53 protein-coding genes and 1 pseudogene (1 of these 54 running past the window's edge) are annotated in these 57,671 nt (G+C 65.9%); 21 read left to right on the top strand and 33 right to left on the bottom strand.

Annotated features, from left to right (window positions below; translation table 11 throughout):
• Together MELE44368_RS13405 and MELE44368_RS13400 are read left to right on the top strand one after the other, a co-directional pair.
• A protein-coding gene (locus tag MELE44368_RS13405; RefSeq protein WP_128108941.1) for a 3-hydroxyacyl-CoA dehydrogenase NAD-binding domain-containing protein crosses the window boundary here: on the top strand, positions 1-1,524 show its 3' portion. It extends 624 nt beyond the left edge of the window; the window shows 1,524 of its 2,148 coding nt (coding positions 625-2,148); its start codon lies beyond the left edge, outside the window; it ends in the stop codon at positions 1,522-1,524.
• Between the two features lie 455 nt (positions 1,525-1,979).
• Positions 1,980-4,457, top strand: a complete 2,478-nt coding sequence (locus MELE44368_RS13400) for a carboxymuconolactone decarboxylase family protein (RefSeq protein WP_128108940.1) — start codon at positions 1,980-1,982, stop codon at positions 4,455-4,457.
• Between the two features lie 265 nt (positions 4,458-4,722).
• On the opposite strand, the gene lipA is transcribed toward MELE44368_RS13400, so the two are convergent.
• From lipA to MELE44368_RS13305, 19 genes are all read right to left on the bottom strand, one after another.
• The gene (gene lipA, locus MELE44368_RS13395; RefSeq protein ID WP_128108939.1) at positions 4,723-5,661 is read right to left on the bottom strand and encodes a lipoyl synthase; all 939 of its coding nucleotides are present in this window, start codon (positions 5,659-5,661) and stop codon (positions 4,723-4,725) included.
• A gap of 8 nt (positions 5,662-5,669) precedes the next feature.
• Entirely contained in the window at positions 5,670-5,903 is a 234-nt protein-coding gene (locus tag MELE44368_RS13390) for a biotin/lipoyl-containing protein (protein WP_128108938.1), read from the bottom strand.
• A 7-nt stretch (positions 5,904-5,910) separates the two neighbouring features.
• Positions 5,911-6,936, bottom strand: coding sequence for an alpha-ketoacid dehydrogenase subunit beta (locus MELE44368_RS13385; RefSeq protein ID WP_128108937.1), 1,026 nt, complete (start codon positions 6,934-6,936; stop codon positions 5,911-5,913).
• Between the two features lie 21 nt (positions 6,937-6,957).
• Complete coding sequence (locus tag MELE44368_RS13380; protein WP_128108936.1) at positions 6,958-7,932, bottom strand: thiamine pyrophosphate-dependent dehydrogenase E1 component subunit alpha; 975 nt, start codon at positions 7,930-7,932, stop codon at positions 6,958-6,960.
• Positions 7,933-8,036: 104 nt separating this feature from the next.
• On the bottom strand, positions 8,037-8,921 hold the full coding sequence (locus MELE44368_RS13375; RefSeq protein WP_128108935.1) for a class I SAM-dependent methyltransferase: 885 nt from the start codon (positions 8,919-8,921) through the stop codon (positions 8,037-8,039).
• The gene (locus tag MELE44368_RS13370; protein WP_241566608.1) at positions 8,918-9,226 is read right to left on the bottom strand and encodes a 2Fe-2S iron-sulfur cluster-binding protein; all 309 of its coding nucleotides are present in this window, start codon (positions 9,224-9,226) and stop codon (positions 8,918-8,920) included. The genes MELE44368_RS13375 and MELE44368_RS13370 overlap by 4 nt, the downstream gene beginning before the upstream one ends.
• A gap of 48 nt (positions 9,227-9,274) precedes the next feature.
• Complete coding sequence (locus tag MELE44368_RS13365) at positions 9,275-10,600, bottom strand: aromatic ring-hydroxylating oxygenase subunit alpha (RefSeq protein ID WP_128108933.1); 1,326 nt, start codon at positions 10,598-10,600, stop codon at positions 9,275-9,277.
• Between the two features lie 166 nt (positions 10,601-10,766).
• Positions 10,767-11,909, bottom strand: coding sequence for an acyl-CoA dehydrogenase family protein (locus MELE44368_RS13360; protein WP_128108932.1), 1,143 nt, complete (start codon positions 11,907-11,909; stop codon positions 10,767-10,769).
• A 29-nt stretch (positions 11,910-11,938) separates the two neighbouring features.
• Positions 11,939-13,582, bottom strand: coding sequence for a long-chain fatty acid--CoA ligase (locus MELE44368_RS13355; RefSeq protein WP_241566607.1), 1,644 nt, complete (start codon positions 13,580-13,582; stop codon positions 11,939-11,941).
• Between the two features lie 37 nt (positions 13,583-13,619).
• The gene (locus tag MELE44368_RS13350; protein WP_128108930.1) at positions 13,620-15,065 is read right to left on the bottom strand and encodes an aldehyde dehydrogenase family protein; all 1,446 of its coding nucleotides are present in this window, start codon (positions 15,063-15,065) and stop codon (positions 13,620-13,622) included.
• A gap of 85 nt (positions 15,066-15,150) precedes the next feature.
• Complete coding sequence (locus MELE44368_RS27340; RefSeq protein WP_128108929.1) at positions 15,151-15,591, bottom strand: limonene-1,2-epoxide hydrolase family protein; 441 nt, start codon at positions 15,589-15,591, stop codon at positions 15,151-15,153.
• 38 nt (positions 15,592-15,629) lie between these two features.
• On the bottom strand, positions 15,630-16,841 hold the full coding sequence (locus MELE44368_RS13340; RefSeq protein WP_128108928.1) for an amidohydrolase family protein: 1,212 nt from the start codon (positions 16,839-16,841) through the stop codon (positions 15,630-15,632).
• 98 nt (positions 16,842-16,939) lie between these two features.
• Positions 16,940-17,218 carry an OB-fold domain-containing protein gene (locus MELE44368_RS27335; RefSeq protein ID WP_409366122.1) on the bottom strand — a complete coding sequence of 93 codons (279 nt, stop codon included), beginning with the start codon at positions 17,216-17,218 and terminating at the stop codon, positions 16,940-16,942.
• A 179-nt stretch (positions 17,219-17,397) separates the two neighbouring features.
• Positions 17,398-18,609, bottom strand: coding sequence for an amidohydrolase family protein (locus tag MELE44368_RS13330; protein ID WP_128108926.1), 1,212 nt, complete (start codon positions 18,607-18,609; stop codon positions 17,398-17,400).
• Between the two features lie 105 nt (positions 18,610-18,714).
• Positions 18,715-19,938, bottom strand: coding sequence for an acetyl-CoA acetyltransferase (locus MELE44368_RS13325; RefSeq protein ID WP_128108925.1), 1,224 nt, complete (start codon positions 19,936-19,938; stop codon positions 18,715-18,717).
• A gap of 28 nt (positions 19,939-19,966) precedes the next feature.
• A complete protein-coding gene (locus MELE44368_RS13320; protein ID WP_164890103.1) occupies positions 19,967-21,169 on the bottom strand; it encodes a thiolase C-terminal domain-containing protein in 1,203 nt (400 codons plus the stop codon).
• The gene (locus MELE44368_RS13315; RefSeq protein ID WP_241566605.1) at positions 21,166-22,776 is read right to left on the bottom strand and encodes an AMP-binding protein; all 1,611 of its coding nucleotides are present in this window, start codon (positions 22,774-22,776) and stop codon (positions 21,166-21,168) included. Before MELE44368_RS13315 ends, MELE44368_RS13320 begins: the two co-directional genes overlap by 4 nt.
• A gap of 94 nt (positions 22,777-22,870) precedes the next feature.
• Positions 22,871-23,653, bottom strand: a complete 783-nt coding sequence (locus MELE44368_RS13310; RefSeq protein WP_128108923.1) for an IclR family transcriptional regulator — start codon at positions 23,651-23,653, stop codon at positions 22,871-22,873.
• 3 nt (positions 23,654-23,656) lie between these two features.
• On the bottom strand, positions 23,657-23,932 hold the full coding sequence (locus MELE44368_RS13305; RefSeq protein WP_128108922.1) for a helix-turn-helix domain-containing protein: 276 nt from the start codon (positions 23,930-23,932) through the stop codon (positions 23,657-23,659).
• A 141-nt stretch (positions 23,933-24,073) separates the two neighbouring features.
• Between MELE44368_RS13305 and MELE44368_RS13300 the strand changes: the two genes are divergently transcribed.
• From MELE44368_RS13300 to MELE44368_RS13285, 4 genes are all read left to right on the top strand, one after another.
• Positions 24,074-24,781 carry a TetR/AcrR family transcriptional regulator gene (locus MELE44368_RS13300; protein WP_128108921.1) on the top strand — a complete coding sequence of 236 codons (708 nt, stop codon included), beginning with the start codon at positions 24,074-24,076 and terminating at the stop codon, positions 24,779-24,781.
• Positions 24,782-24,786: 5 nt separating this feature from the next.
• Positions 24,787-25,587, top strand: coding sequence for an SDR family oxidoreductase (locus MELE44368_RS13295; protein WP_128108920.1), 801 nt, complete (start codon positions 24,787-24,789; stop codon positions 25,585-25,587).
• 123 nt (positions 25,588-25,710) lie between these two features.
• Positions 25,711-26,394, top strand: a complete 684-nt coding sequence (locus tag MELE44368_RS13290; protein WP_128108919.1) for a cysteine hydrolase family protein — start codon at positions 25,711-25,713, stop codon at positions 26,392-26,394.
• Between the two features lie 58 nt (positions 26,395-26,452).
• The gene (locus tag MELE44368_RS13285; protein ID WP_198529468.1) at positions 26,453-26,956 is read left to right on the top strand and encodes an Rv2253 family sensor-like surface protein; all 504 of its coding nucleotides are present in this window, start codon (positions 26,453-26,455) and stop codon (positions 26,954-26,956) included.
• Here the strand turns inward: MELE44368_RS13285 and MELE44368_RS13280 are convergent.
• Together MELE44368_RS13280 and pruA are read right to left on the bottom strand one after the other, a co-directional pair.
• The gene (locus tag MELE44368_RS13280) at positions 26,953-27,915 is read right to left on the bottom strand and encodes a proline dehydrogenase family protein (RefSeq protein WP_128108918.1); all 963 of its coding nucleotides are present in this window, start codon (positions 27,913-27,915) and stop codon (positions 26,953-26,955) included. The genes MELE44368_RS13285 and MELE44368_RS13280 overlap by 4 nt on opposite strands.
• Positions 27,915-29,540 (bottom strand): L-glutamate gamma-semialdehyde dehydrogenase, encoded by a 1,626-nt coding sequence (pruA, locus tag MELE44368_RS13275; protein ID WP_046752533.1) that lies wholly within the window; start codon positions 29,538-29,540, stop codon positions 27,915-27,917. The genes MELE44368_RS13280 and pruA overlap by 1 nt, the downstream gene beginning before the upstream one ends.
• An 83-nt stretch (positions 29,541-29,623) precedes the next feature.
• Between pruA and MELE44368_RS13270 the strand changes: the two genes are divergently transcribed.
• Both MELE44368_RS13270 and MELE44368_RS13265 read left to right on the top strand, forming a co-directional pair.
• Positions 29,624-31,195 (top strand): PucR family transcriptional regulator, encoded by a 1,572-nt coding sequence (locus MELE44368_RS13270; protein ID WP_128108917.1) that lies wholly within the window; start codon positions 29,624-29,626, stop codon positions 31,193-31,195.
• A gap of 129 nt (positions 31,196-31,324) precedes the next feature.
• Positions 31,325-31,891 (top strand): MPT63 family protein, encoded by a 567-nt coding sequence (locus MELE44368_RS13265; protein WP_241566604.1) that lies wholly within the window; start codon positions 31,325-31,327, stop codon positions 31,889-31,891.
• Between the two features lie 73 nt (positions 31,892-31,964).
• On the opposite strand, the gene dapC is transcribed toward MELE44368_RS13265, so the two are convergent.
• Positions 31,965-33,053 carry a succinyldiaminopimelate transaminase gene (gene dapC, locus MELE44368_RS13260; protein ID WP_128108915.1) on the bottom strand — a complete coding sequence of 363 codons (1,089 nt, stop codon included), beginning with the start codon at positions 33,051-33,053 and terminating at the stop codon, positions 31,965-31,967.
• A 26-nt stretch (positions 33,054-33,079) separates the two neighbouring features.
• The gene (gene fdxA / locus MELE44368_RS13255) at positions 33,080-33,403 is read right to left on the bottom strand and encodes a ferredoxin (RefSeq protein ID WP_046752530.1); all 324 of its coding nucleotides are present in this window, start codon (positions 33,401-33,403) and stop codon (positions 33,080-33,082) included.
• A 212-nt stretch (positions 33,404-33,615) separates the two neighbouring features.
• Between fdxA and MELE44368_RS13250 the strand changes: the two genes are divergently transcribed.
• The 3 genes from MELE44368_RS13250 (at position 33,616) to MELE44368_RS13240 (ending at position 36,942) form a co-directional block, all read left to right on the top strand.
• Entirely contained in the window at positions 33,616-34,170 is a 555-nt protein-coding gene (locus tag MELE44368_RS13250) for a PadR family transcriptional regulator (protein ID WP_046752529.1), read from the top strand.
• A complete protein-coding gene (locus MELE44368_RS13245; protein WP_083043304.1) occupies positions 34,167-36,176 on the top strand; it encodes an NADPH-dependent 2,4-dienoyl-CoA reductase in 2,010 nt (669 codons plus the stop codon). Before MELE44368_RS13250 ends, MELE44368_RS13245 begins: the two co-directional genes overlap by 4 nt.
• Before the next feature lie 154 nt (positions 36,177-36,330).
• Positions 36,331-36,942 (top strand): DUF1353 domain-containing protein, encoded by a 612-nt coding sequence (locus tag MELE44368_RS13240; RefSeq protein WP_052761591.1) that lies wholly within the window; start codon positions 36,331-36,333, stop codon positions 36,940-36,942.
• A gap of 18 nt (positions 36,943-36,960) precedes the next feature.
• Here MELE44368_RS13240 and MELE44368_RS13235 read toward each other — a convergent pair whose 3' ends face one another.
• On the bottom strand, positions 36,961-37,509 hold the full coding sequence (locus tag MELE44368_RS13235) for a YceI family protein (protein ID WP_046752527.1): 549 nt from the start codon (positions 37,507-37,509) through the stop codon (positions 36,961-36,963).
• A gap of 337 nt (positions 37,510-37,846) precedes the next feature.
• Between MELE44368_RS13235 and MELE44368_RS13230 the strand changes: the two genes are divergently transcribed.
• Positions 37,847-38,254, top strand: a complete 408-nt coding sequence (locus MELE44368_RS13230; RefSeq protein WP_064918089.1) for a hypothetical protein — start codon at positions 37,847-37,849, stop codon at positions 38,252-38,254.
• 25 nt (positions 38,255-38,279) lie between these two features.
• Here the strand turns inward: MELE44368_RS13230 and MELE44368_RS13225 are convergent, their stop codons facing one another.
• Positions 38,280-40,859, bottom strand: coding sequence for a bifunctional FO biosynthesis protein CofGH (locus MELE44368_RS13225; protein WP_128108914.1), 2,580 nt, complete (start codon positions 40,857-40,859; stop codon positions 38,280-38,282).
• Positions 40,860-41,047: 188 nt separating this feature from the next.
• Between MELE44368_RS13225 and MELE44368_RS13220 the strand changes: the two genes are divergently transcribed.
• Positions 41,048-42,103, top strand: a complete 1,056-nt coding sequence (locus MELE44368_RS13220; protein WP_128108913.1) for a hypothetical protein — start codon at positions 41,048-41,050, stop codon at positions 42,101-42,103.
• On the opposite strand, the gene MELE44368_RS13215 is transcribed toward MELE44368_RS13220, so the two are convergent.
• The 4 genes from MELE44368_RS13215 to MELE44368_RS13200 form a co-directional block, all read right to left on the bottom strand.
• On the bottom strand, positions 42,100-42,531 hold the full coding sequence (locus tag MELE44368_RS13215) for a hypothetical protein (RefSeq protein ID WP_046752524.1): 432 nt from the start codon (positions 42,529-42,531) through the stop codon (positions 42,100-42,102). The genes MELE44368_RS13220 and MELE44368_RS13215 overlap by 4 nt on opposite strands.
• 107 nt (positions 42,532-42,638) lie before the next feature.
• Complete coding sequence (gene mshB / locus MELE44368_RS13210) at positions 42,639-43,514, bottom strand: N-acetyl-1-D-myo-inositol-2-amino-2-deoxy-alpha-D-glucopyranoside deacetylase (RefSeq protein WP_064891411.1); 876 nt, start codon at positions 43,512-43,514, stop codon at positions 42,639-42,641.
• 272 nt (positions 43,515-43,786) lie between these two features.
• Positions 43,787-45,154 (bottom strand): hypothetical protein, encoded by a 1,368-nt coding sequence (locus MELE44368_RS13205; RefSeq protein ID WP_128108912.1) that lies wholly within the window; start codon positions 45,152-45,154, stop codon positions 43,787-43,789.
• Positions 45,155-45,542: 388 nt separating this feature from the next.
• Positions 45,543-47,423: an ABC transporter family substrate-binding protein gene (locus tag MELE44368_RS13200; RefSeq protein ID WP_128108911.1), complete on the bottom strand. Its 1,881-nt coding sequence runs from the start codon at positions 47,421-47,423 to the stop codon at positions 45,543-45,545.
• 112 nt (positions 47,424-47,535) lie between these two features.
• On the opposite strand from MELE44368_RS13200, the gene MELE44368_RS13195 reads away from it, so the two are divergent.
• Entirely contained in the window at positions 47,536-48,186 is a 651-nt protein-coding gene (locus MELE44368_RS13195) for a GntR family transcriptional regulator (protein ID WP_064927182.1), read from the top strand.
• 105 nt (positions 48,187-48,291) lie between these two features.
• Here the strand turns inward: MELE44368_RS13195 and MELE44368_RS13190 are convergent, their stop codons facing one another.
• Entirely contained in the window at positions 48,292-48,804 is a 513-nt protein-coding gene (locus tag MELE44368_RS13190; RefSeq protein ID WP_052761589.1) for a MarR family winged helix-turn-helix transcriptional regulator, read from the bottom strand.
• 183 nt (positions 48,805-48,987) lie between these two features.
• Between MELE44368_RS13190 and MELE44368_RS13185 the strand changes: the two genes are divergently transcribed.
• From MELE44368_RS13185 to MELE44368_RS13175, 3 genes are all read left to right on the top strand, one after another.
• Positions 48,988-49,932, top strand: coding sequence for an AraC family transcriptional regulator (locus MELE44368_RS13185; RefSeq protein WP_052761588.1), 945 nt, complete (start codon positions 48,988-48,990; stop codon positions 49,930-49,932).
• An 86-nt stretch (positions 49,933-50,018) separates the two neighbouring features.
• Positions 50,019-50,507: a MarR family transcriptional regulator gene (locus MELE44368_RS13180; RefSeq protein WP_046752519.1), complete on the top strand. Its 489-nt coding sequence runs from the start codon at positions 50,019-50,021 to the stop codon at positions 50,505-50,507.
• A 471-nt stretch (positions 50,508-50,978) separates the two neighbouring features.
• The gene (locus tag MELE44368_RS13175; RefSeq protein WP_064891410.1) at positions 50,979-52,304 is read left to right on the top strand and encodes an ICP22 family protein; all 1,326 of its coding nucleotides are present in this window, start codon (positions 50,979-50,981) and stop codon (positions 52,302-52,304) included.
• A gap of 114 nt (positions 52,305-52,418) precedes the next feature.
• Here MELE44368_RS13175 and typA read toward each other — a convergent pair whose 3' ends face one another.
• Positions 52,419-54,308 carry a translational GTPase TypA gene (gene typA, locus MELE44368_RS13170; RefSeq protein ID WP_206613763.1) on the bottom strand — a complete coding sequence of 630 codons (1,890 nt, stop codon included), beginning with the start codon at positions 54,306-54,308 and terminating at the stop codon, positions 52,419-52,421.
• A 57-nt stretch (positions 54,309-54,365) separates the two neighbouring features.
• On the opposite strand from typA, the gene MELE44368_RS13165 reads away from it, so the two are divergent.
• Positions 54,366-54,533 (top strand): hypothetical protein, encoded by a 168-nt coding sequence (locus MELE44368_RS13165; RefSeq protein WP_128108908.1) that lies wholly within the window; start codon positions 54,366-54,368, stop codon positions 54,531-54,533.
• A 12-nt stretch (positions 54,534-54,545) separates the two neighbouring features.
• Here MELE44368_RS13165 and MELE44368_RS13160 read toward each other — a convergent pair whose 3' ends face one another.
• On the bottom strand, positions 54,546-54,932 hold the full coding sequence (locus MELE44368_RS13160) for a (deoxy)nucleoside triphosphate pyrophosphohydrolase (RefSeq protein ID WP_128108907.1): 387 nt from the start codon (positions 54,930-54,932) through the stop codon (positions 54,546-54,548).
• Positions 54,933-54,959: 27 nt separating this feature from the next.
• Here MELE44368_RS13160 and MELE44368_RS13155 point away from each other — a divergent pair, with 27 nt between their 5' ends.
• Complete coding sequence (locus tag MELE44368_RS13155) at positions 54,960-55,241, top strand: 4a-hydroxytetrahydrobiopterin dehydratase (RefSeq protein ID WP_128108906.1); 282 nt, start codon at positions 54,960-54,962, stop codon at positions 55,239-55,241.
• Here the strand turns inward: MELE44368_RS13155 and MELE44368_RS13150 are convergent.
• Positions 55,222-56,427 carry a mannosyltransferase gene (locus MELE44368_RS13150; RefSeq protein ID WP_409366124.1) on the bottom strand — a complete coding sequence of 402 codons (1,206 nt, stop codon included), beginning with the start codon at positions 56,425-56,427 and terminating at the stop codon, positions 55,222-55,224. The two genes, MELE44368_RS13155 and MELE44368_RS13150, sit on opposite strands and share 20 nt — an antisense overlap.
• A gap of 148 nt (positions 56,428-56,575) precedes the next feature.
• On the opposite strand from MELE44368_RS13150, the gene MELE44368_RS13145 reads away from it, so the two are divergent.
• Together MELE44368_RS13145 and MELE44368_RS13140 are read left to right on the top strand one after the other, a co-directional pair.
• Entirely contained in the window at positions 56,576-57,145 is a 570-nt protein-coding gene (locus tag MELE44368_RS13145) for a hypothetical protein (RefSeq protein ID WP_128108904.1), read from the top strand.
• A gap of 63 nt (positions 57,146-57,208) precedes the next feature.
• A pseudogene (locus MELE44368_RS13140) lies at positions 57,209-57,671 on the top strand (hypothetical protein); the annotation flags it as partial.

Here is a 57,671-nt window from a genome sequence, read left to right as displayed (position 1 = left end):
GACGCCCGCCAGCCTTGGGACGGCGACGACGCGGTACCCGGTGGCCATACCCGCGATGACGCCGTGCAAGCCACCTTGAGCGCGCGACCGGCGAGATTACGCGCAGAGCACAAGGGTTCGCCGATGCCCGCACAGTCGGCGATCCTGGCCGCCGCGGTGGAGAGCGCAGCCGTCGACGTCGACACCGCGCTTGCGGTGGAGACGCGCTACTTCGTCGAACTGGCGACCGGTCAGATCTCCACCAACATCATCCAGGGCACGTTCTTCGACCGCCAGACCGTGCGTTCGGGCGCCAGTAGGCCGCAAGGCTTTCCGCGGCACACGGCCCGCTCGGTGGCCGTGCTCGGCGCGGGCATGATGGGCGGAGGTATCGCGCTGACGTGCGCGTTGGCGGGGCTGCAGGTGAAGCTCAAGGACGTCGACGCGAATCGCGCACGCAGGGGCAGAGGGTACGCCGAGAGGGTGCTCGCCAAGCAGGTCTCTGCGGGCAGGCGCAGCCAGGACGACGCCGATGCGGTACTCGCCCGGATCACCGCCACCGGCGATCTGGCCGACCTCACCGGATGTGATCTGGTCATCGAGGCGGTGTTTGAAGATCCCGAGCTCAAAGCCGACGTGTTGGCAGAGATCATCGAGGTCGTCGCCGATGACGCGGTCATCGCCTCGAACACCTCGACACTTCCGATCACCGGGTTGGCTGAAAGCGTCGACCGGCCAGCCGATTTCATCGGGTTACACTTCTTCTCCCCCGTCGAACGGATGGATCTCGTCGAGATCATCGTCGGGCACCGAACCAGCGACGCCACCCTTGCCAAGGCATTCGACATCGTGCGACAACTCGGCAAGACACCGATTGTGGTCGGCGACGCGCGCGGATTCTTCACCAGCCGTGTCATCCTGGCCCGGTTGCTCGAAGCCGCCGCGATGGTGGGTGAAGGGCTCTCGCCGATATCGATCGAGCAGGCGTCCCTACAGGCCGGATACCCCGTCGGCACACTTGCGCTGCTGGATGAGCTCACCCTCACCCTGCCGCATAAGATCTTCGGCCAGTTCCGCGACGAGGCGCAGACGACCGGCGCCACGTTCGTCGAGCACCCCGGCGATGCGGTGCTGGGAGTGATGATCGACGGCGCATGCCGGCCCGGGCGGGCTGCCGGGGCGGGGTTCTATGACTACACCGACGGGCGACGGGCGGGTCTGTGGCAGGGGCTCGAGGAGCGCTTCCGTCCGAGCCGGCCCGCAGACGACCTGCAGGAGCTGATCGACCGGCTGTTGTTCGCCGAGGCGATCGACACCGCCCGGTGCCTGGAAAGCGGGCTGCTGCGCTCGACCGCCGACGCGAACGTCGGCTCGATTCTCGGCATCGGATTTCCGGTCTGGACCGGTGGCGCCGCCCAGTTCGTCGCCGGGTATCCCGGAGGACCAGCCGGGTTCGTCGCCCGCGCCCGCGAGCTCGAGAACAAGTTCGGGTTTCGCTTCGCGTGCCCGCCGTCACTCAGCGCGGTCGCACCGCTGACCATTTGAATAACCTCCCGTTGAAACCCAGACCGACGCTCCCGTTAATAAGGGGTGATCCCCGCGACCCCGCGAGGCAATGCTCATCGAGCGAGGAGTTGATCACCATTTCTGCGACGACTGGACCCGTGCCCCACACCGATCGAATCGTCCGCTCTGACGATGACACCATCTTGTGCTCAACAGCTTTCGGCAAGGCAGCGGAGGTTATGGCCGCCGGTGAGGATGGGCACCGGACTCGCAGGCGCTGGGTGCGAGCAGGCGCGGTGGCCGCCGGGTTGAGTGTCGCCCTAGTCGCGGGCCAAGGAGTCGCCGCAGCAGAGCCGTCGGACACCGGCACAGACTCCGCTACGGCTTCCGAAGTCGCGCCTAAGGCGGGTTCCTCGGATGAGGATCATTCGTCGACCGGCTCAGCGCAGCACAGCACGATCACCTCATCGCCGGACGAGGGCCCGAAATCGACGGTGTCGGCACAGCAGAACGGCGGCGGCTCCAGCGACGAAACCGATGCAAAAGCGGAGGACGAAACCGACTCGGACACCGACGATGTCGAGGAGACGGAAGACACCGATACGGACTACTCAGATGACGTCGAACCGGGCATCGAGGTCGACGATCAGGACGACACAAGCACAGCTCCCCCGCTGAATTCGTCGTCTCAATCACGATCAACCCCCACGTCGGCAAGTGCGTCGCACGACGACACGACAGGGGCAGCCACGTCGCCTGTCCCTTCGAACGCACTGAGATTCGCCGGATCGGACAGCAAACCCGGTACAGCACAGTACTCCTCACCTCTCAATCCTCTGCTGCAGGCGGCGCACCAGCTCGGTGCGCAGTCGATCGGCAACCCGGCGTCGCCGTCCGTCGGCGCCGGGATTCTCTTTCACGTCAACACGATGTTCGCCGTGGGCGGCAGGTGCGGGTTGATCTGTAACGGTGCTGCGGGCACCGAGGCCAACCCGCACGGCGTCGGCGGCGGCTGGCTGTTCGGCAACGGCGGTGCCGGTTGGTCGAGCAGCACCCCCGGCGTCGCAGGCGGCAACGGTGGCAACGGCGGCCTGTTCTGGGGCCACGGCGGCAACGGCGGAAACGGCGGTGCGGGCGCGACGGGCGGCAGGGGCGGCAACGCGGGCCTGCTGTTCGGCAACGGCGGCACGGGCGGCGCCGGGGGCGCCGGGTTGAGCGGCACCGCTGGTGTCACCGGAGTCAACGGGGGCCGCGGCGGGGACGGCACCGCGGGCGGCGATGGTGGCGCCGGCGGAAACGCCGGCCTGTGGTGGGGACATGGCGGCAACGGTGGATCCGGCGGCGCCGGAGGCAACGGCGGTGCCGGGGCACATGGCGTCGACGCGGCAGAGGACAGCGGCGATGACGGTGGCGTCGGCGGCAACGGAGGCACGGGCGGAACCGGAGGCGCGGGCGGCGCGGGCGGCACGGGGTCGCTGATGTTCGGCCACGGCGGCGACGGCGGCGCGGGCGGCGCGGCCGGCTCCGGGGGCGCCGGCGGGTTCGGTGGCACAGGGGGCGCGAGCGTGATCACGCTGCCCGGCGGCAAGCTCACCGACAGCGGCGCGGCGGGTGGCGTCGGCGGTATCGGCGGTGCGGCCGGACTTGCCGGCATCGGCGGATCCGGAGGTGCGGGCGGCTTGTTCGGCCAGGCCGGTCTCGACGGTGCCATCGGCGCGTTCGGTACGGCCGGTGCCGACGGCGGTATCGGCGGCGCCGGCGGCCTGGGTGGTCGGCTGCCCATCATCGACCCTGACACCGCCACGCCCGAACAGCTGAAATTGATTGCGCTGATGAAAGAGCTCGGGCTTCCGATCCAAGCGGTAACCGGCATTCAACTCGAGGATGTCGACGGACGACTCGTCGGACCGCTCAACGCCTATCTGTACAACCCGGTGATCGGCCAGGCGATCTTCAACGTGGGCAACACCTTTGCCTCGTCGAGTCTGCCTGCGCGCGTCAAGGAGATCATCATTCTGTCCGTCGGTGGACAGTGGGGATCCGAGTACGAGCTCTATGCACATGTGAAGGCCGCGCAGCTGTACGGCATCGATGCCGAGGCGATCGACTCCCTGGCCAACGGCCAGGCCCCGGCGGGCCTCACCGGCAACGAATTGGTCGCCGCCCAGTTCGTTCAGGAACTGGTGTCGACGCACCGGGTCAGCGACGCAACCTACGCCGCGGCGGTGGAGGCATTCGGGCAGGCGGGCGTGGTCGACATGGCCAATCTGGCCGGTACGTACCTTGGCGCCTCGGCACTGCTCAACGCATTCGAGGTGCAGGGGCCGGACCAGTTCGCCGCCCCCATCCCGCCGGCTCCGCCGTCACCGGTGCCGCCCAGCGACGAGTACGGTCTGGGCGGGCGGCTGCCGTTGCTCGACCTGAGCACGGCAACCCCGGCACAACTCGAGCTCGCGGCGCAGATCAAGGCGGTCGCGATCCCGACACAGCAGGCCACCGGGATTCAACTGCTGTCCCCGGAGGGACAGCTGATCGGCCCGCTGAACTCCTATCTGTACAACCCGACGATCGGTGGGGCGCTCTTCGACGTCGGCAACGCGTTCGCCGCCTCGACGCTGTCGCCGAGGGTCAAGGAGATCATCATTCTGTCCGTCGGCGGGCAGTGGGGTTCGGGATATGAGCTCTACGCCCACAAGCTTGCCGCGCAGATGGTCGGGGTTCCTCAGGATGCGATCGACGCGCTTGCCAGCGGAGAGCCGGCGGTGGGATTGTCCGGCGACGAGCTGATCGCCGCCCAGTTCGTCCAGGAACTGGTGTCGACCTACCGTGTCAGCAATGACACCTACCACGCAGCTGAAGCGGCATTCGGGCAACGCGGGCTCGTCGACCTGGTCAACCTGGCCGGCACCTATCTCGGCGCCTCGGCCACGTTGAACGTCTTCGCGATTCCGGTTCCGCCGGAGCAGCCGTAGCCAACGTCGTCCACACCAACTTCTGTACCGGAACTGCGGGGGCCCGAACCCGTAGCTCCGATACAGAAGGTGGTGTCGCGGACGATCATCGACATGTCATGAATTGGCCCGTGACATGGGTCTGTAATGCACGGAAGTATCTGTCCTACTTGGCAAAACTTGGAATTGCCGTTACCCGGGGTGGGCAGCTGGGTGATCGTCGACCCGAACGCCACCTGTTGACCGCCCATAGCCAGATGGATGGTGCGGTCCGAAGAAATCGAGGCTAGCCCGTTGAGTTTTCCTCACGCAGTTGCACCGCCCGAGCGTACAGTCGGCCGGCGCGGTAGGACGACCGCACGAGCGGCCCGGCTAGCACACCAGCGAATCCGAGACCCTCAGCATAGGTGGCGAAGTCGGCGAACTCGTCCGGGTGTACCCAGCGGTCGACCGGATGATGCCGCGGTGACGGTCGCAGGTACTGGGTGATGGTGACGATGTCACATCCCGCCCCTCGCAGGTCCCGCAAAGCCTGGTGAACCTCACCGGTGGCTTCCCCGAGTCCGAGGATGAGGTTCGATTTGGTGACCAAGCCGGCGTCGTGGGCGGCTGCAAGGACGTCGAGGCTGCGCCGGTAGCCGAAGGCCGGCCGGATCCGCCTGAAGATCCGCGGAACCGTTTCCAGGTTGTGTGCCAGCACTTCTGGTCGCGTCCGAAATACCTTATCGAGTAAGGCTGCCTCGGCGTTGAAGTCAGGGATGAGCAACTCCACACCGGTGGCGGGGTTCAGCGTCTTGATCTCGCGGACAGTCTGGGCGTAGAGCCACGCGCCGCCATCGGGCAGATCATCGCGCGCGACGCCGGTGACCGTTGCATACCGCAGACCCATCGCCTGCACGCTCTCGGCCACCCGGCGCGGTTCGTCGCGATCGAGCGGCGCCGGTCTGCCCGTGTCGATCTGGCAGAAGTCGCAGCGCCGACTGCATTGATTTCCGCCGATAAGAAACGTCGCCTCCCGGTCCTCCCAGCATTCGAAGATGTTGGGGCAGCCCGCTTCCTGGCACACGGTATGCAGGTTTTCGCGGCTCACCAGGTCACGCAGCTCGGTGTACTCCGGTCCCATGTGGGCCCGGATTCTGATCCACGGCGGTTTGTCCTCGATCGGGGTGTGTGCGTTGCGCACCTCCAACCGCAACAACCGGCGTCCGCCCGGGGTGACGGCCACGGCCCCGGCTAGGAGATCCTGGCGATCGGGCTGGCCTGTTGCACACCCTGGTCTTCGGCGACCAGCAGCGTGATCGTGCCTGACTGGGGGGCAACGATTTCCATGTCGGCCTTGTCTACGGCCACTTCGGCGATCAGGTCACCCTCGATGACTTCGTCCCCGTCGGCGACGAACCAGGTGGACACCACCCCCTCGGCGTCCGGGTCATTCTCCGACATCGGGGGGAACAAGACGTCTCTCATGGATTCTCTATTTCCTCATCATCTCGACCACAGCGGCGCGGATGCGCTCAGGGGTGGGGAGCACGGCCAGCTCGAGTGGCCGGGCATAGGGCAACGACACATCGGGGACGCAAACACGGGCCGGCGGAACCGTGAACAGTTTCGGGTCGCGTTCGGTGACGCGGGCGATGATCTCACCGGAGAGTCCGAATGACTCATAGTCCTCATCGACCACGAGCATGCGGCCGGTCTTGGCTACCGACTCGAGGACGGTGTCGGTATCGAGCGGCACCAGGCTGCGCAGATCCACCACCTCGCAGTCGATCCCGTCATTGGCCAGTTCGTCGGCGACATCGAGGGAATGGTGCACCGACAGCGACAGGGTGACGATCGAGATGTCGGTGCCAGGCCGGACGACGTTGGCCTTGCCCAAGTCGATCTCGTAGGAGTCCCGAGGGACCGGGCCAAGGGAGCGACTGGTCTTGGCCATCCAGGACAGCCCCATGATGCCCTTGTGGAACATGTAGACGACCGGGTTGTCATCGCGGATCGCCGCGATCATCATGCCCTTGGCGTCGGCGGGCGAACTCGGTACCACGACCTTCATTCCCGGCAGGTGCGCGAAGGTGCCCCACAGGCACTGCGAATGTTGTGCGCCGTCCGAATAACCGCCGCCGACGGCCGACATCAGCACCAGAGGCACCCTGATGTTGCCTCCAGAAAGCAGATGAATTTTAGCCATGTGGTTGTAGATCTGATCCATGCAGACACCGAAGAAGTCGACGAACATCAACTCCACGATCGGCCGCATTCCCTCGATCGCCGCACCGACGGCGGCGCCGATGAAGCCGGTCTCCGAGATCGGCGTGTCGATCACCCGCTCCGGACCGAACCGGTCGATCAAGCCGGCAGTCTGGTCGAAGACCCCACCGAACGGGCCGATATCCTCGCCCATTACGAACACCGATGGGTCGCGCTCCATCTCCGAGGAGATGGCTTCGACCATCGCCTTGGAGACTGTCAACTTCCGCGTTGCGCGTACGCTGGTGGTCATGTCTGCTCCTTTGCGTGAGGTCTAGACGAACTGGTAGTCACGGGCTGTGGCCGGATCAGGGACCGGCGAGCCTTTGGCGAACCGGATTGCGCTCTCGACTTTCTCGACCGCCCACGCTTCGATTTCGGCCGCCGTGTCGGCACTGAGCACAGCGGAATCGCGCAGCCGTTTCTCATATGCCGGAAGGGGATCGGCTGCGGCGACACCTTCGAGGTCAGGCCGGTACACCTGGGCGTCGCCTTCGAAGTGCCCCCACAGTCGCAGCGTCTCGACTTCGATCAAGGTGGGGCCGCCGCCGTTGCGGGCGCGGGTGATCGCTTCGCCGGCCGCGTCATAGATGGCCTCCACGTCGTTGTCCTTGACCAGGACCCCCGGCATTCCGTAGGCCACGGCGCGGTCGGCGTTGGAGGCAATCGCGGTCGACTGCTTCTTGGCCACAGAGACCCCCCAGCCGTTGTCTTCGATCACGAAGACAACCGGAAGGTTCCACAGGGCCGCGAGGTTGAGCGACTCGTGGAAGGCGCCCTGGTTCGCTGCGCCATCGCCGGTGGCGGCCAGCGCCACCCGTCCGGCTCCCTCCCGTTTGAAGACCATTGCGATGCCGAGGGCGGTTGGCAGCCCTTCGGCGATGATTCCCGAGCAGGAAAAGTGTGTCTCCTGGTCGAACAGGTGCATGTGCCCGCCTCGGCCCTTGCCGAGACCGTCTACGCGCCCGAATATCTCGGCGGTCATCTTGTCGATGTCGACGCCCTTGGCAAGCGCCCAGCCGTGCGGACGGTGCGGCCCGGTGATGGCATCCTCTCGCCTCAGATGCGCGCAGAAGCCTGCCGGCACCGGTTCCTGCCCGGTCGACAGGTGCATCTCGCCGGGAATCTGTCCCATCGCGATGTTGAAGCTTGGCTTCTTGTCGAGGTGGTATTCGCGAAGGATCGCCTCCTCGTAGGTTCGGATCAACCGCATCATCCGGTACAGGTCGAGTCGCGTCGCGCTGTCCATGCCCAGGTCTCCTTCACGTCGTGGTTCGCATGTACACCTTCGTGGCCGACGGAACGCGAGACAACGCACCGAATTTCAAATGCTTCCAGATGACGGCGGTGTGATCAGGTACTGCGAATCGCGGTCACGAATTCGATAGCCGTGATGACGTCCACGGTGGGAGTCGGGACCCCATAGGTTGCGAAAACCGCGGCGGCGGTGAAGCTCGTCGCTGCCCATCGATGTGCCTGGAAATGATCTGCGACCATCTCGCGTCCCGAAACAGCTGCCGCCGTGGATGTATCGAGCCGATGCTCGACGGATCGCACGTTCGTACCGGGTGATCCCGCGATCCTTTCCCTGAGTTTGTTGACGTCGACCACCGTATCGGCGGCGAACCTGCTGCCAGCGGGGCTGAGCGCGGCGACCCCGTCGAGGAGCCGGAGGCGGGCCGTCGCCGGCAGATAGGGCATGAGCCCTTCGGCACTCCATGCGGTGGGCACCGTGTCGTCGAAGCCGTTGTGGCGGAGAACCGTGACCCAATCATCGCGCAGGTCCACCCCGACGACACGGTGGTCGACCCGAGGGTGCACGCCAAGATTGGTCATCGTCCGGGTCTTGAAGCTCAACACCTCGGCGAGGTCCAACTCGTACAGCGTGGCACCGGGCGACCAGGGCAACCGGTAGGCCCGGGAGTCGAGTCCTGCTCCGATGATCACGACCTGGGTCGTTCCGGCGTGCTGGCTCGCGGTGAGGAAGTCGTCGAAGAACCTGCTCCGCGTGGCGACCCAGTCCACCATGCCTGGCAGGGCGAAGCCGGACTCGTCGAGTTCTCCGGCGGCGAGCCGTGTGAAGAATTCGACGCCGACGGCTGATACCAATGGCTCGGCGTAGGGGTCGATGATCAGTGGGTCTTGTCTTTTGGCCGCGGCGGCTCGCGCGGCAGCCGCCTCGGTGGCGGTCAGTCCGAGACCGGATCCGGGGTCCCAATCAGCGCGGGACTGGGTCATCGCGCGTCGCCCTGCAGTGGACGGACACCGTTCTTTCGCACCGTGACATCCCCGCTGACCCGGGCCTGGCAGGCGAGCCGGATGCGACCCGCCGATCCCCTGCGAGCCAACAGCATCTCGACCGTTTCGATTTCCCTGGAACCGGGGTGGGACAGGTGTTCCTCCCCTGTCGTCACCTCCACCCAGCAGATCGAGCACGTACCGTCGCCGTGACACAGTGTCGGCCAGCGGTATCCGCTGCGCACCGCCGCGTCCATGATCGTCTCGCCCTCGGCGATGGTGAGCACGGCACCGACGGGGTCCACCCGAACGCAGTGGTTTTCAGTCGGTGCCGAGCGGCAGGCCATCCACCGTCACTTCGCCAGATATTCGGACAGAGCCCGGTGCAGGTTGCTCACGTTGCCGTCCGGCCGTCCCCACAGCGGGCCGCGGAAGCCACAGGAGTGCACACCGCGCTGCCAGTACGGCAGGTTCGTGAAGTCCTGCATCGCCACAGTGCCCCAGGCCTTGGTGTCACGCCAGTCTTCGTAGAACTCGAACTCCATAGGCGGACGTTCGGCACCGTCGGCGAAGAGCTTCATGTAATAGATATCGATGATGCACTGTTCGTGGTTGAGGCCGTTGGGGGTGAACCGCAGGATCAGCGCGTTGCCCGCGTTGCACGGAATGGTGAAGTTCGGGAAGATGTTCCACAGTTCACCGGCTAGCAGCTCGGAATCGTCGAAGCCGCTGAGATCAATGCCTTCGGCCTTGGCTTGCTGACGCCGAACGTCGGCAAAAAAGGTACCCATGCTGACGTCTTCGGGCAGCGCCATCGCGGTGTCCAGCAGCGCGTTGGCCATCTCGACATCGGCCTCGTTGTAGTAATCAAACTCGGCCAGGTCAGCCGTCAGAGCCAGCAGGATGTCCTTGCGGTCCCCGACATCATCACCAAGCCGAGCGCTCGGTCGGCCAACGTTGCCCGGCTTGATCCGGTGCATTCCATGATCGCCGTGCTGCTCGTAGATCATCCCCGTATCGTCGAGGTACCGTAGGGCCTGCGGATGGGTACCGACGGCGTGGTAGGTTTCGATGAACGCTTCGTGGCCCAGCTTCCAGTTACAGTCCACCACCGCGGATCTCAGCCGTGTGCACACCATCTTGTGAATTCCATAGTGCTCCACCCGTTCCCGCACCGGACCCAAAAACTCGTGTAGTGGCGCCGCGTTCTGGTCCATGTTGATGAAGACGAAGCCCGCCCACACTTCCACCTTGCACTCGGGGAGTCGTAGGGCCTGTGGCGAGATGGCGTTCCGGTCGAAGTCCTGCGGGTCGATGACTTCCTTGAGCGACCCATCGAGATTCCAGCACCAGGAGTGCGACCGGCACCGAATCTCGCGGGTCGATCCCCTGCCGTCCTTGAGGCGCATGCCGCGGTGTTGGCACACGTTGTGCAGGGCCTTGATCTCCCCGGCCTCGGTGCGCACGATCAGGATCGACTGATCACCGATCTGATACTCACAGAAGTCGCCGGGATTCTCGACTTCTTCGATCCGGCAAGCCACCTGCCAGACTCGCGGCCACAGCTTCTCGTTCTCCAGCCTGGCGAAGTCGGCCGAGGTGTACCGGTCACGAATCCCGAGTTCCGGTCCAGTACTGCGGTAGTCGCGCTGTGTCCCGGGTTGAGCGGTGGCTGTCATCGAAAGGTTCTCCTATCACTCACCGGCGCCGGTTCTTGTTCCGGATCCGATGTCGCCTCAAGTGCACCCGATTCCCGTCTGCCATACAACACGCGAATTTTCAAATGACGACCGCAGTAAGGTTTATTCGATCATGCTTTGTACCAATGCTTTTCCGGCTCTACGTTCATAGCCCGAGGCTGCGACCGATGAGGTCCTTCATGACCTCAGTGGTCCCGCCGTATATCGTCTGGATCCGGGTGTCGACGAAGTCCTTGGCCACCTTGTACTCGTTCATGTATCCGTATCCGCCGTGGAGCTGCAAACAGGCGTCCACCACACGCTTGGCCAGTTCGGTGCTCCACCATTTGACCTTGGCCGCGTCGACAGCGTTGAAATCCCCGTCTGCCACCGCCTGCAGACATCGGTCGACATACTGCTGTGCGATGTCGAGCTCGGTATCGAGTTCAGCAAGGACGAACCGGTTGTGCTGGAAACTCCCGATCGGCTGCCCGAACGCGGTGCGGTCCCTGGCGTACTGCAGGGTGGTTCGCAATGTCTCACGTGCACCCGCAACGGCCGCGACAGCGATCGAGAGCCGTTCGGACGGCAGGTTTTCCATGAGGTGATAGAAGCCGCGGTTCTCCTCACCGAGGAGGTTGGCGGCCGGAATACGGACGTCGGTGAAGCTGAGTTCGGCGGTGTCCTGCGCTGGCTGCCCCATCTTGTCGAGTTTGCGACCACGCTCGAAGCCGGCCATACCGCGTTCGACGACCAACAATGAGAAGCCTTTATGGCCGGCGGCCGGGTCGGTGCGCGCCACCACGATCACCAAGTCGCTGTTGATACCGGCGGAGATGAACGTCTTGGACCCGCTGAGGATCCAGTCCGGCCCGGACCGAACCGCGGTCGTACGGATGCCAGCCAGATCGCTGCCGGCGGACGGTTCACTCATCGCAATCGCCCCGATGAGCTCCCCGGTTGTGTAACCCGGCAGCCACCGCTCCTTCTGTTCGGGTGTGGCCAGGGACTTGAAGTATGGACCGACGATGTCGTTGTGCACGCTTAGTGCCGGGGTCAGAAACCCGAACTTGGCGAGTTCCTCGACGATCACGGCGTTGAACCGAAAGTCGTCAGATCCCCCGCCGCCATACTCCTCGGGCATGTTGAAGCCGATCAGACCGTAGCGCCCTGCCGCGCTGTACGCCGACCGGTCGACGATGCCGTTCGCCTCCCACTTCTCGGCGTTCGGCGCCACTTCGCGCTCGATGTAGCGTCGGGCCGTCTGCCTGAGCTGTTCGTGCTCCGGCTCGAAGATCGACCGTCTCATGCTGGATTCCTCGTGATCAGTACTGCTCGCTAGGTCGACTGCTCGGCGGGTTGCGCGGCGGAAAGCCCGATGAATCGGTAGTTCTCGAACCGGGCCCGCAAGGTCTTCTTGCTGAACTTGCCGACGCTCGTTTTGGGTATCGAATCGATGAACTCGACGCCGTCCGGAAGCCACCATCTGGAGACCCGCGGCGTCAGATGTTCGATGAGTTCCTCGACGCTCAGTGATTCCCCTGGCTGCACCACCACACAAGCCAGTGGCCGCTCGCCCCAGCGCTCGTGAGGAACCGCGATCACCGCCGCTTCGGCGACCTTGGGATGAGCCATGATCTCGTTCTCCAGTTGCACGGAACTGATCCACTCGCCGCCGGACTTGATCAGATCCTTCGTGCGGTCGACGAGGAGCAACGAGCCGAATTCGTCGCACACCCCGACGTCGCCGGTGCGCAGCCAGCCGTCGGGGGTGAAGGCAGAATCGTTCGCGTCGCTGCGGTAGTAAGCACCCGCGATCCAGGGTCCGGCGACCTGTACCTCTCCGGCTGAGCGGTCGTCCCAGGGCTGTTCGGCTCCGTTGTCGTCAGCAAGCCGGAGCTGCACCAGCGGAACGGGCGGCCCCTGGCGCTCCCGTGTCGCGGCCAGTTGGTCCTCTGACAGCCGAGCGTGGTGCGAACGGGGCGTACCGGTTGTGGCCAACGGGCTGGTCTCGGTCATCCCCCAGACATGGGTCAGCGGAACCCCGATGGAATGTACGTATGTTTGCGACAGCGCTTTGGGAACTGCCGACCCGCCGCTGAGAATGAATCGCACCGACGACAGGTCGTAATCGTCGAGCATCGGTACCAGGCTCATCCAGATCGTCGGCACGGCCGCGGTCACAGTGACGCGATGGTCGGCCAACAAACCCAGCAACGCGGCTGGGTCCATGTTGGGGCCGGGGAGCACCAGCGACGCACCCGCCAGCAGCGCCGCATACGGCAGGCCCCACGAGTTGGCGTGAAACATCGGCACGATCGGCATCACGACGTCGCTTTCGGAGAGGCCCGTCACGTCGGCGGCGAGTGCGGCCAAGGAATGCAGCACGGTGGATCGGTGTGAATAGACCACACCCCTGGGGTTGCCGGTGGTACCCGACGTGTAACACATCGCTGCCGCGCGGTGCTCGTCGGTGACGCGAAATTCGCCGTCGTACGGTCGGTTCTGCAGCAGACCGTCGAAGGTGAGCACGCGCGGATCGTCGGGGAGCTCGTTGGATGCACCGTCGTCGATGACGACGAAGTACTTCACGCTCGACAGTTGGTCGGCGAGTGGCCACAGGATACCGAGCAACGACCGGTCGACGAAGAGGATTTCATCTCGTGCATGGTTGACGATGTAAATGATCTGCTCACCGAACAGCCGAATGTTGATGGTGTGCAACACCCGTCCGGTACACGGCGCGGCCAAATACAGGGCTAGGTGGTCGACGGTATTCCAGCAAAACGTACCGATCCGCGCGTCGGCGGCCAGTCCCAACGCATCGAACGCCGTGGCTAGGCGGCGCACCTTCTGGCAGACCTCACCGATTGTGGACACCGACACAGTCCCGTCCGCGCCGGCGGTGGCGATCTCCTTGTGGCCGAAGTACCGCTCGGCGCGATGGAGCAGATGAGGCAGCGTGAGCGGTCGATCCTGCATCAAGCCAAGCACGGCAGTTCCTTTCTCCTGTCGACAATCAACCGGGTAGTGCGACGGATTTGGTTTCCAAGAACTCCGCGAAGCCCTCGACGCCGAGTTCGCGACCCAGCCCGCTTTGCTTGTATCCCCCGAACGGGGTGTCGGCAGCCAGCCAGACCGCACCGTTGACACTCACGGTGCCGGTCCGAATCCGCCGTGCGAGCGTCATCGCCCGCTCGAGGTCACCGCTGTGCACGGCGGCCGACAAACCGTAGATGCTGTTGTTCGCGATCTGTACGGCGTGGTCGACGTCGTCGTACGGGATGACCGCCAGCACCGGGCCGAAGATCTCCTGCTGGGCGATGACGGCGTCGGGGTCGACGTCGCAGAACAATGTTGGTTCCACGTAGTAACCGGTTGTCAATGCCTGCGGTGTTCCGCCGCCGACCAGAATCCGGGCCTCCTGCTTGCCCTGTCCGATCAGGTCCAAAATCCGGGCCCGCTGGCGCGCGTTGATGACAGGACCGACCACGACCTCGGGGTCGCTGGGGTCACCGCATTTGAGAGCTTCGAATGCGGCTTGCGCCACCGCAATCCCCTCGTCGTATCGGCTGCGGGGTAGCAGCAGCCTGGTGGTGAGCGCACAGCCCTGCCCGGCGTGTGCGCACACTCCGGCGAACGCTGCACCCAGTGACGGGATGTCCGCGTCGTCCAGCACGATGTTCGCCGACTTGCCGCCCAGTTCGAGGCAGACCCGGGTGACCGCGTCGGCGGCTGACACCATGATCTGCTTGCCGACCTGCGTCGATCCGGTGAAGTGGACGAGGTCGACACGGGGATCACGGACCAGCGCTTCGCCGAGCAGCGGGTCCGCGGCCGTGACGACGTTGGCGACGCCGGCAGGGATATCGGTGTGCTCCACAATCACGCGGCCCAACTCCGCGCCGCTCCAGGGGGTGTCCGGTGCCGGTTTGAGCACGACCGTGCAGCCGGCAGCCAACGCGGCAGACACCTTGAAGATGTTGCACGCCAACGGATAGTTCCACGGCGTGATCGCTGCGACGACGCCGATCGGCTCGTGCAGCACCATCCGCCTAGCCGCCGCGCCGGCCAGGGTCTCGCGCGCGGCCAGCTCGGTCTGGTACGGATAGGACACCGCGAGATCGGCCCAGTACGAAACGGCATCGAGGATCGTGTCCAGCCAGATCGAATACGTCAACGCGACAGGCACGCCCGCTTCACGAACCAGGACGTCGCGGAGACGGTCCTTCTCCGCCTCAAGTCCGTTTCGCAGCTGCCGTAGGCAATGCGCCCGGAACTCGTGGTCGCGGGACCACTCGGTGTGGTCGAAGGCCCGTCTCGCCGCCCCGACCGCCGCGTCGAGATCGGCTCGGTCCGCGTCGGGCGCCGTGCCGATGCTCTGCTCGGTCGCCGGGTTGATGTTCGGATAGGTGCGGTCGTCGGCGGCACCTCGAAGTACGCCGTCGATCAGCAGACCGGTCATTGCACACCTTTGCTCGCGGAATCGTTTCAAACCGGCGCAGCGCCGGGGCCGTTGGCAGAACGGCCCCGCCACCGCACCCCCAGGGTCAGCTGGTCGAAGGGGCCTTCCCCGTGAAGAAGGCTTCGACGTCCGGAAGCACGGACAACCCCTCAAGAAGTCCGCGAGGATCGAAGTAGTCGGTCCACCGGGCGATCTTGCCGTCGCGGACCTCGAAAACCCCGACGACGGGTACGGTGAGGATCTCTTCACCGGCCTGGGTCCGGCCGACATCGATTCGTTCGGTGAACACGACCCCGTCCGGGCTCTCGGCGATGTGCAGGATGTCGGCCGTCAGTACGTAATCGCCGAACACCTTCGCGCTCATCTCGTGCTTGGACATGATGTCGTCGATCCCCACGCAGGGCGGGAATCCGGAATTGCCCCAGACCGCGTCATCGGTCATCGACTTGCGGAGGTGCTCGGGAATCCGGGAAATCGGTTGCTCCATACCCTTGAGGAAGGCTCGGACAACGGCTTGGTTACTCATCTGTGCACTCCTTTTTCAATGGTTGATCGAACCGAAACTCAAAGCCCGAGCAGGTTGACGGCGTTGCCGCCGAGGAATTTCCGCTTCTGCTCGTCGGTGGTGCCGGTCAGGGGACCGGCGAAGGTATCCAGTGGCTTGTGGAAGCCTTCGCAGTGCGGGAAGTCGCTGCCGAGCATGAGGTTGTCCTCCAGCCCACCGTCGATGTACGACTTGACCGGTTCCATCGGATTGACGGTGAACCGGAAGTTCTCGTACAGGTATTCGCTCGGGTTCTTCTTCAGCTCGACGATGTTGCGGCGCAGGAAGCCTTCCACCCGATACGAGATGTCCAGGCCCGGACCGTTGATCGCACCGGCCGCCGCCGACCCCGGAAATCCCTCGGCGGCACCCAGCATCGCCTGGAACCACGCCGCGGTCAGTTCGACGGTCGCGAACTTCAGCGTCGGGAACCGGTCGAAGACACCGCTGAAGATCAGGTCGGCGATCGCCACCTGGACACCGAGGTGGGAGAACGCCATGTCGAGGGCACCGAAGAGCGGATCTGCGTCGTCGGGGAACCATCGGTCATCGAGGCCGCTGGCTCGGATGTCCGCATCTTGAATGTGAAAGATCGGTGTGATCCCGTTGTCCACGAAGGCCTTCCACGCGTGGTCGTGATCGGGGTGTGCCATCCGCCGCCCGCTGACCAGCCCGTAGGACAACGTGGCCGCGCGCACACCGTTTGCACTGAGGTACGCGAGTTCCTTGTCCAGCCAGTCGAAGCTGCCGCCGGCGAGGGTCACGTGACCGACCGGTTCGAGGCGGCCCCCACCCTCCTGGCGGACCGCAACGGCCCACCGGTTCCATGCGGTCAGGTTGGCCCGGATGATCTCCAACCGGTCGGCGAAGAACCGGCCCCAGACCGCACCGAAATGCGGGAAGAGAAGGGTCTTGTCAACACCGATGTCGTCGAGCTTCGCCACTCGAGCCTTCGGGTCGGTGGTTTCCGCAGGCATTTCAGCCACGTAGTCGACGTCGGCCGCCAACCCGTCCTTCCACCGCTGCCACGGGCTGAACTGCGACACGAAGCCGTCCTCCGGCACGGTATTCGAGTAGATGTAGCAACGCTGATTGGTCAGCCGCGACGCCACCCAGGGGTACCCGAGGTCGTCGCGGATGACCTCCAATGCCAAGTCCTTCTTGCCCGGGTCGATGTAGTCAATCCACATCGTCGGGTACTCGAAGAGGTGCTGGTCGAAGTCGAAGATCATGGTTTCCTCCAAATCCGCGGTTGTTCAGAGCCTTTGGTAAACCGCGCTGACGGTTCAACGGTAGTGAGCGGCCTCACTTCCGGGTAACCGCTGAGTGTTCAGATGGTGCGTCCAGGTGGACTGCCGTGGGCGCTGATCCGGCAATGCGCCACCTCCGGTCTCCAGTTCACCAGGGTCACGCTCCCCGGTCTGGTCACGAAATCAGCTCGCATCGGCATGCCTGCCGTCAGTTCGGGCCGACCTCGGAGGTGGCCGGCCAGCCGAACCTCGGGCGCGTCGTCGAGTTCGACGAGCACCACCGTGTACGGCACCGGGAAGGCGGGATGCACCTGGTGTTCGGCGACGGTCCACGACATCAGTCGCCCCGCTGGGGCCACAGGCTTCCACTCGACCGTCCACGATCGGCAGATGTGGCAGTGTGATCGTGGGAGGTGCAAAACCGCACCGCAATTCGCACACACGCAGACGGCGACCTCGCCGCGCTCGGCCGCCAGCCAGAAGCCGGCGGTGTCGGGGTCGTTGGTCACTGGTAGGGGTGCCTCGCCGAAGACCACCGTTAGGCGAGCTTCTCGAGCGCTGCGACGTCCATGTTGAACAACGAGGCAGCATTGCGCCACAGGATTTTCTCCTTGGCGACTTCGCTGACCCCGCTCAAGCCGGAGTCGATCGCTTCGGCGATCTCACGCTTGTCCAGACACGTCTGATGGGGATAGTCGGTCTCGAAGAGCAGGTTGTCCTCGCCGATGGCGTCGATGTGCCACGGTTGGAGGTCCTCGAACCAGTAGTTGGCGTAGACCTGGCGGCGGAAGTAGTCGCTGGGCAGCATGCCGTCGGCGGTGAATTCGGGACGTTCATGCCAGGGCTCGTACTTCTTGAAGTGAAAGTCCAATGACTCCAACAAAAACGGGATCCAGCCGATTGCGCTCTCCACGGAGACGAACCGCAGCGTCGGGAAGCGCGCGAGCACGCCCGACATCAGTAGATCTGCCAGGGTGATCCCACTTTCCAGAAAGAACGAGGTCGTCAGCCGCGCCAGCGTTGCCCGCCATCCCTCGACATTGGTGCGCTCGTCGTTCATGTGCCTGCCCAGATCACCGCCGCCGACGTGGAAGCTGATCGACAAGCCGGCGTCCTGGGCCGCGGCCCACATCGGGTCCCAGTGCCGGTCGGCCAGCAGGGGCTGTCCGTGCTCGTGGGGCTTACCCGTCGAGACCAGGCCCTTGTGCCCGGCCGCGGCGCATCGCTCGATCTCTTTGACCGCCGACTCGACATCCCAGTACGGGATCAGCGCCAGCGCCAGCAACCGCTCCGGTGCGATCGAACTCCAGTCCAGCAGGAAGTCGTTGTAGGCCTGCAATGCTGCGGTCTGGAACTCGAGTGCATCCGAGCCCGCCGCGGCGAAGATGTTGGGGCCCACGAACCCGAGATTCGGGAAGATCGCGGCGGCCTGGATCCCGTACGCATCCATCACCGCCAGCCGCTCCTTGGCGTCGAAGGCGGAGGGATGCATCGATTTGAACGAGTCCGCGTAGTCGGGGAACCGCGGGGAGCGGACGGGTCTGCCGTCCTCATCGGGAACCATGATGCAGGTACCGACCGTGAAGATCGGTTGGCCGTTCATGCACCAGAACTCGGCCTGCCGCTCCTCGATCCACCGGACCTCGGGAATGAGGTTGCCCCACCGCTTCCTCGACATCCGACTGGTCCAAAGGTCGGGAGGCTCGGTGATATGCGTGTCTGTGTCGATGATCAACGTGGAAGATCCCATAGTTCCTCACATTTGGATCGTGTAATAGTCAGATCGCTACTCTCCTCGAAGGATTCACCGTCACCGAAGATGGGACAATGCCGCCAAATTCAGATGGTGAGCGCCTCAGGTGCCGACCACAAAGGTGGCGACCGTGGTCACCGCTCCACCGATGTTGAGCAAACCGACCTTGTCGGCATCCGGCACCTGGTAATCGCCGGCTCGACCTGTCACCTGCCGAGCACCGTCAAGCAGCATCCGGATCCCGGTGGCGCCCACCGGATGACCGAGGCCCAAGAGGCCCCCGCTGGGATTCACCGGCAGGGACCCGTCGCGTTCGATCGTCCCGTCCTCCACTGCCTGCCACGCCTTACCCGCCGGGGTGATTCCGAAGTGGTCGATGGCGACATATTCCGACACCGAGAAACAGTCGTGGGTCTCCAGCACGTCGAGGTCGTCGGGCCCGGTGATACCCGCTCTGCGGTAGGCATCCAAAATCGCCTGACGCAGATGCGGAAAAACGTACTCATCGTCGGCGCTCCCGGCGAGCCTGTCCTCGAGAAGCATCGCTCCCGTGCGGTGTCCCCAGCCGAGGATGCGTGGCACCTCGGCGAGGTCGACGCTGTGGTGGCGGGCCCAACTCTGCGCAAACCGGTGCGAGGCTAGAATCACCGCGGCCGAACCATCGGTGATGCGGCTGCAGTCGTGGCGCCGTAGCGGCCCGGCCACCACTGGGTTGAATTCGTCGTCCTCGTAGAAGGATTCGGTGGCCACCTCCCAACTCCGAGTCTGTGCGCGTGGGTTCAGTTTGGCGTTATCGAAATTGATCTCGGCGATGCGGCCGAGATGGGCGTGGTCGAGTCCGTAACGCCGGTCGTACTCCTCACCGATCCGACCGAACATCGACGGCCACGGATAGGGTTCGTCCACCACCTCGCGTCCGACCCAGGCTGCTGCGCCCAGCCTCAGACCGGCGTCCTGACCACCCACGTTGCGCAGCACCTCGGCGCCGACTACCAGTGCGCAGTCGTAACGGCCGCTTTCGAGGTCGGCCATCGCCGCGAGCGCCGCCATGCTGCCGGATGCACATGCCGCCTCGTGCCGCGACGCCGGTTTGCCTGCGAGGCCATGGTGGACCGCCGCCACCAATCCACCGAGTTGGCCTTGGCCGGTGAACATTTCGCCGGCGAAGTTCCCTACGTGGCTGACGTCGATATCACATGCATCGACACCGGTGTCGTCGAGGGCTCCGGTCACAGCGGATTCGATGAGCGGGAAGAACTCACCGCCCGGGGCCTTCTGCGCGAAGTCGGATTGCCATCCGCCCAGAATGTAAATCGGTTGACTCACAATCGTTCTCCTGTGTCGCAAGACGTGCTCATTGGCCTCTCCGCAGAATCAGCGCGCTGGAGCCGGGACCTGGCATGCCGGATGTGACCAGGCAGGTCTCGGCACCGGCGACCGGTGCTGTCGACTCGCCACGCAACTGGCGGACGCCTTCGACGATGTGACTGAGACCGTGTATGTAGCCGTCGGCCAGGTTTCCGCCGGAGGTGTTGATGGGCAATGTGCCATCGATGTCGAGCGCTCCGCTCGCTGCGAATGGACCGCCTTCGCCGCGCTTGCAGAATCCGTAGTCCTCGAGCTGCATCAGCACGGTGATGGTGAAACAGTCGTAGAACTGTGCGACGTCGATGTCGTTCGGCCCCAGACCGGCCAGACGATACAGCCGCTTTGCCAGCGTGCTACTGGCGTTCGTGAGCGGTCCCGTGAGGAGGTTGCCCCATAGCCCGCCCTGGCGTGGCGTCGATTCGTCACCCTGGGCCACTGCTCGAATCAACACGGTGGGCTTGGCGAGATCGCGAGCCCGCTCGGCCGCGGAGACGACGACTGCGGCCGCACCGTCGGTTTCCAAACAGAAATCGAAGCGGCGCAGCGGATCAGCGATCATTCGCGATTGCAGGTAGGTCGCCATGGACAGGGGACGCCCGTAACGTTGGGCGGCCGGGTTCTCGTTCGCGCGCCGATGGCAGGTGACGGCGATGTGGCCGAGGTGCTCACTGGTGGTTCCGAAGTCGAGCATGTGTTTGCGGGCGAACAGCGCATAGGCCATGCCGGGTGACTGCAGCCCGTACGGAGCGAGAAACTCAAGATACGAGCCCCCTCCCCCGACGGCGTCACCGCTGGCCCATTCGCGCCCGAACCGGCGGCCCGACCGTCCGTTGAGCGACCGGAACACCAACACGTTGTTGGCCTGTCCAGCGCAGATCGCGCTGACGGCCAACCCGACCATGCCGCACGGCGCGGCACCGGCCCAGCTGCCCGCGGCCCAGAAGGCGACATTGGGCAGGCCGAGCGTCGCGGCCAGATCGGCATGCAGCACTTCGTCCATCTCGCATCGCACGATGCCGTCGATGTCTGCGGGTTCGAGCCCGGCGTCGGCGATGGCGGCGCTGCCGGCCTGAGCGGCCAACGTCAGGGTGGACCGTCCGGAGTTGAAGCTGTAGTCCGTGGTGCCGACGCCGACAATCGCGCACTGATCGCGCTGGCTGGGCGCTGACGCCGCGAACTGGTCGCTCATCGTCGCTCCCATGACGCGCCTGCGGCGTCACGGTCCCAGGTCGTCGGCGTGCAACCCTGGTCCCGCAGGAGGTGTTTGTGCACCCGGCCCAGCGGGCTCACCGGTAACTCGTCGCGGAACTCGATGTACCGTGGCAGCGCGAAATACGGCACTCGCTCCTTGCACCATTCGAAGAGTTCGTCTGGGGTGAGCCGGGCACCCTGGCGCAGCACCGCGGTGACCTTGACGTCATCCTCGGTCAACTCGGAGGGCACGGCGTGCACCGCAACGGCCACAATGTCGTCGTGCGCCAGGAACGTGGCCTCGAGTTCCTGGCTGGAGATGTTCTCACCGCGCCTGCGGAGATAGTCGTTCTTGCGGTCAGCGAAGTAGAAGTAGCCGGCCGCGTCGAAGCGGCCTAGGTCCCCGGTGTGAAACCAGAGGTTGCGGGTGGCATCCACGGTGGCCTGCGGCCGACGCCAGTACCCCTGGAACATCACATTGCTGCGCCGTGGTCGACACACCACTTCGCCGACCTCACCGGTCTTGACCTCGTTGTCGTGGTCGTCGACGATGCGCACCTCCAGATCCGGATTGACCCGGCCTGCCGATTCCGCCGGCGCTTGCTCGTCCGGCGCCTGGTAGGTGATGGGGAAGACTTCGGTCATGCCGTAGCCCTTCGCACCGGGCGTCTTCACGCCGAACCGCTCCCGCCATACCTGCTGCAGGGTTTCCGGGAAGGGCACCGCGTGTACCATGCGGATCTGGCCGAAGCAGCGGGCCGTCTCGGGGGTGTCCGGAAGCTGGGCGATGATGGCGGGCAGCCCACCGATCAGGTTGACGATGCGCGCACCTGTCCGCTCGATTTCCGGCCAGAACCGGGATGCGGAAAACCGTTGCGCCAGGGCCGCACTCCCGCCGATCAACATGGTTGCGATCAGGGTCATCGACAGCACATTGAGGTGAAACATCGGCAGCGGATTCCAGTTCACCTCGTCGCTGCGCCGTTGAGTCTGAATGAGTCCGCATCGAGCGATGTTGATCCCATAACCGTGGGTGATCATGCAGCCCTTCGAGGGGCCGGTCGTGCCGCCCGTATACGTCAGGCACATGAGGTCGTCGGCGGTGCCGAGGTACGGCTCCGGCGCCGGCCGCCCGCGATAATCGTCGAGACCCTCCACCCGCAGGTCCGGCGAAACCCGGGGTGGTTCACATCCGCGTTGCAGGACCAGATCGACGTGGCACAACTCTGGGCCGATCGCGACGATCCGGTCGATCAGGTCCGGTTCGGCGACCACCACCGCGGCACCGGTGTCGGCGAGGACATGCCGAAGGAACTCTCCGCGCAGTGCGGTGTTCGTTCCGACCCACACCGCCCCGAGCATGTTGGCGCCGAACCACGATGCGACGGCGTCGATGTGGGTGTCTTGCATGCTCACCACCGTCTGGCCCCGGCGCACACCGCACGAGTGCAGGATACCGGCGAAATCGCGGGCCCTCTCCCACACCTGGGCGTACGTGTAGGTGTCTCCGGCGATGTCGAGGTACCGGGAGTCGGGGTGGTCTTCGACACACTTTCGGAGCAAGCCGACGACGGTTGACTCACTCTTGATCATGTTGTCGCGCACTGCAACTCCGTCTCCATTCATCACTCGAAGTCGGGCGAACCGGCCCCTTGTCGAGTGAACTGCGGCACCGGGACTTGCGACAAGCAGAGCTATTTCAGATGGCGACGGCGGCGTCGTCGCCGGACGCGGAGAGAAGCATCGCGTCGGAGATCTGCGCGGCCGCCTGGCCGATCAGCTCATCGACCCGTGCGACGGCGCGGGCCGCCCTATTGGAGCCGAACGCGATGCCCAGTGCGCGGTACTGGATACCATCGTGCACAGCCGTTGCGGCACAGGTTATTCCGTAGTGATATTGCTGGTCGCTGTGGTTTACGGTAACGGGTGTAAGCTCTTGCTCCAGCCGCCAGCTCGTCGTAACCGTGTGCGTGGTGAGCGCAGCGAGCGGATGGGTCGCGAGATAGTGTTCGCGTCGCTGCCCAGGCAGCCGGGACAAGATGTTCTTGCCGATCGCGGTGGCATGCCCCGGAATGATCAGTCCCGGCCAGCATTCGAACCGTTGCGGACACGGACCCGCAACGAAGTCGGTCACCACGATGTCGGCCCCGCGGAGCATGCCGAGGGTCACATCACCGCGGGCCTGCGCGGCGAGCTCAGTCATCGCCGCGCGGACCATCCGCAGACTGCGGGCCCGGGTTTCCAGTTGGGTGACCGAGGTCATTTGATCTCCCAGCGAGTACCGACCGTCGGCGGACCGCCGCAGATACCCTTCGTGCACGAGGGTGCGCAGCAGGTGATAGGTGGTCGGCAGCACGATGCCGGTGCGGTCACTGAGTTCACGCGCAGTCAGCGCGCTGTGTTCGGCGACAGCCTCCACCAGACGCATGCCGCGTTGGAGGCTCTGAATCAGGGTCGGCGAGCCTGCCGATTCGGTCGTCATGTGTTAGCTGCACTCGGCCAGGACGTCGCGACTGCTGACCGCGCGAGCGGCCGGCAAGTCGGCCCGACACATCTCACCGAGCACATAGGTGCCGTCGTCGAGGCGTACAAGATATTTGTCGTGAATCAGCGTCCGAAGCAGGTGGTAGGCGGTCGGCAACTGGACCCCTACCGCGCGAGCGACGGTTTTCGCGTTCACCGGCCCTTCGGCGGCGACCATGTTCATGATCTGCAGCCCGCGCTGGAGCGATCTGACCAGCGATGTTTCCGGCTTGCCCATGGGACCTCCTGGCATCGGGGCTGATGTAACGGGTTCTTACATCGCGGATTGTAAGTGACTCTCACATGTGATGCAAGACACCCTGCCCGCGAGGTTCGGTCAGGGTTGCCGGGCCAATGTGATTGCCATTAACATTCAGGGGTGGTCAGCGACGCAACCGGACAACCGAGCGACTCGAAGCGCCGCTCATATCACCACGGGAATTTGCGGGATGCACTCATCGACGTCTCGGTGGAGCTCATCAGCCGCGACGGCGTCGCAACCTTCTCGATCGCCGAAGCGTGCCGACGGCTCGACGTGAGCCCCGGCGCGCCATACCGCCACTTCGCCGACCGCAAGGACCTCCTCACCGAGATCGCCGTCCGAGCATGCGAGGTGCTCGCGGCGCACATCTCCTCCGTGGTCGGCACCGAGAAGGATCCGACCGAGCGATTGGTGCGTGCAGCCCGCGCCTATGTCGAGTTCGCCGCGCTGCAGCCGGCGTTGTTCGAGGTCCTCTTCGCCAAGGAGGTCTTCATGGGGACCAACACCAGGCTGACCGAGCCCGCGCGACCTGTCGTCGAGGCATTTCTCGGACCGGCCTCTGAGATTCCCGGCGTAACTCCCGAGCTCGCAACCAGCCTGGCCGTCGCGGCGGCCGCCGTCGCGCACGGTTACGCCTCTTTCCTTCCCGGTGGCACGTTCAGCGAGTCACCGGACGCCCTGGCGATCGCGGCCGACAACGCCGGCTGCGCCACCCGAGCTCTCGTCATGGGTCGCGCCGTGCTCGGCGACACCGCGGTGGCCCTGGCCGGCCTACCAATGCAGTCGTGGATCGATATAGCCATAGAGATGAAGGGCGACAACTGATTTCAATGACCGTTGAATCATCCATCGTCGAGCTCCCCGCTGCGCTACCACCCGATCGGATGTTCGATCTCTCCGGCCGCGCCGCGCTGGTCACCGGCGCCTCAAGCGGGTTGGGCGTACAGTTCGCGCTGGCGCTACAGGCCGCAGGAGCGAAGGTGGTCGTCGCCGCGCGCCGTGCCGACCGCCTCAAAGCCCTGTGCGATGCGATCCCGGAGCTGACCGCCGTGTCCTGCGACGTCGCCGATCCCGTCGCCGTGAAAGTCGCGCACGACGAGGTGCAGCAGCGTGTGGGTGCGGTCGACATCCTGGTCAACAACGCCGGAACGAGCGTGCCCGCCCGGGCGGAAGACGAGAATCTCGACGACTTCCAATACGTGTTGGACGTCAACCTGATTGGCGCGTTCCAACTCACCCAGCTCGTCGGCCGGACCATGATCGCACGTGGTCGCGGCAGCATCATCAACGTCGCCTCGATCCTCGGGCTGGTCGCCGCGGCGCCCAACCGACAGGCCGCCTACTGCGCGTCCAAGGGCGGGTTGATCAACCTCACCCGCGAGCTGGCCGTGCAATGGGCGCGGCACAATGTGCGCGTCAACGCCCTGGCGCCGGGCTTTTTCCCCAGCGAACTCACCACCGACTTGCTCGACGATGACGCCGGCGGTGCCTATATCAGGCGCAACACCCCGATGGCACGCGCCGGCCGGGCCGGCGAGCTGTGCGGCGCGCTGCTGCTACTGGCCAGCGACGCGGGATCTTTCATCACCGGACAGGTCCTCGCCGTCGACGGCGGCTGGACCGCGCGCTGATCGCCGGTACGGATATACCGGTCATCATCTGAATTCCGCTCCGTTGTCCGTCGGATCACGGCCCGATGGAATGGACCTGAACTCTCAGCGGCCTCACAGAAGGCCCCTCCGAAAGGGAAACTCATGCGCGGCACCGCGGTATGGCGAACCTGGCTGCGATCGCGACCGGCTCGGTCTCTGGTTCGGGCCCACTCCCCCGCCTGGATCGACGGTATCGACGCCAGCCAGTGCGCACTGGTGGTGATCGACTGTCAACGAGAGGCATTGGATGGCGTCGCGGATGCCGACGACCTGCTGTTCCGGACGAACGCGGCGGTCGACGCGGTCCGCCGCCACGGTGGTCATCTGGCCTTCGTCCGGACAGCCTTGGACGAACTCGACTACCTCGCGATCCCGTCAACCAACTCCGAAGCCTCAAAGTGGCGACAAGACAGGCGATTCCATAACGGGATGCCGGGCTCCGGCCTGCATCCCGCGATCGCGGTCCTCGACGAGGACATCGCTCTGCGCAAGACCAGGCTGGGCGTATTCTCGACGACGAACCTCGATGAGCGGCTGACCAACCTCGGCGTCACCACGTTGATTCTCGCCGGCGTCCACACGAGCGGTGCGGTTCTTACCACGGTCCGTGAGGCGGCCGATCGGGACTACCGGCTTATCGTGTTGAGCGACTGCACCGGCGACGCCGACCTGCATGCGCACGACTTGAGCCTGTTCCAGGTGATATCCCGGCAAGCCGAGATGCTGACAACGAACCAACTCGCGAGGGCGCTTGTGCGCCGATACGAATCTGTGACCCTCTCGTAGCCTTCGGCAAACCGTGTCATGGCCCGTTTTGACGGGCGTGCCAAATAGGCTGGCGGGCATGTCTGCCCGTCGCATGACCAGCGTGCTGCTCGGTCTTGTCTGCGCGACAGGGCTCGGCGTTTCGTCGATGCCGACCGCGCTGGCGGCAGACGCGCAATGGAACGGGCGCTATCAGATCGTCACCTTCGCGTCCGAGAAGATGGGCACCAGTGTGGCCGCGGCGCAGGCCGAGCCCGACTTCAGCGCCCAGTATGTGCTGTCCACCGACTGTTCGAGCGGGCTGTGCGTGGCCACCGTCGTGGAGGGCCCGGCGCCGAGCAATCCGACCATCCCGCAACCCATCCGGTACACCTGGGACGGGTCGCGGTGGCAGTACGCGTACAACTGGCAGTGGGAGTGCTTCCGCGGTGACGGATTGCCCAGGGAGTACGCACCGGCGCAGTCGCGTGTCTTCTACGCCCCCGATGCCGACGGATCGATGTTCGGGACGTGGCGCACCGAGATTCTGTCTGGCCCGTGCCGTGGCACCGTCACGATGCCGGTCGCCGCCTACCCCGTCTAGTGTCCCCGTTCGACCAACGCACGTAGGAAGAACGTGAGGTTGGCCGGGCGTTCGGCCAGCCGACGCACGAAGTAGGCGTACCACTGGGCGCCGAACGGCACGTAGACGCGGACGCGGTTGCCTCGGTCGGCGAGTCGTCGCTGCTCGGCGTCGCGAATGCCGTAGAGCATCTGGTACTCGAAATCGGCTACGCTCCTGCCGTTCTCGGCCGCCATTACGGGTGCCGCGGCCACGATCACAGGGTCGTGTGAGGCGACCATGGGATAGCCGTCGCCGGCCATGAGTATCTCCAGGCAGCGCAGGTAGGAGGCGGTGACGTCGTCGCGGTCGCGGTACGCCACCGACGCGGGCGCGTCATAGGCGCCCTTGCACAACCGGATACGGGCACCGGCCGCCGCGAAGTCGCGGCAGTCACCCTCGGTGCGTCTGAGGTAGGCCTGTAATGCCGTGCCGACCCAGTCGAATTCGACGCGTAGGTCGCGCACGATGGACAGCGTCGAGTCGGTGGTGTGGTGGTCCTCGGCGTCCACCGTCACCCATACGCCGACCTGCTGGGCGCGCAGGCAGATGACGCGAGCGTTGTCCAATGCGATCTTGTCGCCGTCGCGCGGCAGCGCCTGACCGAGGGCCGACAGTTTCACCGACACCTCCAGCGGCCGCACCTTGTCCGCAGGCTCGACGCGTGTGCCGAGCGCATCGAGCAGCCTGAGGTACGCGGCGACGGTCTGGTCGGCCATGTCGATGTCGGTGACGTCTTCGCCCAGATAGTCGACCGACACCAGTCGCCCCGAATTACGCAGTTGCGCAACGGTGTCGAGCGCCTGTTCGACCGTTTCTCCCGATATGAAACGGTGCACGACATCCCGGGTGACGGGCAGTCGTTCGGCGGAGCGACGCAGCCGCTCTGACCGGCCGGCGGCCAGGATCGCCGGGCGCCCAACACGTTCGAAGAAGCCCATCAGCGCTCCATGTGCGGATAGTTGTGGTCGGTGGCCGGCACGAAGGTCTCCTTGATCGACCGGGCCGAGGTCCAGCGCAGCAGGTTCAGCATCGATCCGGCCTTGTCGTTGGTGCCCGAGGCGCGCGCTCCGCCGAACGGCTGCTGGCCGACCACGGCTCCGGTCGGCTTGTCGTTGACGTAGAAGTTGCCCGCGGCATGACGTAACCGCTGCTCGGCGCGCAGCACCGCCGACCGGTCGTCGGCGATCACCGCCCCTGTCAACGCGTACTTGGCGCCGGTGTCGACGACGTCGAGGATGCGGTCGTAGTCGTCGTCCGGATACACGTGCACCGCCAGAATCGGCCCAAAGTACTCGGTGCTGAACGCCTCGTCGGTGGGGTCATCGGAAAGCAGCACGGTCGGGCGGACGAAATACCCCACGCTGTCGTCGTATTCGCCGCCGACGGCAATCGTGACGTGAGCGCTTTTCGCTCGCTCGATGGCCTTGACACTCTTGGCGAACGCGCGCTCGTCGATCAACGCGCCGCCGAAGTTGCTCAGATCGGTGACGTCGCCGTAGCGCAGTCCTTCGGTGGCCGAGAGGAATTCGTCGCCCATCTCCTGCCAGACCGAGCGGGCGATGAACGCCCGCGATGCCGCCGAGCACTTCTGCCCCTGATAGTCGAATGCCCCGCGAATCAGCGCCGTACGCAAGACCTCCGGGCGGGCGCTGGAATGCGCGACGACGAAATCCTTGCCGCCGGTCTCGCCGACCAGCCGCGGATAGCTGTGATAGTGGCCGATGTTGGCGCCCACCGATCGCCACAGATGCTGGAACGTCGTCGTCGACCCGGTGAAGTGGATACCCGCGAGCCTCGGATCCGCCAGTGCCACGTCGGAAACCGCGATCCCGTCACCGGCCAGCAGGTTGATCACCCCCGGCGGCAGACCGGCGGCCTCGAGCAGTTGCAGGGTCAGATACGCCGCGAACGTCTGCGTGGGCGAGGGTTTCCACACCACGGTGTTGCCCATCAGCGCCGGGGCCGTGGGCAGGTTGCCCGCGATCGCGGTGAAGTTGAACGGCGTGATCGCGTAGACGAAGCCTTCCAGCGGCCGGTAGTCGGTGCGATTCCACACTCCGCGGACGCTGATCGGCTGCTGCGCCAGGATCCTTCGCGCGAAGGCCACGTTGAACCGCCAGAAGTCGATCAGCTCGCATGCGGCGTCGATCTCGGCCTGGTAGGCGGACTTGGACTGGCCCAACATGGTGGCCGCGCACAGCTTCGCGCGCCAGGGCCCGGCCAGCAGGTGGGCCGCGCGAAGGAACACCGCCGCGCGCTCGTCGAAGGGGGTGGCCTCCCAGGCCGGTTTGGCCGCCATCGCGGCGTCGATGGCCGCGGCGGCGTCGGCATGTGTCGCGTTGGTGAAGGTGCCCAGCCGCGCCGCATGCCGGTGCGGCTGAACGACGGCGACCCGGTCCCCGTCGCCCATCCGGTGCGTGCCGCCGATGACGTGCGGCATGTCGATCGGTTCGGCGGCCACCGCCCGGAGGGCTTCGGTGAGCCGGGTGCGTTCCGCCGAACCCGGGGCGTAGTCGAGAACGGCCTCGTTTGCCGGTAGGGGTACGTCGGTGATGGCATCCATGCGCCAAGGGTCGTCGAAACCGCCGCGACATGGTTTAGTCGATCAGACAAAGAGCGTAGATCGTTCTAGTAGAATCACACAATATGCGGGCCGACGGTGTCAGCCTCGGAAAACTCCTGCTCGCGCTGGACACGACGCTGGTGCAGTTGATCCAGGCGCCGCGCGGTTTGGATCTGCCCGTCGCCTCAGCGGCGCTGATCGACCAGGACGACGTCGCGCTCGGCCTTGCCGCCGGCGCAGGCGCCGCCGACGTCTTCTTCCTGTTGGGCCTGCACGACGTGGACGCGATGCGCTGGATCGACCGACATGGCGCGGCGCCGACGGCGATCTTCGTCAAGAAGCCGTCCGAAGCGCTCATCGCGCGGGCCACGGCGTCGGGCATCGCGGTGGTCGCCGTCGACCCGCAGGCCCGCTGGGAGCGGCTGTACCGGTTGGTCGATCACGTCTTCGAACATCACGGCAACCGCGCCGACGCCTGGTACGACTCCGGCACCGACCTGTTCGGGTTGGCGCAGTCGATCGCCGACCGGGTGCACGGCATGGTCAGCATCGAGGATGCACAGTCGCACGTGCTGGCCTATTCCGCATCCAACGACGAGGCCGACGACCTGCGCCGGCTGTCGATCCTGGGTCGCGCCGGTCCGCCCGAGCACCTCGAATGGCTCAGCCAATGGGGCATTTTCGACGCGCTGCGCACCAGCGACGGCGTGGTGTCAGTGGCCGCGCGCCCCGAACTGGGCTTGCAGCCGCGGCTGGCGATCGGCATTCACCATCCCGCCGTCGATCAACGCCGACCGCCTGAGTTCGCTGGCGCCATCTGGGTGCAACAGGGTTCCCGGCCACTGTCTGAAGACGCCGAGGAAATCCTGCGCGGCGCCGCGGTATTGGCGGCCCGGATCATGTCCCGGCTGGCGGCAAGGCCGTCGACGCACACGCTGCGCGTCCAGGAGTTGTTGGGCCTGACCGCCACCGAGGTGGACGTCGGCGCCGTGGCGCGCGAGCTCGACGTCGTCGCCGACGGTCGTGTCGCGGTCATCGGTTTCGACACCCCGTCCCACCACAGCCGGCTCGCCGACATCCTGGCGTTGAGCGCCAGCGCTTTCCGTAGCGACGCGTTGGTCGCGTCGAATGGGTCACGGGTGTATGTGCTGTTGCCCCAGACCAGCCGTACCACATCGGTGACGTCCTGGTTGCGCGGAACGATCGCCAGCCTGCACGCCGAGCTGGGGCTTTCGCTGCGCGCCGTGATCGCCGCTCCGGTAGCCGGTTTGGGTGCGGCGGCCCAGGCGCGGTCCGAGATAGACCGGGCGCTGGACAGCGCGGAACGGCATCCCGTCGCATTCGGGGAGGTGACCTCGCTGGCCGAGGCGCGCACCGCGGTGCTGATCGACGAGATCGTGACGCTGATCACTGCCGATGACCGATTCCTGGATCCGCGAGTACGCGAATTACGGGACCACGACCCCGTTCTCGCCGAAACGCTGCACGCCTACCTCGACGGCTTCGGAGATGTCGCCGCGGTGGCCGAACGATTGCACGTGCACCCCAACACGGTTCGTTACCGAGTGCGACGTGCCGAACAGTTGCTTTCGACGTCGCTGTCGGATCCCGATGTGCGACTGCTGTTGTCGCTGAATTTGCGGGCTACCGTTTGACAACCTCGTCGATCGTGGATACTAAGCTTGCTAAGGCGACGGCCGTGAGTGCAGTTGGCGCGGCCGTGTTCTCGTCAGCATCCTTCGACCGATTTGGGAGTACACATGAAAAACAGCATCATGACACCAATGGCAGTCGCGGGTATCGCGGCGCTCGGAATCGCCATGGCGCCCATGGCTGCCGCCGACAGCTATCCCACCACCGCGTCCTTTGGCGCGACTCCAGAACTCGTCGACGCCAGCGGGGCGGTCGTAACCGGCTGGACCGTCGGGGAACTGGAGCCGAGCGACGACGTGCTGCCGGGCTACCAGCCGGTCGGCACGCTGTATGAGGCCGACGCCACCGTCACCGCGGTCAAGGGCACCGTCACGCCGATCATCGCCAACTTCAACGCCCGCGCCGCCAACGGTGAGACCTATCGCGCGATCTTCACCGTCCCGACACCGGAGGGCGTCAACCCCGCCACCCTCACCGAGGGCGCGTCGTCGGAGGGCGAACTGTTCTTCGACGTCACGGGCCCGGTTCCGGACAGCGTCGTCTACAACGCCGGCGGCCGGGATCTGTTGATCTGGACCGGCGCCGGCGGCGCGGGCGAAGAGGTCGTCGAAGAGGTCGTCATCGAAGAGACCGAGACCGAGACCGAGACCGAGACCGAGGTGATCGTCGAAGAGGAGATCACCGAAGAGCAGCAGTAGACGGTTGTGGTTGTGCGGTTTCATACGCGCATCTCGGCATGTCGCGTATGAAACCGCACCATCGAGTTTCGGCTCAGGCCGAAAGCCGCTGCGCGGCGGCGTTGATCCGCTCGTCGGGCGCGGTCAGCGCGACGCGCACATGGTGTGACCCGCGAGGGCCGTAGAACTCGCCGGGGGCGACCAGGATTCCGCGCTCGGCGAGCCACGCCAGGGTGTCTCGACACGGTTCGCCGCGCGTCGCCCACAGATACAGCCCGGCTTCCGAGTCGTCGACGGTGAAGCCGGCCGCTCGCAGCGCGGGCAGCAGCGCGTCGCGTCGTCGCGCGTAACGGGCGCGCTGTTCGCGTTCATGCTCGTCGTCGCCCAGCGCGGCCACCATCGCAGACTGCACCGGTGTCGGCACCATCATTCCGGCGTGTTTGCGCACCGCGAGCAGCTCGGTGACGACCGCCGGATCCCCCGCCACGAAACCGGCCCGGTATCCGGCCAGCGACGACGACTTGGACAGCGAGTGCACCGCCAGCAGCCCCGTGTGGTCGCCGTCGCAGACCGAGGGATGCAGTACCGACAGCGGCTCGGCGTCCCAGCCCAATCCGAGATAGCACTCGTCGGAAGCGATCAGCACACCGCGCTCACGCGCCCAGCCGACAACCTTGCGCAGATGGTCGACCCCCAGCACCTTGCCGGTCGGGTTGCTCGGTGAGTTGATGTACATTAGCGTCGGCGACTGCGGTCCCAGCTGCGTCAGCGAGTCCGCGCGCAGCACCTGCGCTCTGGCCAACCGGGCACCCACATCGTAAGTGGGATAGGCCAATTCGGGCACCACGACGGTGTCCTGCGGTCCGAGGCCCAACAGCGTCGGCAGCCACGCGATCAGCTCCTTGGTGCCGATCACCGGCAGCACCGCCACCTCTGACAGCGCGGTGACGCCGTAACGCCGGGCCATCGCCGCCACGGCCGCTTCGCGCAACGCCGGGGTACCTGCCGTCGTCGGGTAACCCGGAGACGCGCTGGCGGCGGCCAGCGCTTCTCGGATCACCGGGGCCACCGGATCGATCGGAGTCCCGACCGACAGGTCGACGATGCCGTCAGGATGCGACCGGGCGTGCGCGGTGACGTCGGCCAGGGTGTCCCACGGGAACACCGGCAGTGACGCCGACACGGGCGCTCGGAGCTGACGAACCGTTATCAGTCCTCGCCTTGAGGCGGCAGGTCCTTGACGACCTGCGGGTCGTTCTCGGTCATGCCGACCTTGGACGCGCCGCCGGGCGAGCCCAGCTCAGCGAAGAAGTCGGCGTTGATCTGGGTGTACTCGCTCCACTGGTCGGGCACATCGTCTTCGTAGTAGATGGCCTCGACCGGGCAGACCGGCTCGCAGGCGCCGCAGTCGACGCATTCGTCCGGGTGGATGTACAGCATGCGTGCGCCCTCGTAGATGCAGTCGACAGGGCACTCCTCGATACACGCCTTGTCTTTGACGTCGACGCAGGGTTCGGCAATCGTGTACGTCACAGGTTGCTCCTCGATCTCCTGTCCAGCGGGGCTGCTAGTTCTTGGACGGTTGTCTCAGTGTGCCTCATGGCGCGCTCGCCCTCGGCCAAGGGTGGCGCGTGGTTACTGATACTAAACGTTGCACATACAGGCCGCCTAGCGTGGCACCCCTATGCAACTGCATGCAGTGCAACAAGTTGCATACGATGCGTGTTGCGTTCTAGGCTCGCGGCGTGGCGCTCCCCCACGCCATCCTTGTGGCGCTCTGCGAACAGGCCGGCTCCGGTTATGAGCTCGCCCGCCGCTTCGACCGTTCCATCGGCTACTTCTGGGCCGCCTCGCACCAGCAGATCTACCGCACCCTGCGCGCCATGGAGGCCGACGGCTGGGTGCATGTGACACCCGTCGTCCAGCAGGGCCGACCGGACAAGAAGGTGTACACGGTGTCCGACGCCGGGCGTGCCGAGCTGGCCCGCTGGATCGCCGAGCCGTTGTCCGGTCGCGGCAGCGCGGTGGCCGACAGCCGCACCCGCGAGCTCGCGGTCAAGGTGCGCGGCGCCGCCTACGGCGACATCGATGCGCTGCGTGCCCAGGTGAACGCACTGCGTGCCGAACGGGCCGAACTGCTCGACACCTACCGGGGCTACGAGAAGCGCCAGTTCCCCAACTCGGCGAACCTGCGCGGCAGCGCGCTGCACCAGTACCTGGTACTGCGCGGCGGCATCCGCGCCGAGGAGAGTGCGATCGAGTGGCTCGACGAGGTAGCCACCGCATTGGAGGGCACGTGAGCTATCCGAAACTGTTGTCGCCGTTGGATCTTGGGTTCACGACGCTGCGCAACCGCGTCGTGATGGGATCGATGCACACCGGTCTGGAGGACCGGGCCCGCGATACCGGCCGGCTCGCCGGGTACTTCGCCGAACGCGTCCGCGGCGGCGTCGGCCTGATCATCACCGGCGGGTACGCGCCGAACCGGACCGGCTGGCTGCTTCCGTTCGCCGCGCACATGCTGTCGTCGTCCGACGCGCGTCGACACCGCAGGATCACGGGCGCGGTGCACGACGAAGGAGCCAAGATCCTGCTTCAAATCCTGCACGCCGGACGCTATGCCTACCATCCGTTTTCGGTCAGCGCATCGGCGATCAGGGCGCCGATCAACCCGTTTCGGCCGCGACGACTCCGTGATGTAGATGGCACGATCGCCGACTTCGTGCGGTGCGCTGTGCTGGCCAGAGAAGCCGGTTACGACGGCGTCGAGATCATGGGCAGCGAAGGGTATCTGCTCAACCAGTTCCTGGCTCCGCGGACGAACAAACGCACCGACGCCTGGGGCGGCACGCCGGAGAACCGCCGACGCTTTCCCGTGGAGATCGTGCGCCGCACCCGCGCCGCCGTCGGCGACGACTTCATCATCTGCTATCGCATGTCCATGGCCGACTTCGTCGAAGACGGCCAGAGCTGGGACGAAATACTGGCCCTGGCAAGCGAAGTGGAGGCAGCGGGCGCGACGCTCATCAACACCGGCATCGGTTGGCACGAGTCGCGGGTGCCCACCATCGTCACCTCGGTGCCCAACAGCGCGTTCGTCGCCATCAGCAATGCGGTCGCCGAACACGTCAGCGTCCCGGTGGTGGCGTCCAACAGGATCAACATGCCGCAGGCCGCCGAGCAGATCCTCGCCGACGGCCACGTCCAACTGATCTCGATGGCACGCCCGCTGCTGGCCGACCCGAATTGGGTGCGCAAGGCCGAGTCTGATGCCGCCGACGAGATCAACACGTGCATCTCGTGCAACCAAGCGTGCCTGGATCACGCGTTCGCCCGCAAAACCGTGTCGTGCCTGTTGAATCCGCGGGCCGGACACGAGACGACGTTGGCACTCGAGCCGACGCGACGCACCAAACGCGTCGCGGTGGTCGGCGCGGGACCGGCCGGGCTCGCCGCCGCCGTCACCGCAGCCCAACGGGGCCACCGCGTGACGCTGTTCGAGGCCGGCGAAACCATCGGCGGCCAATTCGATCTGGCCCGCCGAATTCCCGGCAAGGAGGAGTTCACCGAGACGATCCGCTACTACACGACGATGCTGGCCAAACACACCGTCGACGTACGGCTGGGCACCCGCGCCGACATCGCCGCGCTGCGCGGTTTCGACGAAGTCGTATTGGCGACCGGTGTGCGACCGCGAATTCCGGACATTCCCGGCATCGACCATCCCAAGGTGCTGTCCTACGCCGAGGTCATCACGGGTACGCCGGTCGGCAGGTCCGTGGCCGTCGTCGGTGCGGGCGGAATCGGTTTCGACGTCACCGAGTTCCTGGTCACCGACGAATCGCCCACGCTGAACCTCAAAGAGTGGAAGGCCGAATGGGGCGTCGTCGACCCACAAGAGGCGCGCGGCGCGTTGACCACACCTCGGCCCGCCCGCGCGGCTCGCGAGGTGTACCTGTTGCAGCGCACCAAGGGCGCGCAGGGCAAGCGACTGGGTAAGACGACGGGGTGGGTGCATCGGGCGTCGCTGAAAGCCAAGGGCGTGCAACAGCTCTCCGGGGTGAACTACGAACGTATCGACGACGACGGCCTGCACATCAGCTTCGGCCCCAATCGAGCCGGCCCGCGGCTGCTCGAAGTGGACAACGTGGTGATCTGCGCGGGTCAGGAGTCGGTGTGCGACCTCGAGGAGGCGTTGCGGCGCAGCGGGGTCACCGTGCACGTCATCGGCGGCGCGGCGGTGGCGGCCGAGCTCGACGCCAAGCGGGCGATCCGGCAGGGCACGGAGCTGGCGGCCAGGCTGTAGGCGCGTCTTACCGTTCGCGAAACGTACACCAGGGTCGTGATTTCACGATCACCACGACCCTGGTGTTGCACTCGCGAACGCTACGGCCGTTTCTGGCGTTGCGGCGCTCGGCGCGGCGGCCGTTACGGGCCCTCGCCTTTGATATACCTGCAGAATGACGCAGCGTTGTGCACCCATCGAGAAAGAAGCCGTCGTGCACGTCCGCCAACTCACCGCCGACGAGTTGGACGCATTACGCGCGGCGAAGAAGATCTTCAAGGAGAGCGCCTGGGACGAGTGGCGGACCACCCAGCCGCTGAGGTTCGACGGCTTCAACCACCAGTTCGAGGTGTGTGACGACTTCGCCACCGATCTGGTTTCGGTGCCAAACGTGGTCGCCTGGTTCATTCCTCGCGCCGGCCGCTACGCCAGGGCGGCCGTGCTCCACGACTATCTCTGGCGCTATCCCGACCGCACGCGTTGCGACCACAGGCAGGCCGACTACCGGTTTCGCCGCCAGATGCAGCGCGACGGGGTCAGCCTGCTACGGCGCTGGATCATGTGGGCCGCGGTGCGGATGGCGGCGATCGTGCAGGGCAAGGGCGGCGCGGGGTGGTGGAAGGACGTACCGGGCGCGCTGACACTGCTGGTGCTCGTCGCGTTCCCGGTAGTCCTGCTGCCCGGTATCGCGATCCTGGCCTCCACCTTCGTGTTCTGGATACTGGAGACCTTCGTCGCGCTGGTGGTGCCCGATGAGACCCCGCAGCCGATGCAGCTGAAAACCTGACCCGCCCGTGGGCGACGGTTACTGCTGCTTGGTCGCCTCGATCTCGAGGGTCACGGTGACCTTGTCGCCGATCACGGCGCCGCCGGTCTCCAGCGGCATGTCGATGTCGATGCCGAAGTCGCGCCGGTTCAGCACCACCGACGCCTCGAAGCCGGCGACCTCGCCCTGGCCCATGCCCGGGTTGACGCCGTTGAACTCCAACGCGAAGCTGACCGGCCTGGTGATGCCCTTGATGGTCAGATCGCCGTCGAGGACGTAGTTGTCGCCGTCAGGGCGGACCCCGGTCGAGACGAACGTGGCGGTCGGGTACTTCTCGACGTCGAAGAACTCCGCCGACCTCAGGTGCGCATCGCGCTGCTCGTTGCCGGTGTTCACCGACGCTGTGGAGACTTCCGCCCGCACCGACGGGGTGCCGTCCTCGGCGACGGTGATCGCGCCGCTGAAGTCGTCGAACTTGCCCCGTACCTTGCTCACCATCAGGTGGCGTACCGAGAAGCCCACGTTCGAGTGCACGGGGTCGATCGTCCAGGTTCCGGTGCTCAATCCGGTCCTCACTGCGGTCGTCATGGTCATCCTCCTTCGTTGGTCTTTCACTGGGCCGGGCATCGCCCGTTCTCCAGCGTAAACGGACCATAGTCCGAATAAATTCCCCCGGCGTCCGCAGCGCTTTCCCGAAATCGCCTTCTTCCGGGTCGGGCAAACGTCATCCCGTTCGCGCGGTTATTCCCGCGCCGCACTCCTGTGGCGAGGTACCCGGGACCGCGCGGCATCGGTCAACTGCCTTCGGCTAAGGAGGAACGTCGCCGCCTCGCCCGGTGGGCAAACGAAATCACCGACGAGCCAACCCAATTGGATCGTCTCTCGGCTTGACTAGGGCCCCCCTGGTCGCGATACGAATGGTCGAATGATCAACACACGCAAAGCATGCTTCGTCGTGGCCGGCAGCGCGTTGGCGTCATCGTTGGCGCTGGGCGCCGCCCCGGTCGCCGGTGCCGACGACCCCGTCTGGATCGAGCGCAGCTACACCAGCGAACTGTCGTGGACCCCGCCGAGCTGCATGGCCGTCGAGGTCGCCGAGGTCAACGGCGGCACCCGCCCCGACCACCAATGCAACTTCGACGATCCGGCGCCGAAGACGTTTCATCACGTCGTTCCCGCCGGAGCGCCTGCACACGTCGGGGTGAACCCCCACGCCGTGTGGGGCACCCACATCTTCTGCCGCGTCGTCGAGGACACGACCGGGCGGGTGGTGACCGAGAAGCAGGGCACCGCGGGGTCCGGCGACGACGTGAACTGCCTGGCCGTGCACTGACACCGCCGCGCCTGCGGCGAAATCGCTAGGCCGCCAGCAGGCCGTAGGTGGTGGACCGCTGCCGCGCGCGGCGACCGATGCCCTCGGCGATGGCCGTCAGTTCCTCGACTGTCTTCGCCGAACCGAACTCCGAGCCCGCCATCCTCGAGATGGTCTCCTCCATCAGGGTCCCGCCGAGGTCGTTCGCCCCGCCGCGCAGCATCACCTGCGTCCGCTCGGTGCCCAGCTTCACCCAGCTGGTCTGGATGTTGGATATCCGGCCGTGCAACATGATTCGCGCCAACGCGTGCACAGCGCGGTTGTCCCGGTGCGTCGGGCCCGGTCGTGCACCGCCGGCGAGGTACAGCGGCGAGCTCTGGTGTACGAACGGCAGCGGAACGAACTCGGTGAATCCGCCGGTGCGGTCTTGAATCTCACGCAGTATCCGCAAGTGGCCGACCCAGTGCCGCGGGGTGTCGACGTGTCCGTACATCATCGTCGAACTCGACTGCAGCCCGACTTCGTGTGCGGTGGTGACGATTTCGACCCACATCGACGTCGGCAGTTTGCCCTTGGTCAGAACCCAGCGCACCTCGTCGTCGAGGATCTCGGCGGCCGTGCCGGGAATGGTGTCCAGGCCGGCCTCCCGCAGCGCGATCAACCACTCGCGGATCGAAAGTCCGCTCTTGGTCACGCCGTTGGCGATCTCCATTGGCGAGAAGGCGTGCACGTGCATCGACGGCACCCGCGCCTTGACGGCCCGCACCAGGTCGGCATAACCGGTCACCGGCAGTTCCGGGTCGATTCCGCCCTGCATGCACACCTCGGTGGCGCCGGCCACGTGCGCCTCCCACGCCCGGTCGGCGACCTCGTCGACGGACAGCGAGTACGCATCTGCGTCACCCTTGCGCTGGGCGAACGCACAGAACCGGCATCCCGTATAGCAGATGTTGGTGAAGTTGATGTTGCGATTGACGACGAACGTCACGTCGTCGCCGACGGTGTCTCGTCGCAGTGAATCGGCCAGGGCGGCAACAGCATCCAGTGCTGGGCCGTCGGCCATGGCGAGCGCCAGGTACTCGTCGTCGGACAGACCCGCCGGGTCCCGTTCGGCTGAGCGCAGCGCGGCCAGCACGTCGGTGTCGATGCGCTCGGGTGTGCGTGCGGCGAGTTCGCTCACCTTCTCCCGGATCGACTCCCAGTCACCGAACGCGCTGCCCAAGTCGCTGCGGGTGTCGGTCAACCGACCGGTGCTGTCAATAGCCGAGTGGAGATCGGTGCGCCCCAACGATTCCCACGCCTCGTCGGGTTCCTGCCATGGCCGTCCGGTCGGGTTGACATCCAAGGCCAGCCCGGTGTCGGGGTCGGCCAGCGCGTCGACGTGGCCACGCACCCGCGGGTCGATCCACGCCGCGCCTGCCTGCACGTACTGTGGTTGCGCGGTGAGCCGCTGCACCAGGTCGTAGCCGGCTTCGGCGGTGACGGTGGACAGCTCGTCCAAGCCGGGCCACGGCCGTTCCGGGTTGACGTGATCGGGTGTCAACGGCGACACGCCACCCCAGTCGTCGACACCAGCGCCGACCAACGCCAGGCACTCCGTGCGTGACACCAGGTTCGGCGGGGCCTGAACGCGCATCTTGGGTCCCATCACCAACCGGGTGACCGCCACGGTCGCGATGAAGTCCTCGAAGGCAGCATCCGGTGACGACGCCATCGCGGTGTGGTCCTTGGCGCGGAAGTTCTGCACGATGACTTCCTGCACGTGCCCGAACTCCTTGTGCACCCGCCGGATCGCGTGGATGGTCTCGGCGCGCTCGGTCAACGTCTCACCGATGCCGACGAGCAGGCCGGTGGTGAACGGGATGGACAGCCGGCCGGCGTCGACCAGTGTGCGCAACCGGACCTCAGGGTCCTTGTCGGGGCTGCCGTAGTGCGCCATGCTCTTGGTCTCGAACAGCCGCCGCGACGTCGTCTCCAGCATCATGCCCATCGAGGGCGCAACCGGCTTGAGCCGCGACAGCTCCGACCAGCTCATCACGCCGGGATTCAGGTGTGGTAGCAGGCCGGTCTCCTCCAGCACCCGGATCGCCATGGCACGTACGTAGTCCAGCGTCGAGTCATAGCCTCGTTCGTCGAGCCATTGCCTGGCCTCTTCCCAACGCGCCTCCGGACGGTCACCGAGAGTGAACAGCGCTTCCTTGCAACCCAATTCGGCGCCGCGACGCGCCACGTCGAGGATCTCGTCGGGTTCCATGTACATGCCCAGACCGGCGGCGCGCAGCTTGCCGGGGACGGTGACGAACGTGCAGTAGTGACAGGTGTCGCGGCACAGGTGCGTGACGGGGACGAAGACCTTGCGTGAATAGGTCACCGGCAGACGGCCGTTGGGGCCCCGTCGACCGGCCGATTCGAGCCCCGCATCGCGGACGCGGGCGGCGCTGACGCACAGGTCGGCGAGATCCTCGCCGCGGGCTGTCATCGCGATCGCGGCTTCCTCGACGTTGAGCGCCACGCCGTCGCGGGCGCGCCGCAACACACGCCGCAGTGCCGTGGGACTCGACGCGTCGGGCTTCGGTGGGACCACCGGATCGGGCAGGTCGGCGCCGCGCTGGGGGTTCAGAGCCACTCTCGTGTAACTCCGGGGTCGGTCCGGATCATCCGCGTGTCTCACATGCTGAAACGCCTACGCCTGACATACCGGCCACAGTAGTCCCACCAGTTCGTCGTGCGGTGCACCCCATCTACGCAATAATCCTCTCAGTTTGACAGCACCGTAAACGCCGACCGACGCGTCGCAGCACCAGAGGAGCTCCCATGGGTGTATCCGTCAGATCTCTTCTGATGTCGGGCGTCTCCGTCGTCGGAGCCACCGCCATCGCGATCGCTCCCGTGCAGGCACCGCCGCCCGAGGTCATCGCCCACACCAGCGCGCCGGTCCGGGTCGTCTCCAACGACTTCGTCGAGCTGCTCGCGGCGGTTCAACCTACAGCCGCGCCGGGCGACCCGGTTGCGCTCAATGCCGCCGGCGACGCCATCATCAACGCCTGGAACAGCCTGCTGCCCTGGATTGACTACGGGGTCGAACTCGCGGCGTACGTGGTCGATTTCATACCGTTCGGGTTCGAGCTCGCCGATCAGATCAACATCTTCTACTTCAGCCTGATCCGGCCGATCGCCAACAGTTTCGTCGTGGATCTGGTCGCGCCGGTGGTCAGCGACCCGCTCAACCTCAACAGCTACATCGACGGCCTGTCGGCGCTCGGTTCGACGACGGTGAACTCGCTGTGGAACTTCGCGGTCACCGAGTTCTATTTCTTCTTCGGCTGGCTCATCCCGCCGATTCCGCCGCTCCCGCCGCTGCAAGCAGCGGTCGAGACTCCCCCGATGAAGTCGATGCTGGCGAACTCGCTGCCGGCCGACGAGGAGGAGACGACGGTTCCCGAAAGCGCCGAAGTGGCCGGCGAGGTCGAGGAGGAGGCCGCCGAAGGCGCCGAAACGACCGAAGAGACCACCGAGGAAACCGAAGAGACCACCGACGTCGAAGAGACCGCCGAACTCGAAGAGACCACCGAACTCGAAGAGACCGAAGAACTCGAAGAGAACGAAGAACTCGAAGAGAACGAGGAGGTCGAGATCGAGGAGACCACGTCGACCAACGGGACGGTGGCGGCCCAAGGTGAGGTCCGCAGTTCGGGCGTCGACGCCACGGACCCCACCGACGAGGGCACCGACCTCGACGACGCCTCACCGGGCGACAACAAGCAGATCGAGGCGGAGGCGCCGAGCGTCGACGCGACCAATGGCGGAGACGCCGGGGATGGTGCCGACGCCGGGGACGGCGCCGACGCCGGGTATGGCGGCCAGTCTTAGGCGTTCACGTGCCGCCGGAGCACGAGTGCCGGCGGTAACGTGCCGCACACCAGGAGCAGCAGCAGGACCGCGTAGGCCGTCAGCCCGGCGGCTCCGAAGATGACGTCTTCGCCCGGCCCGCCCAGGAACATCACGGCCATCGCGCCCAGCCAGGTCCAGAGTGGCAGCGCGGCGACCCGGGGCGACGATGTCCAGTGCAGCGCCGCCCATACCAGCGCCGCGTTGACCGCGCCCGCGATGAACGCGCTGATGGGAAACGGGATCGTGCCGATCCGCAGGGGCAGGAAGAACGCCGCGGCGATCGCGCAGAGCACGCCGTCGAGCGCGAGCAATGTCAGAACCACCACGCGCAATGGACTGGTGGTGTCGGCTGATGCGGTCAGGTCGGAATGCTGTCCAGCAGCGACACCATCGAGCCCAGCACCCATTGGAAGTTGTCGAACCGGTCCTGCCAGTGCTGCAGGTTGGGATCGAGGTCCTGGTCCATGTGTCATCCCTTCCGCGCGCTGTCGATGTCGGCAGCTTACCTTCTCGGCTATCGAAGGTTGAGCCCCGCGAGTAGATCGGTTTCCCAGCCTCGGGCGTCACGTTCGCCCGCGGCGCCTGAAGCGAGGACGTAGTGCTCGACCGCGCCGATCGGCAGCGCGATGTTGTTCGACAGCGCGAAGGACCGCCCGTCGGGCGCGACGGTGACCTGCGTGGCGTGTGCGCGCAGCGCCGCGACCTTGGCGGCCAATTGATCGTCGGCCTCGATGACCGCATCGATCGCGTCGTCGGAGTATCCGAACCCCAGGTCGTCGGCAGAGACCCGAACCCATCCGGACGGCACGTCGCCCAGCGCGCCTAAGCCTTCCGCGATGGCGGATTTCGCGAACACCGACCAGTAGACCTTCGGCACGCTCCACGGCTCCCCCGGGTGGTCGGCGCCGGCCGAGGCGGCCACGGCCGCCATCGTCACCTCGTGAGTGTGGATGTGGTCCGGATGGCCGTAACCGCCCTGCGGGTCGTAGGTGACGACGACGTGCGGGCGCACCTCGCGGATGTGGGCCACCAGCGCGCCGACGGCCTCGTCCGGATTCGCGTCGATGAACCGCTGCCTGCGCCGCGGCGGCGTACCGGCCATGCCGGAGTCGCGCCACCGGCCCGCACCGCCGAGGTAGATCGGCTCGTCGAGGCCGAGGGCGCGCAGCGCCGCGGTCAGTTCGGCGACGCGGAAGCCGCCGAGTTGGTCGGCCTGGTCGACGGCGAGCTGTGCCCACCGCTCGCCGATCACCTCGCCTTCCTCGCCCAGCGTGCACGTGACGACCCTGACCTGCGCTCCGCGCGCGACGTAGTGGGCGATCGTCGCGCCCGTGGCGATCGTCTCGTCGTCGGGATGAGCATGGACAAACAGCAGCCGCGGGGTTTCCATTCGCACCAGCTTGCCGTCGGCTCCCCGAACCCGCCAGCACCGTGGGGCGATCCGGATTGCCCAGTTAGAAGTGCTTTATTATTTGCCAATGAGCAGTGAGATCTGATCGTGATCGTTTCCGGTGCGGATTGGCCTGCGCTGATCTCCGATTAGCAGCATTCAATTTCAGCTAACAAAAATGCTATCGAAGTCAAGTAACTTGGCCTCGAGGCGACAGGAATCGGTCCCCCTCCTGCCGACCAGGAGGGGGACCGACCCAGTTCTGGCGGTGGCTACTCGTCGCCGCCCGAACCGCCGGAGCCCGAGCCGCCGCCGGCGTTGCCGGCATCACTGTCGGCGTCGCCGTCGTCGTCCGAACCGCCGGCGTCGTCGTTGCCGCCACCGGAGGCCTCGTTGCCTTCGGTGGGGGCCTCGCCGCCCTCACCGGTTCCAGCGCCGACGCTCAGGCCCGTCTGGCCGGGAGTGGCGACCAAGCTCTCGCGCACCTCACCACCACCGGCCTTCGTGCCCGTCTCATCGACGTCCTCGAGGCCGGATTCGTCATCCTCGTCGAGAGGCGCGTCATCGTTGACCGCCGGCTCCTCGGATTCGACTTCCTGCTCCTCGGCCGCGCTCCCCCCGAGGGCGTCGTTCTCCTCGCTGGACACCGCTGCGACGCCGGACCCCTCCGGGCCTTCGACGGCTCCCGACGAGCCCGTGTCATCGCCGAGCTCGGACGACGCGCCCTCGACGGCACCCGCGGTCTTCGCTGCGCCATTGAGGTTGACGGTGATGACGTCGGCCTGCATGTCGGGCGCCCGGTTCGCCGCCGCATTCGCCGTGGGCACCGCGATCGGGTTGAGCGCGTCCGCGATGACGTTGCGCAAACCGAGCAGCATGCCGATCGGGCCTGAGCTGAAGAAATTCAGTTGCGGCGTAAGCAGTCCCACCCCGCCTCCGAACCCGTTGAGAATCACGTCGGCCATCACGATGGGCGCGCTGACCAGTGCCCCGGCGGCGGTGATGAAGTCGCCCGCGCGGGCGGCATCGAAGACGGTCTGTGCGATGTCGGCAACCCCGTTGATCGTCGAACTGATCGGGCCGATGACCGACATGATCACCGGGAACACGTTCTCCGGCAGTGCAGCGAACACGTTGGCGATGTTCTGCGTGGTGTTCTGCAAGATGGCCAGCGGCGGGCCGATGAGACCGAGCAGCGGAAGCCCTGCGATGAGCAAGGTCGAGTTCAACGTCTGGGCCGCGCCGACGAAGTTGCCGTCAGACAACTGCGAGGCGATCTTCTGCAGATCCATTCCGACTTGCTGGATCAGATCGGGAAGAAGAATCCCGATCTGTTGGGCAGTCGCGACGACGAGATCGAAGTTGGCGAACTGGTTCACCAGCACCTGGTTCAGAATCGGAGCTGGGCTTTCGAGGAACTGTTCGAGCAGCCCCGATCCGCTGGCCAAGGTGTTCCCGAACAGGTCCGACAGCGCGGCCAACGGGTTGGATGCCGAGGTGAGTTGCATCGCCGTGCTGGCGCTCGGCGTTGCTGCGACCTTCAGGTCGGGTACCGGCGGCGCCACCGGACTGACGGCGATCACGCTGGCTCCGACCAACGCCACCCCTGCGGTTACGTAGGGGCGAACGGCTCCCTGCATGGCATCTCCTTTACGTAGACGTCGGCCATGTCAAGAACAAGCTACCGGAGAGTCAGTTAATCGTTAACGGATTGGTAAATTTTGCGCTGAATTTATTTTCTGGCGGTCTGCTTCGAGTGTTGACCCGGGGTCCGTGCCGCCATCTAATATTTGCTACATGGCCCCTGGCGGCCGCCGGGCTGATCAGATCACGGCCAGATGAAGCCGTCTCTGACGTATCGGTGACGCCAACGGGTCCGGCACCGCTGACACGGACGCCGGCAGCACCGACGGTTCCGAGGCGGCTCGGACACCGCGGCCTGCTGACCGTCGAGTGTGGGGTTGCGGCACGGTTCTCCGCGAGGAGCGCGCGTTATGCCCACACTCGGCGGTCGTGTCGTGTGTCGGGCTACTGCGGCGCCTTGATCCAGTCCCCTGCGTCGCCCACGATGCCCACCGGGACGGCACCCGACAGGCTGACGTTGCGCACGCTTGGTCCGGCGGCGACGATCGTGGTGTCCTGCAGGATCGGCAGCACGGTCGCCATGTTCCACAACCGCGGTTCGACGGCGGTGATGACGTCGGCGATGTCTTCCCTACCGTCCAGTGCCGCATCGATTTTCGGCTGGATGCTGTGATCGCAGATGCCGGTGATGTTGCTCGGCGCCTGCACCAGCTCGCCGGGTTCCGGTTCCGGGCTGGGCGCGGCGGTCGTCGCGGTCGGGGTGGTGGCAGGCGGCTCCGGCGGCGGCGCGGTTCTGGTCGGCGCGGTGGGCTCGGCCCCGGTGGGCGGCGGCGTCGGGTTCGCGGGGGTGGTCGCCACCGCTGTGGCCTCGAGCGCGCGGCAGCCATAGCGTGACGCCAGCGCGGTCGCGAGATCGCCGCCGGCCTGGCGCCATCCGATGACGGCGTCGACGCGATTGCTGGTCAGCGCCTCGCCGTACAACACAACCGGATCAAGTGCCGAGACCGACGCCGTGATGCCGACATTGCGCAACTGGTCGGCGGCGGTGTTCGCAACCGCCACTGACGTCGGATCGTTGGCCGCCACGCCGAGCACGAGCGTCAGCGGCACCCCGTCCTTGGTGATGCGGCCGCGGCCGTCGTCGGGGGCAGGCGTGCCGGGGGCCGTCGTGGCGTTCTGGCTCGGCTCGAGTTTGTAACCGGCGTCGAAGAGCAGGTCGAGCGCCGCATCCCGGCTCATCGCCGGCGGCGCGGTGGGCACATAACCGGGATCGGACGGCGAGCGAATCTGCGCCTGTGCAAGCGTCACGGTGTTGTCGTCACCGGCGCCGACGGAGGCGAGCAGGTCGACATCGAGCAGACCCAGAATCGCTTTGCGCACTTGGGTGTCGGCGAGCGCGGGCTGCTGGGCGCGCAGCGTCAGCTGCATGACGCGGGGGGTGACGATGCGGGCCGTGCGCACGTCGGGGATCGCGGACAGCTGCGCGAATGCGGCGGCCCCGCCGTGCACCTGGGCCACCTGGGTGTCGCCGTTGCGGATCGAGTCGGCCAGCGCGGCGGAGTCGCCACCGCGGCGGAACAGGATCTGATCCGGCTTGGCGGGCTGAGCCCAGTAGCGATCGTTGCGGGCCAACAGGATCTCGTCGCGCTGCGGGTCGATGGTCTCGACCCGGAACTGCCCGCCGGTGACGGGCAGCGCCCGCGCCAACCCCGCCGCGAAACCGCCGGGGATGTCCTTGACGATGTGGGCGGGCAGGATGTCGTTGAACAACTCGCGCCATGCCGGATACGGCTGCGAGAAGGTCACCACCGCGGTCTTGCCGCCCTCCACCGACTGGACGCCGGTGATCAGGTCATAGCCCGCGGGGTCGACCACCCCGGGCTGGCTGACCATCTGTCGCCACAGATACCAGTAGTCGTCGGCGGCGATGGGCGCATTGTCCGTCCAGGACGCCTCGGGCCGGATCTTGTAGGTGACGGTGAATGGGTCTTCACTGGTGACCTCCGCGGACTCCAGCAGGCTGGTGTCGAGCGCCCATCGCGAACCCGTCGGGCTCTTCGGATCCGGAATCGGGCGGAACGAACTCGGCAGCACCAAGGAACTGATCGCGGCGTTGACCGGCGACTGGTCGGACAGCAGATGCGGGTTGAAACCCGGCCCGATCCAGTCGATGGCCATGATGATCTGGGTCAACCGGGGCGGTGGCGGGGCGGCCACCTCGGTGGTGTCGGTGCTTTGGGGCGCCGGCGGGGGGCTGACGGTACAGGCCGCCACCGCTGTCACCAGCGCAGATATCGCGACAATGACGCGTATGGGTCCCGGCACGGTGTTCAGGGTATCGGCATCCGGCGTTAGGCCCCGTTTTCGGCGAAGTTGCGGCGGCAAAGAGCGGCGAACGGTGAGAAACTTGCTCAGCGACGCTGGGGGGACTCTCGATATGCCGAAGGTTTACGGGGTTAAGGAAAAGGATCAGGTTGTCGATCACATCATCGACATGATCCTCAGCGGTCAGCTGCGCACCGGGGACCGGATCGATCGCACCAGGATCACCAAGGAGCTCGGCCTGAGTCGCATCCCGGTTCAGGAAGCGATTCTGCAGCTCGAGCACGACGGGATTCTGTCCACGCGCTATCACCGGGGCGCCTTCGTGGCCCGGTTCGACGAAGCGACCATTCGCGAACACCACGAGCTGTACGGCATCCTCACCGGCATTGTCGCCGCGCGTGCTGCGACCAACCCGACCCCGCGAATCCTCGCGCACCTCGATTCCTCGCTGCGGACGTTTCGCACGGCAGCGGACTCGCACCAATTCCAGCAGGCGTGTTGGGCCTACCGGACCACGCTCAACGAGGAGTACGCCGGTCCCCGGCTTCAGGCCGCGATCCGCGCGTCGCAGAGCTTCGTGCCCAACAGCTTCTGGAAGTACCCCGACAACCAAGCTGACTTCGGCCCGATCTACGAAGAGGAGATCGCGGCGATCCGCCGAGGCGACCCCGAGGCCGCCCGAGTGTCCTGCGACAAACGTGCTGAGCGGATGGCGAAAATCATGATCGACGAACTGAGCGCCTCGGGCGTGCTCGGCGCATAGCGCCCGGGGGACTGTGACAGCGTTGCCGCCGCGATCCGTCGCGACAAGCCGCCCCCGCCGCATTCAGATCGTCGATTTCTGCGCCGTGGCAGTGCTCGCGCGAGATCAACTGCCACCCTGCAGAACTCGGCGCAACCCTAGGTCCTCTGGCATTTGCGGACCCGACAACGTCTCCCGGAGTTTCAACGCATCGCTGACGCGCCGCGCGGAGTCACCCAGCGCGATCATCTGGTCGCGGGTAAGTGGATCGAGGTAATAGCGCCGGACGAGCGTGGCGTACGTGCGCAGTGCCGGCTGTAGATGCTCGTGGCCCTTCGGGGTGAGCGTGACCATGACGATTCGTCTGTCGTCGCGGCTACGCACCTTGCACACCAGGCCTCGGTCCTCCAAGTGGCCCACTTGCCAGGAAACCCGGCTTGGCGCGAGAACGAGTGTCTCTGCGAGAGCACCCATTCGAGTGCATCGACGCGGGTCCGTACTTATCCGGTGAAGGATGTGCAGATCGGGAATCGTGAGGTCGTGGTTGGCGGTGAGAGCCCGTTCGATCTCCCGATAAAGGAGACTGGCCGCTTCCCGGAATTGCTCCCAACTCCGCAGCACGTCGTCACTCGGATCCATAGCTCCACTGCCGACTACGTGCTCTCGAGTTCCAGCTGCCAACATCGGGTCGTCACTTTCTATGGTCACCAAAGACGCCCGGCCGCAGAACCGGACAAATTCCGTCTGGCGAGATCACATCCGAGCCAACGAGTTCGGTCTATGCAGATTCGGACAGACCGAGACGGCTTACACTGATGGCCCATGGACATGCCGGTGGTTCGCACGCGGATCACACAGATCGAGGATCTACGTGATGCGGTCAACCAGGCGGGACTCACCGCGTACCAGCGGTCGCGCGAATCACCCAGCGGCACTCTGCTACACGCCGGCCACGATGGAATCGCGCTGAGTTCGGGGCACTTCGACAGCCGGGTACAGATCCGTGGGGCATTGTCCCAGGAGAAACTGTCGCTCTGTGTCGGCGTGCGGATTCCGTCGAGTAATCGGCTCTTGTCCCGAGCTATCGACACCGGGATCGTGTCAGCGTTTTGCCCGGGTGACGAGCAGGACGCCTTCCACGACGTCGGCTCTCGTTATGCCGTGCTCTCCCTGAGCGAGGAAACGTTGGAGCGCGAAGCGCAGCGGCATGGACTGACCCTCTCCCCCAATACGTTCCGGCGTACCGGTATTCATCCGCGGTCCCTGGCATCGGCACACCTGAGGCGGATCTCCGTGATCTTGGCGCGCCTGCATCAGGGTGACGGCAAGGCTTGGCTCGGCTCCGCTGCGCTCACCGATATCCTCTTGGCGCTCATCACCCACTTCGCGCAGGGACCCGCACCGTTGACTCTCCCGCCGCTGCGGCAACGCGAAAATCTCGTCGAGCAGACCCGCGTGCACATTGACCAGAATCTCCACCAGCGCCTCGACGTAGAGGACCTCGCGCGCCGCGCGGGTGTCTCCCGACGGACACTGACGAGATCGTTCGAGGAAGTGCTCGGCGAACCGCCCCGGTCGTATATCGCGCGAATGCGCCTACACCGCATCCGATCCGACCTCCTAGCGACCGGACCCGCGGAGGCGACCATCGCCGACGTGTCCAATCGTTGGGGTATCGGCGAACTCGGCCGCATGTCGGGCCGGTACCGAGCCATGTTCGGCGAATTGCCTTCACAGACCCGGGCGCGTGTGCAGATCGAGCACTAGAGGCCGATTCAGCGGTGCCGGCTGATGTCACCCGGCACAGCAATTTCGCCCATGGGCACGAAATGGGGTGTTTAGCATGACGCACCATGCAACCTCTTCAACGTCGCCGTACTGCGAGTGACCTTCCCGGTCTCGACCTCGCCGAGCAGAAGTCGTGGCAGAGCTTCGTGGAGGCCTCCCTGCGACTGAACGCGGCCGTGAGCCGCTGGCTGGCTGACGCGCACGATCTGTCCGCGATGGACCTCCGGGTGCTTAGCGTACTCCTCAAAGCCCCAACCGGGTTCGTCCGAATGGGCGATCTCGCAAAGGAAGTCGGCTTGCTGCCCGGACACCTCACGAAGCGGGTCCAGCGGTTGGAGGAGCGTCGGCTCGTGCGACGCGAAAAGTACCCCCACGACAGACGCGTGGTGATGGCGGCGATCACCGACGAGGGCCGCACGATCGCAGCCAAGGCGGCGATGACCATTGCCCGCGGCGTGCGGGCGGACCTTGGCGGCTCGCTGTCGAGCGCGAAGGTGTCGATCATCGAGAAGAATTGCGGGCGGATCAGCGCCCAGTTCAAGTCGGCCAGATAGCCAATTTAAGCAAATCGCGCGGACGTGCTGTCTGGAAATACCTGGCGAGCGGGTTCGTCCGTGGTGCCCTTCGGATCCGTGTGCGCGGCAATAGCGCGCCAACCAGTTGTTATCCGGGTGAAAGGTCCCACGGCCGCAAGTAAGCAGACCGCTGAAGGAACGTGTTTCAGATCGGCCGTCAATTAGTTTCCACTTGGAGGGTGCGGTCGCTCCGGGCCATTCGCTGAAATTGTCCTAAATACCCTGGTGACCTGGTTGAAATCCGATTTTATGAATTGCTGACATTTGAAATATCGCTTTAACTCCATCCATGATCGCCCATAGTCGATGGAATTCCCGTTTCTCTCGATTACTTTCAGCGCTGGTCAGAACCGTAGGCGCTTCAGCAAAGAATCACGCCACCCAGGGTCTGGCTGGTCGGCGGTCGCAAGCATCGCTGACATCCACACCACTGAGGAGAAGGAGACCCAGTTGCAACTCGCACTGCGGCCTTACGTGACCACCGGCGTGGCACTCGTCGGCGCCAGCGTCATCGCCGCCACGCCGATCGCCCCCGCACCCACGCAGACATACACACAAGTCCACAGCCAAGCGGTACAACTGACGGCCGCCTCCAGCTTCGTCGATCCCGTAACCCGATGGATACAGGTCTTCGAGGCCACCGCGACAAACCTCACCGAGCTCCGAAACTACATATTCGCTCATCCAGAGCGGTCGGTCCTTGGACTACTGGAACTGTTGCAAGCCAAGATCAATGGCTACGGGAACGCCTTGTTCGGCCAACTTCCGCAGGTTGCCGAGAGCCTCGGACGCTGGGCCACCAAGACACTGCTACCCGGAATGCAGACGGCTTTCCAGCAGCTGGTGACGGGGCAGCCTGAGGCTGCTTCGAAAACCTTCCGAAACACCGTGATGTCTTTGATATCGATCAGTTCGCCACTGTTTGGGCTGATGGGTTTTGTCACGGTGCCAACCATGATCATGCAGGACATCGTGGACATAACCCGGTCGTTCACCGCACCGATACAACTGCTCAGTTGGGTCAGCCCCATCATGAATCTGGTGTGGTCCCCAATACTTTCGCTTGGCACCAGTGCGCAGAGGGTCATCGACGCCGTCGAAGCCGGTGATCTGCTCGGCGCCGTGGGTGCCGTGCTGAACGCACCCGCCGATGCCGTCGACCACTTCCTGAACTCGCCTGGTGGATTGGTCGAGTTTCGGACTGTCGGCTCGTCGGGCATCCTCACCGCCGGAGGCCTACTCACTGCGCTTCTGATCAAGATTCCACAGGCAATCCAGGTCAATCTCGATCCGCCACTGCCAGTCACGGCAGCCGCGGCTGACACCAGCGTCGCCACCGGAACGATGGTCTCACTGGAGACCAGCACACCCGGCGTCGAAGGCACGGAACCGGCCGCTGCCTCACAACCGGCGGGTCCCTTCGCGGAGGAAACGCCGGACAACCCGGAAAGTCCGGCGGCGCCGGTCGACGAGACCGAGATGACCGAAGAACCGGCCGAGGACATCGATGACGCCGAGTTGGCCGAAGTACCGGCCGAGGAGATCGATGAAGCCGAAGAGCCCAACGGCGCAACCGATCTCAGCGACGGCAATAAGGTCGAGCCTGGCGAGTCGGGCGTCGAATCAACCCCCGACGACGAGTCGGAAAGCTCAGCCGATGGGGTGGCCGGTGATGACAGCGACACCGCCGGCGCAAGCGACACCACCGGCAGCGACTCAGACGGCGGCGACGCCGGCGGCACGAGCGATGGCTCTGACGGCGGCAGCGAAAGCTGATCTGACGCAACTCCATTGGTGAAGTGCGATCGGCCCCCTCCTACCCCTTGGGGAGGGGGCCGATTTGTAGCCGAACCACCGACTTAGGAAATGATGTGAAAACCGACGCCGGGACTATCCCCGAGCTTTGGCGCGGGCCTTGGCACGCAGCCGCTGAGCCGCGTTCAGCTCGACCTTGCGAACCCGCACTACTTCCGGTGTCACCTCGACACATTCGTCGGGGCCACAGAACTCCATCGCCTTCTCGAGATCCAATCGGATCGGTTTGGCGAGCGTTTCGATCACGTCCGCCGTCGAGGAGCGCATGTTCGTCAGCTTCTTTTCCCGGGTGACGTTGATGTCGAGATCCTCTGCGCGCGGGTTGATTCCGACGACCTGGCCTTCGTAGGTGTCCTCACCCGGCTCGACGAAGAACTGCCCGCGGTCGGACAACTGAATCAACGCGAACGGGGTGATCGACCCGGAGCGGTCGCTGACCAGAGAGCCGGTGTGGCGGGCGCGGATCTCGCCCGCCCACGGCCGGTAGCCGTCGAACACGGCATTGGCGATCCCGGTGCCCCGCGTCTCGGTGAGAAAGTCGGTACGGAACCCGATCAGCCCCCGGCTGGGCACGATGAAGTCCATCCGCACCCAGCCCGCGGCGTGGTTGGCCATCTCCTCCATCCGGCCCTTGCGCGCGGCCATCAGCTGGGTGATGGCACCGACGAACTCCTCTGGGCAGTCGATGGTCAACGCCTCGAACGGCTCGTGCAGCTTGCCGTCGATCGTCTTGGTGACGACCTGGGGCTTGCCGACGGTCAGCTCGAATCCTTCCCGGCGCATCTGTTCGACCAGCACGGCCAGCGCCAGCTCGCCGCGGCCCTGCACCTCCCAGGCGTCGGGCCTGCCGATGTCGACGACGCGGATCGAGACGTTGCCGACCAGCTCCTGATCCAGCCGGTTGCGAACCATGCGGGCAGTCAGCTTGTGCCCGGACACCTTGCCCGCCAACGGCGATGTGTTGGTGCCGATCGTCACCGAGATCGCCGGCTCGTCGACGGTGATGCGCGGCAACGCGTGCGCATGCTCGGGGTCCGCGAGCGTGTCTCCGATCATGATCTCGGGCAGCCCGGCCACCGCGACGATGTCTCCGGCGACGGCCTCATCCGTGGGACTGCGTTCAACCCCGACGGTGGCGAGCAACTCGGTGATCTTCGCGTTCGTGATGACCGGCGCGCCGTCGACCTGACGCATCCACGCCACGGTCTGGCCCTTGCGCAACCTGCCGTTGTGGATGCGGATCAGCGCCAGACGACCGAGGAACGCCGACGCGTCGAGGTTGGTGACGAGCGCCTGCAACGGCGCGTCGGAATCCCCGCTCGGCGGCGGAATGTGTTCCAGCAGAACGTCAAACAGCGGGTCGAGGTTATCCCCTTCGGGAACCTGGCCGTCGGCCGGCGGCACGGTGGAGGCCACCCCGGCGCGACCCGAGGCGTACAGCGTCGGCAGGCCCAACGCGTGCTCTGCGGCCTTCTGCGCGTCGTCATCGAGGTCGGAGGCGACGTCGAGAAGCAGATCGTGGCTGGCGTTGACCACCTCGGTGATGCGCGCGTCGGGCCGGTCGGTCTTGTTGACCACCAGGATGACCGGAAGGTGGGCGCCCAGCGCCTTGCGCAGCACGAACCGCGTCTGCGGCAGCGGCCCCTCGGACGCGTCGACCAGCAGCACCACGCCGTCGACCATGGCAAGCCCCCGCTCGACCTCGCCGCCGAAATCGGCGTGTCCCGGCGTGTCGATGACGTTGATGACGGTCACGGTGCCGTCGGCGTGGTGGCGGTGCACGGCGGTGTTCTTGGCCAGGATCGTGATGCCCTTTTCCCGCTCCAGATCGCCGGAGTCCATGATCCGCTCGGTGGAGTCGTCGCCCCGATGCGTTAATGCCCCCGACTGCCGCAGCATCGCGTCGACCAGAGTTGTCTTGCCATGGTCGACGTGTGCCACGATGGCGACGTTCCGAAACTTCACATCGAACATTGTCGCAGCGCAAACCGCCCATCGCGAAAATGAGAGAGCCAGCTCACTTTGAAGGCCAGCAAGATCGCCGACCTCAAACCGAAGAAGAAGTGCTGCAACAGCAACCCGCGATGCAAGCGCTGCCCGGTGGTGGTCGCGAAGGTGCGCAAGGCCGAGCGACACGGCGTGCGGGGTAAGGACCTGGTCAAGGTGTTCAAGCGCGCCCGGCGACGGTGACTCGGGCCGCCCTCAGCTCAATGCCTCACGCAGTTCCGCGAGCCACGCCCGGTCGGCCGGCACCCAGGCGAGCTCGTCGAGTTCGTCGACGCCGACCCAGCGCAGCGCGCGATGGTCGTTGGGATGCAATATGCCGCCGGTCTGCGTGACGCGGTAGGCCCGCAGCGTCGTGGTCGCGTTGAGCGCGACGTCTGCACCGAGGCGGGCACCCACCGTCACCTCGACGCCGAGTTCCTCGCGCAGTTCGCGCGCCAGCGCCGTCTCGTCGGTCTCCCCGGCGACGACCTTGCCGCCGGGCAGCTCCCACAATCCGGCCAGCTCCGGAGGCCGCGCGCGCTGGGCCACCAGCAGCGACGGCCCGGAGATCAGCGCACCCGCCACGACGATCTGGTCTGCCATCGCCCGTGACGGTATACGGTCGAAACCATGGCTGTGTTAACGGACGAACAAGTGGACGCCGCACTGCCCGACCTCCCCGGCTGGAAACGAGCCGGCGGCGCGCTGCGTCGCTCGATCAAGTTCCCCGCGTTCCTCGACGGCATCGACGCGGTTCGCCGCGTCGGCGAGAAGGCCGAGGAGAAGGACCATCATCCTGACATTGACATCCGTTGGCGGACAGTGACTTTCGCGTTGGTCACACATTCCGAGGGCGGCATCACCGACAAGGACATCGAGATGGCCCGCGAGATCAACGCAATCGTCGGCTAGCAGCTATCCACGCCAGCGTCGCCACTGTCGCGACGATGTAAACCAAGCCTGCCCAGGCCAGATACCAGGGGCGGGGGATGACCCAGATCGTCGGCTGGGCGAAGCTCAGCAGCCACGGCACCCCGACCAGGGTCAACACCAGCCAACCGGCGCCCAGGATCCGCGCGCCCAGCCGCGCTGCCAGCGGGCCGTGCAGCAGCCAGATCATCAGCGGGATCAACCACACCCAGTGGTGGGTCCACGAAATCGGGGACAGCAGCAGGCCGAACAGCTGCACGACGAGGATCGCGCCCAGCCGGTCGTCGGCGCCGCCGATCGCCCGCCACGCCAACAGCGCCAGCACCGCGGTCACCGCGATCGCGATCAGGACCGCAGGACCGTAACCCGCGTCGTGACCGATGATCCGCGAGATCCCGCCGCGCCAGGATTGGTTGAACGACGTCCCGATCGGGCCGACACGATCGGCGTCGCCGAGCAGTTCGGTGAAGTAGTACCGCGTCGGCCCGCCGATCACCAGCGCCGAAATCCCCACGGTGGCAAAGAAGACGACGGCAGAGAACACCACGGCGGCCCACCGTCGCGCACCGACGAAGTACAGCCCGGAGATCGCCGGCGTCAGTTTCATCCCGGCTGCCAGGCCGACCAACAACCCGGACAGCCACCACCGCGTGCTGTAGACCGCATACAGCACCGCGAGCACCAGCAGCACATTGATCTGTCCGTAGTCGAAGGTGCTGCGCAGCGGTTCGGTCCAGATGCCGACGGCCGTCCAGAGCATGGCGGTGCGCCGTCCGCCGGATCCCAACAGCCGCTGGCTGATTCGCACCACCCCGTACAGCGCGGCGATGGTCCCGAGCTGCCACACGAACGCGACGACCTCGAACGGCAGCAGATGCAACGGATAGAACACCACCGCGGCGAACGGCGGATAGGTGAACGGCAGCGGAAAATCCGGCGTCTCCTCGGCGTAGACGTAGTCGTAGAGCGCGCCGGGACCGTCGAGCGTTCCGGCACCCCCCACATACACGTGCAGGTCGACGAAGTTCGCGCCGTTGGGCACCAGGTAGGTCCACGCCAGGCGCGCGGCGATGCTGAGCAGAAGCAGAACCGGCGCCGCGGCGGCCACTCGGGCAGCGATTCGCGACGCCGTCGCTGGTGGAGCGTTTGCAGCGTTTCTTATGTCGATCCGTCCGACTTTATCCAGCACCGGCCGGTGGTCACCAAAACCATTCGCAACCGTAACGGTTGAATAAACGCCCCACGTGTCACACAAGGCTCACTAGTAACAGGCCTAGCTTCGGGCGGAGGCGTGCCTACAACGGATTGGATAAACCATGCACAAGATCGCAAAACTGTTCGCGACCTCGACGATCACCGCTGCGGGAGCGGCCGCTGCCGCGCTCGCGCTGAGCGCCACCGCCGGAGCCCAACCCGCGGCCCCCGCTCCCGCGCCGACCGTACCCGGTCTGCCGTTCATTCAGCAGCTCGCGAGCAACCCGGCCGCCGCGTCGCAGATCATGCAGGGCGTCACCTCCCTGCTCGGTAACGCGCAGGCCCCGGCCGCGACGGCGACCGCACCGACAGCCACCACGCCGTCGGCGACGGCTTCGGTCACCTTGCCGCAGCCGCCGTCGAACCTGCCCGGTATGCCGGCCGCACCCACCGCGGTCCCACCGACGGCCTCGGCGATCCCGCCGCAGGATCTGCTGACCACCATCCCCACCAGCCTCGCCTCGCTGCTGCCGGAGGGAACGCCGTTGGTGGGTCTGCTGCCTGCGCCCGGTTCCGCAACGGCACCGGCGGCCGTGCCGACCGCACCGGTTGCTCCGGCACCCGCGGCGGCTGCTCCCGCCCCGGGCGCGAGCCTTCCGCCGATGTTCACCCCGCTCTCGGCGCTGCCCTGACGGCGGCGGCGGCGACGGTAACTCACGACGACCCGACCACGACCACCACCGTTTGGGGGAACCATGTCATCCAGGACGAAGTTCGTTACCGTCGCCGCCGCGCTCGGCTCGTCGGCCACACTGCTGTTCGGCAGCATGACCGGTATAGCCAACGCCCAACCCGCACCGCCGACGCCGATCGACGGGTTGCAGGCCCCCGGACTGTCGGCGGTGCAGAGTATCGGCCCGGCCATTCAGCAGGCTGCCGCCGATCCGACCAACGCCGCGTCGACGTTGATGGCCGCGGCGGCGGTGTTCGCGGGTGACGCCGTGGTGCCCCCTGATTCACGGAAAGTCGCGACGGCGGTCAACGAGTTCGTCGCGCATGTTCCGGCTCCCGGCGCGGTGCCGGGCACCCAGGCGCATCTGCCCGCCGGGATCAACCCCGCCCATGCGGTGGGGCCGGCGCCGGAGGCAGCCGCGCTGGTCGCTCCGGCCCCGGCGCCGGAGGCGGCCGAGTTGGCCGCCGCCGCACCCGCGCCCGCGG

The sequence above is a fragment of the Mycolicibacterium elephantis DSM 44368 genome (genome assembly GCF_004014805.1).
GTDB lineage: Bacteria > Actinomycetota > Actinomycetes > Mycobacteriales > Mycobacteriaceae > Mycobacterium > Mycobacterium elephantis.
Note: the sequence above shows the minus strand (reverse complement) of the source record. Positions and strands in the feature narration are given on the sequence as shown.

Coding starts and splice junctions, on each gene's coding strand:
- MELE44368_RS13390 (WP_128108938.1), bottom strand. CDS start 5,903: ATGAGAGACGTCTTGTTCCCCCCGATGTCGGAGAATGACCCGGACGCC.
- MELE44368_RS13385 (WP_128108937.1), bottom strand. CDS start 6,936: ATGACCACCAGCGTACGCGCAACGCGGAAGTTGACAGTCTCCAAGGCG.
- MELE44368_RS13380 (WP_128108936.1), bottom strand. CDS start 7,932: ATGGACAGCGCGACGCGACTCGACCTGTACCGGATGATGCGGTTGATC.
- MELE44368_RS13375 (WP_128108935.1), bottom strand. CDS start 8,921: ATGACCCAGTCCCGCGCTGATTGGGACCCCGGATCCGGTCTCGGACTG.
- MELE44368_RS13365 (WP_128108933.1), bottom strand. CDS start 10,600: ATGACAGCCACCGCTCAACCCGGGACACAGCGCGACTACCGCAGTACT.
- MELE44368_RS13360 (WP_128108932.1), bottom strand. CDS start 11,909: ATGAGACGGTCGATCTTCGAGCCGGAGCACGAACAGCTCAGGCAGACG.
- MELE44368_RS13355 (WP_241566607.1), bottom strand. CDS start 13,582: ATGCAGGATCGACCGCTCACGCTGCCTCATCTGCTCCATCGCGCCGAG.
- MELE44368_RS13350 (WP_128108930.1), bottom strand. CDS start 15,065: ATGACCGGTCTGCTGATCGACGGCGTACTTCGAGGTGCCGCCGACGAC.
- MELE44368_RS27340 (WP_128108929.1), bottom strand. CDS start 15,591: ATGAGTAACCAAGCCGTTGTCCGAGCCTTCCTCAAGGGTATGGAGCAA.
- MELE44368_RS13340 (WP_128108928.1), bottom strand. CDS start 16,841: ATGATCTTCGACTTCGACCAGCACCTCTTCGAGTACCCGACGATGTGG.
- MELE44368_RS13330 (WP_128108926.1), bottom strand. CDS start 18,609: ATGGGATCTTCCACGTTGATCATCGACACAGACACGCATATCACCGAG.
- MELE44368_RS13320 (WP_164890103.1), bottom strand. CDS start 21,169: ATGAGCGACCAGTTCGCGGCGTCAGCGCCCAGCCAGCGCGATCAGTGC.
- MELE44368_RS13310 (WP_128108923.1), bottom strand. CDS start 23,653: ATGACGACCGAATCGGCAGGCTCGCCGACCCTGATTCAGAGCCTCCAA.
- MELE44368_RS13305 (WP_128108922.1), bottom strand. CDS start 23,932: ATGGGCAAGCCGGAAACATCGCTGGTCAGATCGCTCCAGCGCGGGCTG.
- MELE44368_RS13295 (WP_128108920.1), top strand. CDS start 24,787: ATGACCGTTGAATCATCCATCGTCGAGCTCCCCGCTGCGCTACCACCC.
- MELE44368_RS13290 (WP_128108919.1), top strand. CDS start 25,711: ATGCGCGGCACCGCGGTATGGCGAACCTGGCTGCGATCGCGACCGGCT.
- MELE44368_RS13285 (WP_198529468.1), top strand. CDS start 26,453: ATGTCTGCCCGTCGCATGACCAGCGTGCTGCTCGGTCTTGTCTGCGCG.
- MELE44368_RS13280 (WP_128108918.1), bottom strand. CDS start 27,915: ATGGGCTTCTTCGAACGTGTTGGGCGCCCGGCGATCCTGGCCGCCGGC.
- pruA (WP_046752533.1), bottom strand. CDS start 29,540: ATGGATGCCATCACCGACGTACCCCTACCGGCAAACGAGGCCGTTCTC.
- MELE44368_RS13270 (WP_128108917.1), top strand. CDS start 29,624: ATGCGGGCCGACGGTGTCAGCCTCGGAAAACTCCTGCTCGCGCTGGAC.
- MELE44368_RS13265 (WP_241566604.1), top strand. CDS start 31,325: ATGGCAGTCGCGGGTATCGCGGCGCTCGGAATCGCCATGGCGCCCATG.
- MELE44368_RS13240 (WP_052761591.1), top strand. CDS start 36,331: ATGACGCAGCGTTGTGCACCCATCGAGAAAGAAGCCGTCGTGCACGTC.
- MELE44368_RS13235 (WP_046752527.1), bottom strand. CDS start 37,509: ATGACGACCGCAGTGAGGACCGGATTGAGCACCGGAACCTGGACGATC.
- MELE44368_RS13230 (WP_064918089.1), top strand. CDS start 37,847: ATGATCAACACACGCAAAGCATGCTTCGTCGTGGCCGGCAGCGCGTTG.
- MELE44368_RS13220 (WP_128108913.1), top strand. CDS start 41,048: ATGGGTGTATCCGTCAGATCTCTTCTGATGTCGGGCGTCTCCGTCGTC.
- MELE44368_RS13215 (WP_046752524.1), bottom strand. CDS start 42,531: ATGGGTGCTGGGCTCGATGGTGTCGCTGCTGGACAGCATTCCGACCTG.
- mshB (WP_064891411.1), bottom strand. CDS start 43,514: ATGGAAACCCCGCGGCTGCTGTTTGTCCATGCTCATCCCGACGACGAG.
- MELE44368_RS13205 (WP_128108912.1), bottom strand. CDS start 45,154: ATGCAGGGAGCCGTTCGCCCCTACGTAACCGCAGGGGTGGCGTTGGTC.
- MELE44368_RS13195 (WP_064927182.1), top strand. CDS start 47,536: ATGCCGAAGGTTTACGGGGTTAAGGAAAAGGATCAGGTTGTCGATCAC.
- MELE44368_RS13190 (WP_052761589.1), bottom strand. CDS start 48,804: ATGGATCCGAGTGACGACGTGCTGCGGAGTTGGGAGCAATTCCGGGAA.
- MELE44368_RS13185 (WP_052761588.1), top strand. CDS start 48,988: ATGGACATGCCGGTGGTTCGCACGCGGATCACACAGATCGAGGATCTA.
- MELE44368_RS13180 (WP_046752519.1), top strand. CDS start 50,019: ATGCAACCTCTTCAACGTCGCCGTACTGCGAGTGACCTTCCCGGTCTC.
- MELE44368_RS13160 (WP_128108907.1), bottom strand. CDS start 54,932: ATGGCAGACCAGATCGTCGTGGCGGGTGCGCTGATCTCCGGGCCGTCG.
- MELE44368_RS13155 (WP_128108906.1), top strand. CDS start 54,960: ATGGCTGTGTTAACGGACGAACAAGTGGACGCCGCACTGCCCGACCTC.
- MELE44368_RS13145 (WP_128108904.1), top strand. CDS start 56,576: ATGCACAAGATCGCAAAACTGTTCGCGACCTCGACGATCACCGCTGCG.